The 56,143-nt window shown below is 71.6% G+C and carries 52 protein-coding genes (2 of these 52 cut by a window edge); 26 read left to right on the top strand and 26 right to left on the bottom strand.

Features of this window, described 5'->3' with window-relative positions; all coding sequences use genetic code 11:
* From ACFY9E_RS23375 to ACFY9E_RS23365, 3 genes are all read right to left on the bottom strand, one after another.
* Window positions 1-282: the start of an SMP-30/gluconolactonase/LRE family protein gene (locus ACFY9E_RS23375; RefSeq protein ID WP_390987207.1), read on the bottom strand. The gene continues 645 nt to the left of window position 1, outside the view; 282 of the gene's 927 nt are visible here — the first part of the coding sequence; its start codon is at window positions 280-282; the stop codon falls past the left edge of the window.
* A 399-nt stretch (window positions 283-681) separates the two neighbouring features.
* Window positions 682-858, bottom strand: a complete 177-nt coding sequence (locus ACFY9E_RS23370; protein WP_390987206.1) for a hypothetical protein — start codon at window positions 856-858, stop codon at window positions 682-684.
* Window positions 859-1,074: 216 nt separating this feature from the next.
* On the bottom strand, window positions 1,075-4,128 hold the full coding sequence (locus ACFY9E_RS23365; protein ID WP_390987205.1) for a BTAD domain-containing putative transcriptional regulator: 3,054 nt from the start codon (window positions 4,126-4,128) through the stop codon (window positions 1,075-1,077).
* A 226-nt stretch (window positions 4,129-4,354) separates the two neighbouring features.
* On the opposite strand from ACFY9E_RS23365, the gene ACFY9E_RS23360 reads away from it, so the two are divergent.
* From ACFY9E_RS23360 to ACFY9E_RS23335, 6 genes are all read left to right on the top strand, one after another.
* On the top strand, window positions 4,355-5,599 hold the full coding sequence (locus ACFY9E_RS23360; protein ID WP_390987204.1) for an amidohydrolase family protein: 1,245 nt from the start codon (window positions 4,355-4,357) through the stop codon (window positions 5,597-5,599).
* 14 nt (window positions 5,600-5,613) lie between these two features.
* A complete protein-coding gene (locus ACFY9E_RS23355) occupies window positions 5,614-6,516 on the top strand; it encodes a TIGR03619 family F420-dependent LLM class oxidoreductase (protein ID WP_390987203.1) in 903 nt (300 codons plus the stop codon).
* A 9-nt stretch (window positions 6,517-6,525) separates the two neighbouring features.
* Window positions 6,526-7,296, top strand: coding sequence for a glucose 1-dehydrogenase (locus ACFY9E_RS23350; protein ID WP_390987202.1), 771 nt, complete (start codon window positions 6,526-6,528; stop codon window positions 7,294-7,296).
* Window positions 7,297-7,393: 97 nt separating this feature from the next.
* On the top strand, window positions 7,394-8,512 hold the full coding sequence (locus tag ACFY9E_RS23345; RefSeq protein WP_390987200.1) for an LLM class flavin-dependent oxidoreductase: 1,119 nt from the start codon (window positions 7,394-7,396) through the stop codon (window positions 8,510-8,512).
* Between the two features lie 113 nt (window positions 8,513-8,625).
* Window positions 8,626-10,356 (top strand): amidohydrolase family protein, encoded by a 1,731-nt coding sequence (locus ACFY9E_RS23340; RefSeq protein WP_390987199.1) that lies wholly within the window; start codon window positions 8,626-8,628, stop codon window positions 10,354-10,356.
* Entirely contained in the window at window positions 10,353-11,804 is a 1,452-nt protein-coding gene (locus ACFY9E_RS23335; RefSeq protein WP_390987198.1) for an aldehyde dehydrogenase family protein, read from the top strand. The genes ACFY9E_RS23340 and ACFY9E_RS23335 overlap by 4 nt, the downstream gene beginning before the upstream one ends.
* Window positions 11,805-11,810: 6 nt before the next feature.
* Here the strand turns inward: ACFY9E_RS23335 and ACFY9E_RS23330 are convergent, their stop codons facing one another.
* Window positions 11,811-12,203, bottom strand: a complete 393-nt coding sequence (locus ACFY9E_RS23330; protein WP_390987197.1) for a nitroreductase/quinone reductase family protein — start codon at window positions 12,201-12,203, stop codon at window positions 11,811-11,813.
* 99 nt (window positions 12,204-12,302) lie between these two features.
* On the opposite strand from ACFY9E_RS23330, the gene ACFY9E_RS23325 reads away from it, so the two are divergent.
* On the top strand, window positions 12,303-13,124 hold the full coding sequence (locus ACFY9E_RS23325) for an endonuclease/exonuclease/phosphatase family protein (RefSeq protein WP_390987196.1): 822 nt from the start codon (window positions 12,303-12,305) through the stop codon (window positions 13,122-13,124).
* A gap of 180 nt (window positions 13,125-13,304) precedes the next feature.
* Here ACFY9E_RS23325 and ACFY9E_RS23320 read toward each other — a convergent pair whose 3' ends face one another.
* On the bottom strand, window positions 13,305-14,813 hold the full coding sequence (locus ACFY9E_RS23320; RefSeq protein WP_390987194.1) for a CehA/McbA family metallohydrolase: 1,509 nt from the start codon (window positions 14,811-14,813) through the stop codon (window positions 13,305-13,307).
* 198 nt (window positions 14,814-15,011) lie between these two features.
* Between ACFY9E_RS23320 and ACFY9E_RS23315 the strand changes: the two genes are divergently transcribed.
* From ACFY9E_RS23315 to ACFY9E_RS23305, 3 genes are all read left to right on the top strand, one after another.
* Window positions 15,012-15,857: a TIGR03619 family F420-dependent LLM class oxidoreductase gene (locus ACFY9E_RS23315; RefSeq protein ID WP_390987193.1), complete on the top strand. Its 846-nt coding sequence runs from the start codon at window positions 15,012-15,014 to the stop codon at window positions 15,855-15,857.
* Between the two features lie 78 nt (window positions 15,858-15,935).
* Complete coding sequence (locus ACFY9E_RS23310) at window positions 15,936-16,142, top strand: hypothetical protein (RefSeq protein ID WP_390987192.1); 207 nt, start codon at window positions 15,936-15,938, stop codon at window positions 16,140-16,142.
* Between the two features lie 44 nt (window positions 16,143-16,186).
* Complete coding sequence (locus ACFY9E_RS23305; RefSeq protein ID WP_390987190.1) at window positions 16,187-18,772, top strand: bifunctional FO biosynthesis protein CofGH; 2,586 nt, start codon at window positions 16,187-16,189, stop codon at window positions 18,770-18,772.
* 4 nt (window positions 18,773-18,776) lie between these two features.
* On the opposite strand, the gene ACFY9E_RS23300 is transcribed toward ACFY9E_RS23305, so the two are convergent.
* A complete protein-coding gene (locus ACFY9E_RS23300) occupies window positions 18,777-20,189 on the bottom strand; it encodes a hypothetical protein (RefSeq protein ID WP_390987188.1) in 1,413 nt (470 codons plus the stop codon).
* Between the two features lie 18 nt (window positions 20,190-20,207).
* Window positions 20,208-20,660, bottom strand: a complete 453-nt coding sequence (locus ACFY9E_RS23295) for a GtrA family protein (protein WP_390987186.1) — start codon at window positions 20,658-20,660, stop codon at window positions 20,208-20,210.
* Window positions 20,661-20,776: 116 nt separating this feature from the next.
* On the opposite strand from ACFY9E_RS23295, the gene ACFY9E_RS23290 reads away from it, so the two are divergent.
* Together ACFY9E_RS23290 and ACFY9E_RS23285 are read left to right on the top strand one after the other, a co-directional pair.
* Window positions 20,777-21,775, top strand: a complete 999-nt coding sequence (locus ACFY9E_RS23290) for a glycosyltransferase (protein WP_390987184.1) — start codon at window positions 20,777-20,779, stop codon at window positions 21,773-21,775.
* A 103-nt stretch (window positions 21,776-21,878) separates the two neighbouring features.
* Entirely contained in the window at window positions 21,879-22,433 is a 555-nt protein-coding gene (locus tag ACFY9E_RS23285; RefSeq protein WP_390987182.1) for a hypothetical protein, read from the top strand.
* Between the two features lie 9 nt (window positions 22,434-22,442).
* On the opposite strand, the gene ACFY9E_RS23280 is transcribed toward ACFY9E_RS23285, so the two are convergent.
* Window positions 22,443-22,952 (bottom strand): DUF2165 family protein, encoded by a 510-nt coding sequence (locus ACFY9E_RS23280; protein ID WP_390987180.1) that lies wholly within the window; start codon window positions 22,950-22,952, stop codon window positions 22,443-22,445.
* Window positions 22,953-23,512: 560 nt separating this feature from the next.
* Here ACFY9E_RS23280 and ACFY9E_RS23275 point away from each other — a divergent pair.
* The 3 genes from ACFY9E_RS23275 (at window position 23,513) to ACFY9E_RS23265 (ending at window position 27,885) form a co-directional block, all read left to right on the top strand.
* Window positions 23,513-25,255 (top strand): LCP family protein, encoded by a 1,743-nt coding sequence (locus ACFY9E_RS23275; RefSeq protein ID WP_390987179.1) that lies wholly within the window; start codon window positions 23,513-23,515, stop codon window positions 25,253-25,255.
* Between the two features lie 228 nt (window positions 25,256-25,483).
* Entirely contained in the window at window positions 25,484-25,903 is a 420-nt protein-coding gene (locus tag ACFY9E_RS23270; protein ID WP_390987178.1) for a spore-associated protein A, read from the top strand.
* 266 nt (window positions 25,904-26,169) lie between these two features.
* Window positions 26,170-27,885, top strand: coding sequence for an LCP family protein (locus ACFY9E_RS23265; protein ID WP_390987176.1), 1,716 nt, complete (start codon window positions 26,170-26,172; stop codon window positions 27,883-27,885).
* Between the two features lie 40 nt (window positions 27,886-27,925).
* Here the strand turns inward: ACFY9E_RS23265 and ACFY9E_RS23260 are convergent, their stop codons facing one another.
* Both ACFY9E_RS23260 and ACFY9E_RS23255 read right to left on the bottom strand, forming a co-directional pair.
* Window positions 27,926-28,114: a DUF397 domain-containing protein gene (locus tag ACFY9E_RS23260; protein ID WP_390987174.1), complete on the bottom strand. Its 189-nt coding sequence runs from the start codon at window positions 28,112-28,114 to the stop codon at window positions 27,926-27,928.
* Complete coding sequence (locus ACFY9E_RS23255; protein WP_390987172.1) at window positions 28,111-28,923, bottom strand: Scr1 family TA system antitoxin-like transcriptional regulator; 813 nt, start codon at window positions 28,921-28,923, stop codon at window positions 28,111-28,113. Before ACFY9E_RS23255 ends, ACFY9E_RS23260 begins: the two co-directional genes overlap by 4 nt.
* A 113-nt stretch (window positions 28,924-29,036) precedes the next feature.
* Between ACFY9E_RS23255 and ACFY9E_RS23250 the strand changes: the two genes are divergently transcribed.
* Genes ACFY9E_RS23250 through ACFY9E_RS23240 form a run of 3 tightly spaced genes read left to right on the top strand, consistent with a single transcriptional unit; the run spans window position 29,037 to window position 31,015 of the window.
* Window positions 29,037-29,486, top strand: a complete 450-nt coding sequence (locus tag ACFY9E_RS23250; RefSeq protein ID WP_390987170.1) for an ATP-binding protein — start codon at window positions 29,037-29,039, stop codon at window positions 29,484-29,486.
* Window positions 29,487-29,522: 36 nt separating this feature from the next.
* Complete coding sequence (locus tag ACFY9E_RS23245) at window positions 29,523-30,107, top strand: hypothetical protein (protein ID WP_390987616.1); 585 nt, start codon at window positions 29,523-29,525, stop codon at window positions 30,105-30,107.
* 11 nt (window positions 30,108-30,118) lie between these two features.
* Window positions 30,119-31,015, top strand: a complete 897-nt coding sequence (locus tag ACFY9E_RS23240; protein ID WP_390987169.1) for an amidohydrolase family protein — start codon at window positions 30,119-30,121, stop codon at window positions 31,013-31,015.
* Here the strand turns inward: ACFY9E_RS23240 and ACFY9E_RS23235 are convergent.
* Both ACFY9E_RS23235 and ACFY9E_RS23230 read right to left on the bottom strand, forming a co-directional pair.
* Window positions 31,005-31,436: a glutaredoxin domain-containing protein gene (locus ACFY9E_RS23235; RefSeq protein ID WP_390987167.1), complete on the bottom strand. Its 432-nt coding sequence runs from the start codon at window positions 31,434-31,436 to the stop codon at window positions 31,005-31,007. The two genes, ACFY9E_RS23240 and ACFY9E_RS23235, sit on opposite strands and share 11 nt — an antisense overlap.
* Before the next feature lie 36 nt (window positions 31,437-31,472).
* On the bottom strand, window positions 31,473-32,312 hold the full coding sequence (locus tag ACFY9E_RS23230) for a hypothetical protein (RefSeq protein WP_390987165.1): 840 nt from the start codon (window positions 32,310-32,312) through the stop codon (window positions 31,473-31,475).
* Between the two features lie 85 nt (window positions 32,313-32,397).
* Here ACFY9E_RS23230 and ACFY9E_RS23225 point away from each other — a divergent pair, with 85 nt between their 5' ends.
* Entirely contained in the window at window positions 32,398-33,183 is a 786-nt protein-coding gene (locus ACFY9E_RS23225; RefSeq protein WP_390987164.1) for an SDR family oxidoreductase, read from the top strand.
* 162 nt (window positions 33,184-33,345) lie between these two features.
* Window positions 33,346-34,914 carry a sodium:solute symporter family protein gene (locus ACFY9E_RS23220; RefSeq protein ID WP_390987163.1) on the top strand — a complete coding sequence of 523 codons (1,569 nt, stop codon included), beginning with the start codon at window positions 33,346-33,348 and terminating at the stop codon, window positions 34,912-34,914.
* 577 nt (window positions 34,915-35,491) lie between these two features.
* Here ACFY9E_RS23220 and ACFY9E_RS23215 read toward each other — a convergent pair.
* The 3 genes from ACFY9E_RS23215 to ACFY9E_RS23205 form a co-directional block, all read right to left on the bottom strand.
* The gene (locus ACFY9E_RS23215; RefSeq protein ID WP_390987162.1) at window positions 35,492-36,607 is read right to left on the bottom strand and encodes an ADP-ribosylglycohydrolase family protein; all 1,116 of its coding nucleotides are present in this window, start codon (window positions 36,605-36,607) and stop codon (window positions 35,492-35,494) included.
* 103 nt (window positions 36,608-36,710) lie between these two features.
* Window positions 36,711-38,561 (bottom strand): MFS transporter, encoded by a 1,851-nt coding sequence (locus tag ACFY9E_RS23210; RefSeq protein ID WP_390987160.1) that lies wholly within the window; start codon window positions 38,559-38,561, stop codon window positions 36,711-36,713.
* A 162-nt stretch (window positions 38,562-38,723) separates the two neighbouring features.
* Window positions 38,724-41,426, bottom strand: coding sequence for a D-alanyl-D-alanine carboxypeptidase (locus tag ACFY9E_RS23205; protein ID WP_390987159.1), 2,703 nt, complete (start codon window positions 41,424-41,426; stop codon window positions 38,724-38,726).
* A 235-nt stretch (window positions 41,427-41,661) separates the two neighbouring features.
* Here ACFY9E_RS23205 and ACFY9E_RS23200 point away from each other — a divergent pair, with 235 nt between their 5' ends.
* The 3 genes from ACFY9E_RS23200 (at window position 41,662) to ACFY9E_RS23190 (ending at window position 43,918) form a co-directional block, all read left to right on the top strand.
* Entirely contained in the window at window positions 41,662-42,417 is a 756-nt protein-coding gene (locus ACFY9E_RS23200; protein ID WP_390987157.1) for a GPP34 family phosphoprotein, read from the top strand.
* Between the two features lie 254 nt (window positions 42,418-42,671).
* Window positions 42,672-43,529 (top strand): helix-turn-helix transcriptional regulator, encoded by an 858-nt coding sequence (locus tag ACFY9E_RS23195; RefSeq protein WP_283972006.1) that lies wholly within the window; start codon window positions 42,672-42,674, stop codon window positions 43,527-43,529.
* A gap of 197 nt (window positions 43,530-43,726) precedes the next feature.
* Window positions 43,727-43,918 (top strand): DUF397 domain-containing protein, encoded by a 192-nt coding sequence (locus tag ACFY9E_RS23190; RefSeq protein ID WP_102912542.1) that lies wholly within the window; start codon window positions 43,727-43,729, stop codon window positions 43,916-43,918.
* A gap of 103 nt (window positions 43,919-44,021) precedes the next feature.
* Here the strand turns inward: ACFY9E_RS23190 and ACFY9E_RS23185 are convergent, their stop codons facing one another.
* The 3 genes from ACFY9E_RS23185 to ACFY9E_RS23175 form a co-directional block, all read right to left on the bottom strand.
* Complete coding sequence (locus ACFY9E_RS23185) at window positions 44,022-44,906, bottom strand: MerR family transcriptional regulator (RefSeq protein ID WP_390987154.1); 885 nt, start codon at window positions 44,904-44,906, stop codon at window positions 44,022-44,024.
* Between the two features lie 76 nt (window positions 44,907-44,982).
* Window positions 44,983-45,486 carry a glutathione peroxidase gene (locus tag ACFY9E_RS23180; RefSeq protein ID WP_390987153.1) on the bottom strand — a complete coding sequence of 168 codons (504 nt, stop codon included), beginning with the start codon at window positions 45,484-45,486 and terminating at the stop codon, window positions 44,983-44,985.
* A gap of 10 nt (window positions 45,487-45,496) precedes the next feature.
* Window positions 45,497-46,489, bottom strand: coding sequence for an ArsR family transcriptional regulator (locus ACFY9E_RS23175; RefSeq protein WP_390987151.1), 993 nt, complete (start codon window positions 46,487-46,489; stop codon window positions 45,497-45,499).
* A gap of 77 nt (window positions 46,490-46,566) precedes the next feature.
* On the opposite strand from ACFY9E_RS23175, the gene ACFY9E_RS23170 reads away from it, so the two are divergent.
* Window positions 46,567-47,745, top strand: coding sequence for an MFS transporter (locus ACFY9E_RS23170; protein ID WP_390987148.1), 1,179 nt, complete (start codon window positions 46,567-46,569; stop codon window positions 47,743-47,745).
* Window positions 47,746-47,874: 129 nt separating this feature from the next.
* Here ACFY9E_RS23170 and ACFY9E_RS23165 read toward each other — a convergent pair whose 3' ends face one another.
* The 4 genes from ACFY9E_RS23165 to ACFY9E_RS23150 form a co-directional block, all read right to left on the bottom strand.
* Entirely contained in the window at window positions 47,875-48,354 is a 480-nt protein-coding gene (locus ACFY9E_RS23165) for a MarR family transcriptional regulator (RefSeq protein ID WP_390987145.1), read from the bottom strand.
* Between the two features lie 44 nt (window positions 48,355-48,398).
* Entirely contained in the window at window positions 48,399-49,082 is a 684-nt protein-coding gene (locus ACFY9E_RS23160) for a hypothetical protein (protein ID WP_390987142.1), read from the bottom strand.
* 67 nt (window positions 49,083-49,149) lie between these two features.
* A complete protein-coding gene (locus tag ACFY9E_RS23155) occupies window positions 49,150-49,950 on the bottom strand; it encodes an SAM-dependent methyltransferase (protein WP_390987139.1) in 801 nt (266 codons plus the stop codon).
* A 125-nt stretch (window positions 49,951-50,075) separates the two neighbouring features.
* A complete protein-coding gene (locus ACFY9E_RS23150; protein ID WP_390987137.1) occupies window positions 50,076-50,561 on the bottom strand; it encodes a hypothetical protein in 486 nt (161 codons plus the stop codon).
* Between the two features lie 198 nt (window positions 50,562-50,759).
* On the opposite strand from ACFY9E_RS23150, the gene ACFY9E_RS23145 reads away from it, so the two are divergent.
* Entirely contained in the window at window positions 50,760-51,977 is a 1,218-nt protein-coding gene (locus ACFY9E_RS23145; RefSeq protein WP_390987135.1) for an HNH endonuclease, read from the top strand.
* Window positions 51,978-52,023: 46 nt separating this feature from the next.
* On the opposite strand, the gene ACFY9E_RS23140 is transcribed toward ACFY9E_RS23145, so the two are convergent.
* Window positions 52,024-52,713 (bottom strand): polysaccharide deacetylase family protein, encoded by a 690-nt coding sequence (locus tag ACFY9E_RS23140; RefSeq protein WP_390987615.1) that lies wholly within the window; start codon window positions 52,711-52,713, stop codon window positions 52,024-52,026.
* Between the two features lie 2 nt (window positions 52,714-52,715).
* Window positions 52,716-53,393: a glycoside hydrolase family 11 protein gene (locus ACFY9E_RS23135; protein ID WP_390987133.1), complete on the bottom strand. Its 678-nt coding sequence runs from the start codon at window positions 53,391-53,393 to the stop codon at window positions 52,716-52,718.
* 783 nt (window positions 53,394-54,176) lie between these two features.
* Between ACFY9E_RS23135 and ACFY9E_RS23130 the strand changes: the two genes are divergently transcribed.
* Entirely contained in the window at window positions 54,177-55,193 is a 1,017-nt protein-coding gene (locus ACFY9E_RS23130; RefSeq protein WP_390987131.1) for a DNA-directed RNA polymerase subunit alpha, read from the top strand.
* 172 nt (window positions 55,194-55,365) lie between these two features.
* Here the strand turns inward: ACFY9E_RS23130 and ACFY9E_RS23125 are convergent, their stop codons facing one another.
* Window positions 55,366-55,620 (bottom strand): hypothetical protein, encoded by a 255-nt coding sequence (locus tag ACFY9E_RS23125; protein WP_390987129.1) that lies wholly within the window; start codon window positions 55,618-55,620, stop codon window positions 55,366-55,368.
* Between the two features lie 10 nt (window positions 55,621-55,630).
* Window positions 55,631-56,143: the 3' portion of a DUF5994 family protein gene (locus ACFY9E_RS23120; RefSeq protein ID WP_390987126.1), read on the bottom strand. It continues 186 nt past the right edge of the window; only the last 513 of its 699 coding nucleotides appear in the window; its start codon lies off the right edge, out of view; it ends in the stop codon at window positions 55,631-55,633.

Here is a 56,143-nt window from a genome sequence, read left to right as displayed (position 1 = left end):
ACAGGTGATGAGACGGCCCTCGCCGTCCAGGGTGCTGCCGTTCGGGTACCCGGCGGGCGAGCGGAACACCCCGACGGCCCCGGTGGTCTCGTCCCACCGCAGCAGCCGGTCGTTGGGGATGTCGCTCCACACGAGATACCGCCCGGCGGGCACGTACACCGGTCCCTCGGCCCACCGGCACCCCTCGTACAGCGTCTCCAGCCGCGAGTCCCCCGCCTGACATCTCCCCGTCCGGAACCGCTCGTCGAGGGTCTCGTACAGGTGGGGCTGCTCGCCGGGCATGGGGCCGCCTTCGTGGTGGAACCGACGGGTGATCTGCGCGGACCCACTATCGCGCGCCGGGACCGGCGGCGCACTCCGCGGGGCGGGTGATGCCCGCCCGGCTCAAGGACGCGCACCGTCGCGGCACCCGCGTCGTGACCGGCTCGATGACGCTCATCGAGGCGTAGCGACGGGCCCGCACGGCCACAGGTACGCGATCGACGCGGCCCAGGCCGTGCTCGTGAGCCGGCGGCCCGAAGGCGCGGTGCTCTTCACGTCCGACGAGGACGACACGGGAGAGCCGTGCGGGCCGGGCGGGCGGGTCGTGCGGTGCGACGGGACGGCCCCCGCCCGCGGACGCACCTCGGCCGCGACGGCTCCCCCTCCGCGCCGCCGCGGCCGAACCCCGTGAGTGGTGGCTTACTTCGTCGGCTTGAAGGGCTCCGACGTCGCGTGCAGGTCCTTGACCTCGAGCGGCTCCTCGGTCGCGTGCAGGTCCTGCTTCTTGACGGCGCCCTCCTCCGTGGCGTGCAGGTCCTTGGTCTCCAGCGGCTCGGTGGTGGCGTGCAGGTCCTGCGGCTTGAGCTCGTCGCCCATGATCGTCAACTCCCCTTGGCATGGAACAAGCAGTCGGATCGGCGGGCCCGCCCGGTCACTCCCCCGAGGATGGCCGGGCAGGCCCACCCGGGCCGCTCGCCCCGAATCATCAGGGCGAGGCCCGTGCGGTGACCCGTCTGCCCCCCGACGCGACGGATCGACTGCGTCCATCATGGCGTGCGGCGATAAACGAATGATGAACGCCCCGACGCGCCCTCAGGCCGCCTGCACCGGGGACAGCAGCGCACGCACCTCGGCGGCCTCCGGCGAGCCCAACTCCTCGTAGATCGCGGCCGCTTCCTGCCAGCAGACCTGGGCCCGGCCGGTCTGGCCGAGGCCGCTGAGCGCGCGCCCGAGAACCGTGAGGACGTTGCCCCGCCGCCACTGTCCGCCGATCCCGCGCAGCACCGTGAGGGCCATCTCGGCGTTGGCGGCGGCCCGTGCCGCGCGCCGGGCGGCGAGATCCACCTCGGCCAGCCGGAACAGGCTCATGCCCTCCCACAGGCGCTGCCTGCTGTCGCGGAACACCTCCACCGCCTCCTGGAGCCGGTCGGCGGCCTTGCCCAGCTCCCCGCTCTGGGTGAGGGCGAGCCCGAGGGCGTAGCGGGCGTTCGCGCCGCGCATGGAGTTGCCCATGACGTCGTAGATGTCGATGCCCTCCTGGGCCAGCGCGACCGCGCTCTGGGTCCGCCCGGTCGCGAGGTGGATCCGGGAGAGGTTGCAGAGCGCGGCGGCCTCGCCGGGGCGGTCGCCCAGGGCCCGGAAGTGCTCGATGGCCCGGGAGAGGTGCTCCTCACCGTCCGTGTGCCGGTTCTGGTAGAGCGCGATGATGCCGCGCGCGTTGCGCGCCCAGCAGACGGGCAGCAGGTCGTCGGACTCCTGCGCGAGCAGGATGGCCCGCTCCGCCTCCTCCTCGGCCCGTTCGAAACGGCCGCTCACGTGGTGGACGTTGACGAGCGTCATCAGCGCGCGTGCTTCCGCCCGCCCGAGGCCGTGCGACCGGGCCGCGTCGACGAGCGCCCCGGCCGTCGCCTCGTACTCCTTGGAGTTGGCCCCCGACTCGGAGAGGTCGTGCGCCGCCCACAGCAGGTCGATCGCCCGGGGGAGGGTCTCCGGCTGCCCCGCGGACTGCCGTACGCACGCGAGGAGACAGATGGCCTCCGCGTACAGCCAGTCCTGTGCCGCGTGCCGGTTGCCGAACCGCAGCCCCGGGTACGACGTGGGTTCCAGGTGATCCACCAGCCGGTCGCCCGGCCGCTCGATCGCGTACACGCGCGCCGCGGACGCCAGGTAGAAGTCCAGCAGCCGGGACAGCGCCGAGCTCCGTTCGCTCGGGGGCAGTTCGTCCCTTTCCGCACAGGCACGCGCGTAGAGCCGCACCAGGTCGTGGAAGCGGTAGCGGCCGGGGGCCGCCGATTCGAGGAGGGAGGTGTCCACGAGGGACTCCAGCAGGTCCTCGGTGTCCTCGACCGGCAGGTCCAGGACCGCCGCCGCGGCGGTGAGGGAGATGTCGGGGCCGTCCGCCAGGCCGAGCAGGCGGAACGCGCGGGCCTGGGCGGGTTCCAGCTGGCCGTAGCCGAGCTCGAAGGTCGCTTTGACGGCCAGGTCGCCGGCCTGGAGTTCGTCCAGGCGGCGGCGCTCGTCGGCGAGCTTCGCCGCGAGGACCGACACCGTCCAGGTACGGCGGGCCGCCAGGCGGGACGCCGCGATGCGGATCGCCAGCGGCAGGAAACCGCAGGCCGCCACCACGTCCAGGGCGGCCTTCCGCTCGGACGCCACCCGCTCCTCGCCCACGATCTTCGTGAACAGCGCGAGCGCCTCGTCCGGGGACATCACGTCGAGGTCGATCAGGTGGGCCCCGGCCAGGTCCACCATCCGCATCCGGGAGGTCACCAGCGCCGCGCAGCCGTCCGTGCCGGGCAGCAGGGGGCGTACCTGGGCGGCGTCGCGGGCGTTGTCGAGCAGGACCAGCACCCGGCGCCCGGCCAGGACGGAGCGGTACAGGGCCGCGCGTTCCTCCAGGGAGTCGGGGATCGCCGAGTCGGCCGTGCCGAGGGCGCGCAGGAACGAGCCCAGGACCGTCTCCGGTTCCGCCGCCCGGGCGCCCGCGCCCTGGAGGTCGACGTACAGCTGCCCGTCCGGGAACGCCGCGCGGGCCTGGTGCGCCACGTGCACGGCGAGGGTCGTCTTGCCGACGCCGCCGATGCCGGCCAGGGCCGAGACCGCCATGACCCGGCCCTCGGCGGAGGTGAGGATGTCGCCGAGTTCGCGGACGAAACCGGAGCGGCCGGTGAAGTCCGGCACCGTCGCGGGCAGTTGGGCCGGGCGGACCGGGACAGTGGCCGGCTCGGGGGCGGGGGAGGAGGGCTCCGCCAGTGAGGGGTCCGCCTGGAGGATCCGCTGTTGCAGTTCGCTCAGGCCGGGGCGCGGGTCCACACCGAGTTCGTCGGCGAGCAGCCGCCGGGTGTCGGCGTACACAGCCAGTGCCTCGGCCTGGCGGCCGCTGCGGTAGAGGGCCAGCATCAGGAGCTCGCGCAGCCGCTCCCGGAGCGGATGGGCCGCGGTGAGGGCCGTGAGCTCGGAGACGGCCTCGGCGTGGCAGCCCTGCTCCAGGTCCATGTCCAGGCGTGATTCGAGGAGTTGAAGCCGCCACTCCTCCAGCCGGACGCGCTGGGCCTCCGCGTAGGGGCCCGGCACGCCGGCCAGGGTCTCCCCGTCCCACAGGGCGAGGGCGCGGCGCAGGGTGGCGCGGGCGTGGCAGAGTTCGCCGGAGGAGCGGGCCTTCTCCGCCGCCGTCGCCAGGTCCTGGGCGACGGTGAGGTCCAGGGCGCCCTCGGCGAGACCCCGGATCGCGTAGCCACCGGACTCGCTGACCAGGACGGCGTCGGCGGTGGTGCCGGCGCCGGACCGGCGTCCCTCGCCGCCCGGGTCCAGCACCTTGCGCAGGCGGGAGGCGTACGTCCGCACCGCCGCCAGCGCCTGCGAGGGCGGTTCCTCACCCCACAGGGCGTCGATCAGCTCCGCCGCCGTGGCGGTCCGGCCCTCGCGCAGCAGCAGGGCGGCCAGCAGGGCGCGTTGCTGGGGGGACCCGGTGGTGACCGGCTCGTCACCGCGCCGGGCGCGCACGGGGCCGAGCACGCTGAAGCGCAGCGTCATGGAGTCCCCCGGCTCCGTGAGCCCTTCCGGCGTCGCCGGCTCCGGCGACTTCGACGCGTGGTCGGGACGCCGCTGCTCCGGTACGCGCGGCACACCGTCCGGTACACCGTCCATGCAGTCCCCCTAGACATCCTGAGCAACCACGCCAGTTTGCCTTGTTGACGGCGGATACGTCAGCCGTGGGAGACACCGATCACAGGGCGGCACACGGGAGACCACCAGGTCTGCACACTCTCTCCGCATGCGCCGGGCCGGATCGAGTGGATCACGCCATCACGGCCGGAACCGGCCCCCGTCCGCATAGCTGACGCCCCGTCAGATCAGCGCTACCGTGAGCGCCATGGACACCCACGACAGCACCTTTCCGCTGATCATCTCCGTGGACGACCACACCGTGGAGCCCGCGAGCGTCTGGCAGGACCGGCTTCCGGAGAAGTACCGGAGCGCCGGGCCTCGGATCGTCCGGGCTCCCGTGAAGGAGATGACCTTCCTCGGGGGCCGCTTCAAGCCGGTCATGGGGCAGCCCGGGGACGACGGTCCCGTCGGGGACTGGTGGGTCTACGAGGATCTGCGCCGGCCCCTGACCCGGCTCGACACCGCGGTCGGGTACGACAGGGACGAGATCCGGCTCGAAGTCATCACCTACGAGCAGATGCGGCCCGGTTCCTACGACGTCACCGAGCGGCTCGCCGACATGGACGTCAACCACGTCCAGTCCGCCCTCTGCTTCCCGACGTTCCCGCGCTTCTGCGGCCAGACCTTCACCGAGGCGAAGGACCACGAGCTGGGCCTGCTCTGCGTGCGCGCCTACAACGACTGGATGGTGGAGGAGTGGTGCGGCCCGGACGCGCACGGGCGGCTCATCCCCCTGCCCCTCATCCCCCTGTGGGACGCCGAACTGGCGGCGGCCGAGGTCCGGCGCAACGCCGAGCGCGGGGTCCGGGCGGTCGCCTTCTCCGAGATACCGCCGTTCCTCGGGCTGCCCTCCATCCACACCGACGGCTGGGACCCGTTCCTCGCCGCGTGCGACGAGACCGGCACGGTCGTCGCCATGCACATCGGCTCCAGCAGCCGCATGCCGTCCACCTCCGCGGACGCCCCGCCCGCCGTCGGCTCCACCATCACGTACGCCAACTGCTGCTTCTCCATGGTCGACTGGCTGATGAGCGGCAAGTTCGAGCAGTTCCCGCATCTCAAGGTCATGTACGCGGAGGGCCAGATCGGCTGGATCCCCTACATCCTGGAACGGGCCGACGTGGTGTGGGAGGAGAACCGCGGCTGGGGCGGCGTCGCCGACAAGGTGCACCGGCCGCCCTCCGAACTGTTCGCCGAGCACGTCTACGGCTGCTTCTTCGACGACGCCTTCGGGCTGCGCAACCTCGACTCCATCGGCGTCGGCAACGTCCTCTACGAGACCGACTACCCCCACTCCGACTCCACCTGGCCCAAGTCCCGCGAGGTCGGCGAGGCGCAGATGGGGCACCTGGAGCCGGAGGTCGTGGAGCGGATCGTGCGGGGGAACGCCATCGAACTGCTCGGGCTGACGGCCGAGGGGCTGTGGCCGGGCAGCGGCGGCGCGCGGTGAGCCTGCGGTACGGGATGCAGCTGCCCGTCCAGTCGCAGAGCACCCTCTACGCGGAGGGGTGGGAGGCGGCGGCCGGGCCCGCCGACCTGCTGGAGATCGCCCGCGCCGCCGACCGGGCCGGATTCGACTACCTGGCCGGTTGCGATCACGTCGCCATCCCCCGCCGGCTCGCCGCCGCCATGAGCACCGTCTGGTACGACCCCGTCGCCACGCTCGCCTTCCTCGCCGCCGCCACCGAACGCGTCCGGCTGCTCAGCCATGTCGCGATCGTCGGGCTGCGGCACCCGCTGCTCACCGCCAAGCAGTACGCCACCCTCGACCACCTCTCGAGCGGTCGCCTGATCCTCGGGGTCGGCGCCGGGCACGTGCAGGAGGAGTTCGAGGCCCTCGGCGTCGACTTCCGCCGACGCGGGGCCGTGCTCGACGAGTGTGTGGACGCCCTGCGCGCCGCCCTCGGGCCGGAGGAGTTCCCCGAGCACCACGGCAAGCTGTACGACTTCGAGGGGCTCGGGCAGCGGCCCCGGCCGGTGCAGGACCCTGTTCCCCTGTGGGTCGGAGGCTCCTCGCCCGCCGCCCTGCGACGGGCCGCCCTCAAGGGCGACGGGTGGCTGCCGCAGGGGGATCCGAGGGACCTGCTGCCCGCGCGGATCGGCCGTATCAAAGAGCTGCGCGAACAAGCCGGCGTTCGGGGCCCGTTCACCGTGGGCGCCATCGCCGAGCCGCTGTACGTCGGCACGCCCCGGTGGGACGTGGGGCGCCGGACCCTCACCGGCGGGCCGCGCGAGCTCGCCGAGTCGCTGCGGGCCTACCGCGCGATGGGCGTGCACCAGATCCAGGTGCGGTTCCGCAGCCGGAGCCGCGCCGAACTCGTCGACCAGATCGCGGCGTTCGGCGCCGAGGTCGCCCCCGAGCTGTGAGGAGACCCCATGGGAAAGCTGGACGGACGGGTCGTCATCGTCACCGGGGCCGCACGCGGCCAGGGCGAGCAGGAGGCGCGGCTGTTCGCGGCCGAGGGGGCCCGGGTGGTCCTGACGGACGTCCTCGACGACCAGGGCGAGACCCTCGCGAAGGAGATCGGCGGGCGGTACGTCCGTCTGGACGTGGGGCGGGAGGAGGACTGGCGGTCCGCCGTCGCCGCCGCCAAGGACGCGTACGGCCACGTCGACGGGCTCGTCAACAACGCCGGCATCCTGCGCTTCAACTCCCTCCTCGACACCCCCCTCGACGAGTTCATGCAGGTCGTCCAGGTCAATCAGGTGGGCTGCTTCCTCGGCATCAGGACGGTCGCCCCGGAGATGGCCGACGGGGGCACGATCGTCAACACCGCCTCCTGCACCGGCCTGACCGGGATGGCCGCGGTGGGCTCCTACGCCGCGACCAAGCACGCCGTGGTCGGTCTGACCCGGGTCGCCGCCCTGGAGCTGGCCGGGCGGGGGATACGTGTCAACGCCGTCTGCCCGGGGGCCGTCGACACGGCGATGTCCAACCCGGCACGGCTCGACCCGGACGCCGACCCGGAGGAGACGGCGAGGGGGCTCGACCGGCTGTACCGCAAGCTCGTGCCGCTGGGCAGGGCCGGGCGGCCGGAGGAGGTGGCCAGGCTCGCGCTGTTCCTCACCTCGGAGGACTCGTCGTACATCACGGGGCAGCCGTTCGTGATCGACGGCGGCTGGATGGCAGGCGTCAGCGTTATCTGACGTTCCATCAGCTATTGACGCTCATGGGGGCCGGTGGAACAGTCTGACCCATCGATCTGACGCACCGTCAGAACTGACCGTGGGGCGGTGAACCTCCTTGGAATTCGGCATCTTCGTTCAGGGATACGTCGGCAAACGGGCCGAGACCGACCCGCTCGCCGAGCACAAGGCGCTGATGGAGGAGACCGAGTACGTCATCCAGGCGGACAAGTCGGGCTTCAAGTACGCCTGGGCCTCGGAGCACCACTTCCTGGACGAGTACTCGCACCTCTCCGCCAACGACGTCTTCCTCGGGTACCTGGCGCACGCGACCGAGCGGATCCACCTGGGCTCGGGCATCTTCAACCCGCTCGCCCCGGTCAACCACCCGGTGAAGGTCGCCGAGAAGGTCGCGATGCTCGACCACCTCAGCGGCAACCGCTTCGAGTTCGGCAGCGGGCGGGGCGCCGGATCGCACGAGATCCTCGGCTTCATGCCGGGCGTGACCGACATGAACCACACCAAGGAACTCTGGGAAGAGACCATCGCCGAGTTCCCCAGGATGTGGCTCCAGGACGAGTACCAGGGCTTCCAGGGCAAGCACTGGTCGCTGCCGCCGCGGAAGATCCTGCCGAAGCCGTACGGCGCCTCGCACCCGGCGATGTGGTACGCCGCCGGGTCGCCCCCGTCGTACGCCATGGCGGCGAGGAAGGGCCTCGGTGTGCTCGGCTTCAGCGTGCAGAAGGTCTCCGACATGGAATGGGTGCTGGAGCAGTACAAGACGGCGATCGTGGACGCGGAGCCCGTCGGGGCCTTCGTGAACGACAACGTGATGGTGACGACCACGGCTATCTGCGCGCCGACCCATGCCGAGGCGGTCCGGATCGCCGCGAGCGGGGGGCTGCACTATCTGCCCTCGCTGGTCTTCCGGTACCACGACACGTTCCCCCGGCCCGAGGGCTTCCCCGTGTGGCCGGAGACGCTGCCGGAGTACACCGAGGAGTTGGTGGAGGTCCTGATCGAGGAGGAGCTGCTGATCTGCGGGGACCCGGACGAGGTGCTGCGGCAGTGCAAGCGGTGGGAACAGGCCGGGGCCGATCAGCTGAGCTTCGGGCTGCCGGTGGGGGTGCCGAAGGAGGAGACGCTGCAGACGATCCGGCTGGTCGGGGAGCACGTGATCCCCAAGATCGATACGGATCCCGTGCATCGGACGTCGCGGTTCCGAGGGGTGGCTTGAGCGTGCGGTGGCGGGCGTGGGCGCGTCGTGGCCGGCCGCGCCCACGCGGCGGAGCCGCAAATCGGCACAGCCCCGCGCCCCTCAGGCGTCGTACTCGAGGGAGTTGAGTCGTCATGCTCGATCACGTCATCACAGGGGCGACCGTCGTCGACGGCACCGGTGCGCCCGGCTACACCGCCGACGTAGGCGTCAAAGACGGCCGCATCGCCGTCATCGGCAAGGTCACCGAGGAAGCCCGCACCACCGAGGACGCCTCCGGGCTCGTCCTCACCCCCGGCTTCGTCGATCCCCACACCCACTACGACGCCCAGCTCTTCTGGGATCCGTACGCCACGCCGTCCCTCAACCACGGGGTCACCACCGTCGCCGGCGGGAACTGCGGGTTCACGCTGGCGCCGCTGCATCCCGATCGGCCCGAGGACGCCGACTACACGCGGCGGATGATGTCCAGGGTCGAGGGCATGGCGCTGGTGGCGCTGGAGGAGGGGGCACCCTGGAGCTGGCACTCCTTCGGACAGTACCTGGACGCCCTGGAGGGGCGGATCGCCGTCAACGCCGGCTTCATGGTGGGGCACTGCGCGCTGCGGCGGTATGTGATGGGACCGCGGGCCGTCGGCGGGCAGCCGACCCAGGAGGAGCTCGCGGCGATGGTGCGGTTGCTCCGGGAGGCCATGGACGCCGGGGCCTGGGGGCTGTCCACCACCCAGTCGACCAGCCACTCCGACGGCGACGGGCAGCCGGTCGCCTCGCGGCATGCCCGGCCGGCCGAGTTGCTGGCGCTGTCGCGGGCCGTCGGGGAGTGCGAGGGCACGCAGATCGAGGCGATCGTCGCGGGCTGTCTGGACCAGTTCAGTGACGCGGAGATCGACCTGTTCGTGGAGATGAGCGCGGTGGCCGGGCGGCCGCTGAACTGGAACGTGCTGACGATCGACGCGGCCGTCCCCGAGCGGGTGCCCCGGCAGTTGCTCGCGAGCGAACAGGCCAGGAAGGCCGGCGGCAGGGTCGTGGCGCTGACCATGCCGATCCTCACGCCGATGAACATGTCGCTGGGGACGTTCTGCGCGCTGAACCTCATCCCCGGGTGGGGGCCGGTGCTCGGGCTGCCCGTGCCGCAGCGGATCGAGAAACTGCGCGACCCCGGCGTCCGAGCCGGGATGCTGGAACGCGCCAACTCGAAGGAAGCCGGCGTCTTCCGGCGGCTCGCGAACTTCGGCCGGTACGTCATCGGCGACACCTACAGCGAGGCGAACGCCGGGCTGACCGGGCGCGTGGTGAAGGACATCGCCGAGGAGCGCGGGCAGGAGCCCTTCGCGTGCCTGGTCGAGATCTGCGCCAACGACCAGCTGCGGACGGTGCTGTGGCCGATGCCGACTGACAACGACCCGGCGTCCTGGGCGCTGCGGGCGGAGACCTGGCAGCACGAGGACGTGCTGCTCGGCGGGTCCGACGCGGGCGCCCATCTGGACCGGATGTGCGGGGCGCCGTACACGACCCGGTTCCTCGGGGACTGCCTGCGGGGCCGGAAGCTGGTCGGTCTGGAGCAGGCCGTGAAGATGCTGACCGACGACCCGGCCCGGCTCTTCGGACTGCGGGAACGGGGGCGGATCCGGGAGGGCTGGCACGCGGACCTGGTCCTGCTCGACCCGGAGCGGATCGACGCGGGCCCGGCCACCCTGGTGCACGACCTGCCGGGCGACAGCCCGCGGCTGGACTCCCGGGCGCTGGGCGTACGGGCCGTCTGGGTCAACGGGGCCGAGGCGATCCGGGACGACGTGGTGACCGGGGCCGTGCCGGGCCGGGTGCTGCGCTCGGGGCGGGACACGGAGACGGTGAGCACGCGGTGACGGCACGGCAGTCGCTGTTCGTCGGCGGCTCCTGGGCCGAGCCGGACGGCGGGCACTACGCGGTGATCGACCCGGCGACCGGGCAGACCGTCGGGTGGGCGCCACAGGCCTCGCGGGATCAGGTGCTCGCGGCCTGTGCCGCGGCCCGCGAGGCCTTCGGGCCGTGGTCGCGCACTCCGCCGGAGGAGCGGGCGGCGGTGCTCGGGCGGGCGGCGGGGATCATCGCCGGCCATCTGAAGGAGTACGCGGAGCTGGCCCGGGCCGAGACCGGCGCGACCACCGGCACGGCCCGGGCCATGCAGGTCGGGGTCGCCGCCGCCCGCTTCCGGCGCTACGCGCGCGTGGAAAGCGCCGAGTGGGCGATCCCGCCGCAGATCAACGAGGCGGGGCCGATGGGGAAGGCCGGCGTGATGGGTGCCCTGGCGATCCGGCAGCCCGTCGGGGTCGTCACCTGCATCACCTCGTACAACAACCCCTGGGCCAACCCCGCCGGCAAGGTCGCGCCCGCCCTGGCCATGGGCAACACGGTCGTGGTGAAACCGGCCCCGCAGGACCCCCTGTCGGTCTACCGGATGGCTCAGGCCCTGGAGGCGGCCGGAGTGCCACCGGGCGTGGTGAACGTGGTCGGCGGCCCGGGCGGCGAGACCGGTGAGGCGGCCGTGGCGTCACCGGACGTCGACATGGTCAGCTTCACCGGCTCCACGGCGGTCGGGCAGCGCATCGCCGAGGTGTGCGGGCGCGGCATGAAACGGCAGTTGATGGAACTGGGCGGGAAGGGCGCGGCGGTCGTCTTCGACGACGCCGACCTCGGCTCGGCCGTGGCCGGGATCGGCACCACCTTCTCCTTCTACAGCGGGCAGATCTGCACGGCACCGACCAGGGTGCTGGCACAGCGCGGGATCCACGACCGGCTGGTCGAGCAACTGGCCGCCTACGCGAGCCGGTTGAAGGTCGGTGATCCGCGCGAGCCGGACACCGTGGTCGGGCCGGTGATCTCGGCGGCGCACCGGGACCGGGTGGAGTCGTACGTCGAACTGGGCCGGAAGGAGGGCGCGGTGGTGGTGACGGGCGGTGAACGCCCGGACCTGCCCTCGGGCTTCTACGTCGCCCCGACCTTGCTCGCCGACTGCACCAACGACATGCGCGTGGTCCGCGAGGAGATCTTCGGGCCGGTGGTGGCCGTCGTCCCCTTCGACGACGAGGAGGAGGGCGTCGCGCTCGCCAACGACACCGACTACGGGCTCATCGACTACGTCTGGTCGGGTGACGTGGCCCGTGCCTTCCGGGTGGCGCGGCGGCTCAGGGCCGGCGGGGTGGGGGTGAACACCGTCGGGCGGAACATGGAGGCGCCCTTCGGCGGCTTCAAGCGCAGCGGCGTCGGCCGGGACGTCGGCAGTTACGCGCTGCACGCCTACAGCGAGGTGCAGGCGATCGTCTGGCCGGGCTGACGCGCCTCAGCCGTCCAGGTCCACCCGTACGGTCAGCAGGTTCGTCCCGAGGACCCGCACCCCCAGGCTGTTGACCCGGGGCAGCGCCCGCAGCCGCGCCACCGGGTCGTCCTGCGGCATCAGATGCGCGGTGCCCTCGTGCCACCGCCCGCGGATGCGCACCCGCACCCGCGGATCGGCCTTGATGTTGCGCACGTACTGCGACCGTTCGCCGAACTCCGACACCAGCCAGAAGGAGCCGCCGACGCGGCGCCCGCCCACCGGCGTCCGACGGGGCAGCCCGGAGACGCGGCCCGTCGTCTCCAGGACCGTCTGGAGGGGCAGGCGGCGCAGGAGCGGGTTGAGGCGGCGCTGGAAGGCCGTGGTCGCCCGGAATCTCAGGTCGGCGCGTCGGGACATCGTCGGCGGGTCTCCTTCACACGAAGCTCTCACAGAACGCGTGATGGTTCCTGCTTCAATGATCCCAGACGCGGCATCGAGGAGAGCGGGTGGCTGCGGATGCGGATCGTGACCTGGAACCTGTGGTGGCGCTTCGGGCCGTGGCAGACGCGGCAGAAGGCGATTCTCACGGCCCTGCGGGAGCTGCGGCCCGACGTCGTGGGACTGCAGGAGGTCTGGGCGGCCGACGGCGAGAACCTCGCCGAGTGGCTGGCCGGTGAGCTCGGTCTGCACTGGGCCTGGGGCGCCTCGCCCGCCCCCGAGCGCTGGCAGCGGCGGATCGGGGACCCCACCGTCGGCATCGGCAACGCCGTGCTCAGCAGATGGCCGGTCGTCGACCAGGACGTGCTGCCGCTGCCCGCCCCGGCCGACATGGACGACGGCCGCCTGGCCCTCTACGCCCGCCTGGCCACGCCCTGCCACGAAGTCCCCTTCTTCACGGCCCACTTCAGCTCCGCCCCGGACGCTTCGGCGGTCCGCTGCGGCCAGGCCGCGGCGCTCGCCGGCTTCGTCGCCCGGCACCGCGGCGACACCCCCTTCCCGCCCGTCGTCACCGGCGACCTCAACGCCTGGCCCGACTCCGACGAGGTCCGCCTGCTCGGCGGCTACAAGACCGCCCCGGCCGTGCCCGGCCAGGTCCTGCTCGACGCCTGGGCGTACGCCGACCCGGCCGCCCCCGCCGCCACGTGGGACGCGGCCAACCCGTACGTGGCGGCGACCCATGAGCCCAGCGTGCGCATCGACTACATCCACGTGGGCCCGCCCGGCCCCGGCGGACTCGGCCGTGTCCGGGACGTGCGGCGGGCCTGCGACGGCCCGGTCGACGGGGTGTGGCCCTCCGACCACGCGGCGGTCGTGGCCGACCTGGCGGACACCCCTTAGGGCCTGTCGTTTGGATCACGCCGCAGACGCGGGTCTGGCACGCGCATCTGCCGCGTTGTCGTCGGTTGCCGACGCTCCGCGTCGACGCCCTCCTCCGCCTTGCATCTGCACGCACCAGACCCCGCTCACCGGCGCTGAACAGCGCGGTCGCTTTCCTGCGACCTGACCAAACGACAGGCCCTAGCGGCGTCCCAGGAAGACCGGATTCGTGAACGCCGCCAGCGGTCCGGGGAGCGGTCCCGCCGCCGCCTCGTGCCGCAGCTCGGCCCGTACGTACGCCGCGTACGACGGGGTCGTCCGCCACTCGACCACGCCCGAACCGGAGACCGGCAGAGGGGCACTGGTGTGGACGACGCCCTGGTCGGTGACGAAGCGGACCGTGCAGCGGGGGGCGCCCGTCACGTCGAGGCGGACGGTGACCGGGGTGTCGCGGCCCACGGCGAGCCGCTCGCCGATGCCGGCGTGCTCGCCGCGTCCGCCGGACGCCCCGAACGACAGCGTGACCCTGGCGGACTCGGCGATGTACGACCGTCCCGCCCGGATGCCCTCCTGGACGGCCTCCCGGGTCAGGTCGTCGGCCAGGACGACCGTCTGGGGGCTGCCCACCGCGTCCGGAGAGCGGTGAGCGTCGCTGCTGCCCATCGCCGGGAGCCAGCCGCGCCCGTCCCGTACGGACGCCACGAGCATGCTGTCCCAGTCGGCCAGCGCCACCTCGTCGTCGGGCGTGTAGGGGCCGTTCCACACCTCCACCGCGTCCGCCTCGTCGAAGCCGAACTTCCAGTTGCAGCCGATGCAGGTGGCGTGCGGGTGGGCCGGGACGACCAGGCCGCCGGCGCGGCGGATCTGCCGGGCGAACCGGCCGAAGCGGTTGTCCCGGGCCCGGTAGCGCCAGTCGACGAAGGTGCCCGGGTCCGTGCCGAGCGCGACGACGTGCCCGTTGCGGGTGGTGACCTCCTCGCCCAGCATGACCAGCAGGTCGTCCCCGGCCACGTCGGCCCAGTGGGCGTGCGCCGCATGCGTGTTGTGCTCGGAGGAGTTGATGAAGTCCAGACCGGCGGCCCGGGCCAGTGCGCCGATCTCGGCGGGGGTGCGGCGGCCGTCGGAGTGCCAGGAGTGCAGATGGCAGTCGCCCCGGTACCAGGCCCGCCCCCGGCCCTTCGCCCGCTCCGGCGGATACACCGGCTCCGCGGCCTCGCCCGGCTCCCCGTACGTCAGCGTGAGGGTGATCTCGTACGACAGGCCCTGCGGGGCGACCGTGTACGGGCCGAGTGCGATGTGCCAGGTGCCCTCGCGCACCGGGCCCGGGAGGTAGCCGGGCGTCGCGTCGTCGGCGCGGAGGAAGAACTCGGTGCGCGCCCCGCCCGACCAGCCGCGAAAGCCCCGGCCGCCGAGCTCGGTGCCGCGATCGTCGAAGACGCCGATGTCGAGGGCGTTGCCCAGGGTGCCGGCCGGGACGGACGGCCGGTCGTAGGTGTAGGCGACCTTGAGCTCCCGGACACCGGCCGGGACCTCCACGGGCACGTACACGAAGTCCGGGGAGCCGGGCGGCAGCGTGCCGCGCACGGTTCTGCTCTCCCGGCCCCCGTCGGCCGCTGACGCGAAGCTCACGCTTCCCAACGTAAGCGCGGCCGCCGCTCCCGTCACGAACAGAGCGCGCCGGCCGAACCCGCCGTGGCTGTCCTCGCACATGCTGCTGCTCCCCGGGTGTCGTCGATGACATGGCATGGGTGGTGCGGGGGTGGTGCGTCGAACCTCGTGTCCAGCCTGGTATTGAGCCGTGAACTCCGGTGCAAGGGAAGGGGATCGGCGGATTTCCCCCGCACGGCCCCCAGTGAATGCCGACCGGTCGGTATCGACATCGTTCCGTCCCTCGGGTACAGATGGGGCATGCGCATCGCCGTGACGATCTTCCTCACCGACGAGACGATCACCCCGACCCGGCTCGCCCGGGAGCTGGAGGACCGCGGTTTCGCCGGGTTGTATCTGCCCGAGCACACCCACATCCCCGTCGAGCGGACCACCCCGTACCCGGCGGGCGGTGACCTGCCGCCCGAGTACGGCCGCACCCTCGATCCCTTCGTGGCCCTCGGCCAGGCCGCCGCCGTCACCGAGCGGCTCGGGCTCGGCACGGGCATCACGCTCGTCGCCCAGCACGATCCGATCGACCTGGCCAAGCAGATCGCGACCCTCGACCATCTCTCCGGCGGCCGGTTCACGCTCGGGCTCGGCTTCGGATGGAACGTCGAGGAGGCCGCCGACCACGGCGTGCGGTGGAACACCCGGCGCGAGCTGGTGCGCGACCGGATGGCGTTGATGCGGGCGCTGTGGTCGGCGGAGCCGGTCGCCTACGAGGGGGAGTTCGGCGGCGTCCGGGCCAGTCACGCGCATCCGAAGCCGGTGCAGAAGCCGCGCGGTCCGGTCGTCGGCCCGCGCACGCTCGTCGGCGGGGCCGCCGGACCCAAGCTGTTCGCGCACATCGGCGAGTACGCCGACGGGTGGCTGCCGATCGGCGGTCGCGGCCTCGGCGAGTCGCTGCCCGCCCTGCGCACCGCCTGGGCCGACGCCGGGCGCGACCCCGAGGCCCTCCAGGTCGTCCCCTACGCCGTCCACCCCAGCCCGGGCAAGCTCGCCCACTACGCCGACCTCGGCATCCGGGAGGTCGTGGCGCAGCTCCCCCCGGCGGGGGAGGCGGAGGTGCTGAAGACGCTGGACGGCCTGGCCGGATACCTCTGACCAACTTCCCTGCCCGGCAGGGCGGTTGGCTCCCTCTACTAAACTGCGGGTCAGTTCGCCACGGGGGGAGAGAGCGTCATGAGGCTTGCCTGGTTTTCCTGGCTCCTGCGTCATTTCACCGAGTACGGCTACAGCCAGGGGCCGTTGCGTGCCGCGATCGGCACGGTGGCCGTGCTGGTGACCGCCGCGCTGGCCTGGTTCGCCCTGCACCGCAACAGACCGGCCGCCGTCGCCGCCGCCGGCCTCACCTCGGCCCTGGGCATCGGGTGGCTGGCCTTCCACTGACGGGGCTTCCCCGGCTCTGATCAGCGCACTCGTATGCTCGAAGGATGACGACTTCCGCGACCTCCGGAACCGGCCCCACCGAGAACTCCATGCGTCGCGCCCTGAAACGGGCCAGGGACGGCGTCTCGCTCGACGTCGCCGAGGCGGCGGTGCTGCTCCAGGCGCGGGGTGAGCGGCTGGAGGACCTGTCGGCCTCGGCCGCCCGGGTGCGGGACGCGGGCCTGGCGGCGGCCGGGCGGCCGGGCGTCATCACGTACTCGAAGAGCGTCTTCATCCCCCTGACGCGGCTGTGCCGGGACAAGTGCCACTACTGCACGTTCGTCACCGTCCCCGGCAAGCTGCGCCGGGAGGGCCACGGGATGTTCATGTCCCCGGACGAGGTGCTGGACGTCGCCCGCAAGGGCGCCGCCCTCGGCTGCAAGGAAGCCCTCATCACCCTCGGCGACAAGCCCGAGGACCGCTGGCCGGAGGCGCGCGAGTGGCTCGACGCGCACGGCTACGACGACACCATCGCCTACGTCCGGGCCATCTCCATCCGCATCCTGGAGGAGACGGGCCTGCTGCCCCACCTGAACCCGGGCGTCATGAGCTGGACGGACTTCCAGCGTCTGAAGCCGGTCGCGCCCAGCATGGGCATGATGCTGGAGACCACCGCGACCCGCCTCTGGTCGGAGCCGGGCGGCCCGCACCACGGTTCTCCCGACAAGGAACCCGCCGTCCGCCTGCGGGTCCTGGAGGACGCGGGGCGTTCCTCCGTGCCGTTCACCTCCGGGGTCCTCATAGGCATCGGCGAGACCTACGAGGAGCGCGCCGAGTCGCTGTTCGCGCTGCGGAAGGTCTCCCGGGCCTACCACGGCGTCCAGGAACTGATCATCCAGAACTTCCGCGCCAAGCCGGACACCGCGATGCGCGGCATGCCCGACGCGGAACTGGACGAACTGGTCGCCACGGTGGCCGTCGCCCGGCTCCTCATGGGCCCCTCGGGCTGCATCCAGGCGCCGCCCAACCTCGTCGACGACGAGTACGAGCGGCTGATCGGCGCCGGTATCGACGACTGGGGAGGTGTCTCCCCGCTCACCATCGACCACGTCAACCCCGAGCGCCCCTGGCCGCAGATCGAGCAGCTCGCCGAGAAGTCCCGCGCCGCCGGTTTCGAACTGCGCGAACGGCTCTGCGTGTACCCGGAGTTCGTGCGGCGCGGCGAGCCCTGGCTGGACCCCCGGCTGCGCCCGCACGTGGCCGCGCTGGCCGACCCGGAGACCGGGCTCGCCCGCCCCGAGGCCCTGCCGGAGGGCCTGCCGTGGCAGGAGCCGGAGGAGGTCTTCGTCGCGTCCGGCCGCACCGACCTGCACTCCTCGATCGACTCCGAGGGCCGTACGTCGGACCGGCGGGACGACTTCGACGAGGTGTACGGCGACTGGGGCGCCCTGCGCGAGGCCGCCGCCCCGGGCATGGCGCCCGAGCGCATCGACACCGACGTACGGCAGGCCCTGCGCACGGCCGCCGACGATCCGACGAAGCTGACCGACGACGAGGCGCTGGCGCTGCTGCACGCGGACGGCCCGGCGCTGGACGCCCTCGCCCGGGTCGCCGACGACGTCCGCAAGTCGGCCGTGGGCGACGACGTCACCTACATCGTCACCCGCAACATCAACTTCACCAACGTCTGCTACACGGGCTGCCGCTTCTGCGCCTTCGCCCAGCGCCGCACGGACGCCGACGCCTACACCCTCTCCCTGGACCAGGTCGCCGACCGGGCCCAGCAGGCCTGGGAGGTGGGCGCGGTGGAGGTGTGCATGCAGGGCGGCATTCACCCGGACCTGCCCGGCACGGCGTACTTCGACATCGCGCGGGCCGTGAAGGAACGCGTCCCGGGCATGCACGTGCACGCCTTCTCACCGATGGAGGTCGTCAACGGCGCGACCCGCACCGGCATGTCCGTCCGCGAGTGGCTGACCGCCGCGAAGGAGGCGGGCCTGGACACCATCCCGGGCACGGCCGCCGAGATCCTCGACGACGAGGTCCGCTGGATCCTCACCAAGGGCAAGCTGCCCGCAGCCGACTGGATCGACGTCGTGACGACCGCCCACGAGCTGGGCATCCGCTCGTCCTCGACGATGATGTACGGGCACGTCGACCAGCCCCGGCACTGGCTCGGGCATCTGCGCACCCTCGCCGGCATCCAGCAGCGCACGGGCGGCTTCACCGAGTTCGTGACGCTGCCGTTCGTGCACACCAACGCGCCGGTCTACCTGGCGGGGATCGCCCGCCCGGGCCCGACCCTGCGGGACAACCGCGCGGTCACGGCCATGGCCCGGCTCCTGCTGCACCCGTACATCCCCAACATCCAGACCAGCTGGGTGAAGCTGGGCACGGAGGGCGCGGCCGAGATGCTCCGCTCGGGCGCGAACGACCTCGGCGGGACGCTCATGGAGGAGACCATCTCCCGCATGGCGGGCTCGTCGTACGGCTCGTACAAGTCGGTCAAGGACCTGATCGCGGTGGCGGACGCGGCGGGCCGCCCGGCCAGGGCCCGGAACACCCTGTACGGGGAGGTGCCCGAGGAGCGGCAGCGGGCGGCGCAGGCGTCGGACGGGCACCTGCCCGAGCTGCTGCCGGTGCTGGACTGACGCGTCACTGGCCCCCGGCGTCCGCCGGCTGATGCGCCGTGAGGGTGCGGTCGGCCGCGGCGCCGGGGCTCGCCGGTCGTGGGGGAGGCGTGCCCCGCCCCAGCCACAGCAGCAGCAGGCCGAGGGCGCCGGCGATCGCCGGCCAGTAGAGGTAGCGGAAGTCCGTGGCGGGCATGATCGGCAGATAGCCGAGGATGTAGGCCGCCGAGCTGACACCGAGCGCCCGGACCGGCATCGAGAAGACGCCCGTGCCGGGCCGGACGGCGAGCACGAGCGCGACCGCGAGCCAGAACCAGCCGCGGAACAGCCAGGGCAGGTCCTCGGCCATGCCGTTGACGTACGTGCCGAGCATGTCCTCCAGCCGGGGGTGTGCCACCTCGATGCCCAGGTCGTTGCGGGAGACCCCCGCCTTGTACGCGTAGTCGGTCTCGAACAGCAGGGTCGTGAACAGCAGCAGGCGGTACTGGAGATAGTGCGGCACATGCCCGCTCATCTCCCGCAGCCACAGGGATGTGATCTCGCCCGAGTCGCCGCGCAACCCGTCCGCCGGGCGCTGGTAGCAGGCCCAGTAGGCGTCGGACAGGGCGCCGACGCGCTCGCATTCGCGCGCCGAGGCCACGAGCCGGTCCCGCAGCCCGGGTGGCACATCCGCCGACCGGAGCTCGTCCACGCGCAGCACGTGCACGAGGTCGTCGAGCATGATCTGCGCGCCCTGGTTCGTCCGGAGCGGATGCGCGAACAGGGAGATGGCGGCGGCGGGCACGACGAGCCCGGTGACGAGGGCCGCCGTGCACTTCAGCCACGTACGGCGTCCGGGCGTGCCCCACAGGGCGAGGACCAGCATCACGAAGACGGGGATCGCGGCGACGACGGCGTTCTTGCGCACCAGCATCGCGTAGGCGAGGAACAGCACGCCCAGCCAGAGCAGGCCCCAGCGCACGGCGGGGCGGCGAGGGACGCCGTCGCGCGGCAGCAGGCCGGTGAACGCGATCGCGCAGGCGGCGAGCAGCGCGAACGCCGCGTGCACGTCCTTCCACACCACCCCGGCGAACGTCAGCACGAACGGCGTCAGACCGAGCCCGAGCACGGCCGGCGGACCGCCCCGGCTCCCGGTCAGCCTCCCCACGCACAGGGCCAGCACGCACAGTGCCGCCCAGAGGACGAGGCACTGGAGGACCAGCAGGGACGTGATCGAGCCGGTCACCGCGATGAGCGCCCGCCACACCAGGCTGAGCACGGGCGGATGCCAGTCGGTCAGGGGCTTCTTCCCCTCGGCCTGGCGGAGCTGGTCGAGGCTGTCGGGACTCAGGTAGCCGGGGGCGAAGACGAGGATGGTGACCAGGCAGCACACGGCGGCGACGGTGGCCAGGAGCCAGACCCGGTGCCGCGCCCGAAGCGTCCGTCCCATTTGTCCCATGTGCCGGATGCTAACGGCTCAGGGTGCGATGAAGACGTAGCGCCGGTAGGCGTAGAAGCGGAACAGGGTCGCGAGCACCCAGCCGAGGATGCGGGCCGTGTTGTCGCTGAGCGCGGAGTCGAGTCCGAGCAGGTGCCGGGAGGCGAAGACGGTCCCGGCGGTGATGGCGAGCCCCACGCCGTTCGCGACGAGGAAGAGGGCGAGTTCGCGGGTCACCTTCTCGCGGTGCCGGTCGCGGTAGGTCCAGTAGCGGTTCCCGGCCCAGCTGAACAGCGCGGCGGCGCAGGTCGCGACGACGGACGCCTGGACCGGGGAGGCGCTCATCGGCCCGCCCCGCGCGCCGCCGGGCAGTCCGAAGACGAGCAGGTTGTAACCGCCGTTGTCGACGACGAACGCCAGCGCGCCGACGACGCCGAACTTGGCGGCTTCGCGCCAGATGCCCTGCACGGCGTGGCGCACGGAGCTGGTCACAGAGATGGAAACCGGCACAAAAGGGAGAGTAGCCATCCGGCGTGCCCTCGCTCGGCGGGCTCGCTCATATCGCATCATTTCCTACTATCCGACAGCGCTTCGGCCGAGGAGTGGGAGTGGCAGTGGAACCGACGATCGCGTGTGTCGTGCCGTGTCACAACGAGGAGGCGGCCGTCGGCAAGGTGGTCCGCGACCTGCGCGCGGCCCTCCCCGAGGCCGTCGTCTACGTGTACGACAACGCCTCCACCGACCGCACCGTGGAGGTCGCCCGGCAGGCCGGCGCGATCGTGCGGGAGGAGACCCGCAAGGGCAAGGGCAACGTCATCCGCCGCGCCTTCGCCGACGTCGACGCCGACGCGCTGCTCATCATCGACGGCGACGACACCTACGACGCCTCCCGCGCCCGGGACTTGGTGGACCTGCTCTTCGAGGGGCCGTACGACCAGGTCGTCGGAGCGCGCCGGGTGACCGACGACGGTGCCTACCGGGCCGGTCACGCGGTCGGCAACAAGGTGCTCACCGGGGCCGTGCGGTCCCTGTTCGGCAACGACGTGACGGACATGCTGAGCGGCTACCGGGTCTTCTCGCGGCGCTTCGTGAAGTCCTTCCCGGCGCTCGCCCGGGAGTTCGAGACCGAGACCGAGATGACCATCCACGCGCTGCACCTGCGGCTGCCCACGGCGGAGGTGGTCGTCGACTACCGGGTCCGGCCCGCGGGCGGCGAGAGCAAGCTGCGCACCTACCGGGACGGCTGGCGCATCCTGCGGGTCATCCTCGACCTGGCCCGGCGCGAGCGCCCCTCGCTGGTCCACACCGTCGTCGCCGGGGTCCTGGCCCTCGTCTCGGTCATCCTCGGCATCCCCGTCATCGCCGACTTCGTCGAGACGGGCACCGTGCCCCGGGTGCCCACGGCGATCCTCGCCGCCGCGATCATGACCATCGCGGCCCTCGTGCTGCTCGTGGGCTACATCCTCGAGTCGCTGACGCACATGCGCCAGGAGCAGACCCGTCTGGTGCACCTCTCCTACCCGGCCCCGGTGCGCACCCCCCGCTACACCGCCCGCGGCGCCGGCACGGGCCCGGTCCCGGTCCGCAAGACCGCCGGCGGCCCCTGAGGCGGCCGAGGCTCCTGAGGCACCGGGGGAACGGCGGACGCGCAGTACGATGATCGGAACCCCGTTGCGGTGCGGGGTCCCGTGACTGAGGAGATGCGTGCCGGTGCCTGCCCGACTTCCTTCGTGGGCCTGGGTGACCGGGCTGACCGTGGGAGCGATAGCCGCGGTGACGGTCCTGGGCGTACAGGCCGACCGGGGCCCGCACCCCACCGCCACGTCGGCCAAGCCGAGCAGCACGCCCTCGGCGCAGCCCACCCCCACCGCCTCGGCCCCGGCGAAGGTGCCCGACGGCTCCGGCACCGGCCGGCGCATCGTCTACTCCCTCGGCGGGAAGCGGGTGTGGCTGGTCGACGCGAGCGAGGCCACCCGCCGCACCTTCACCGTCTGGCCGGGCTCGGTCAGCCCCGACCCGGGCAGCTACACGGTGTCGTCGCGCAACGCGGCCACGACCGGCTCGGACGGCGTCCAGATCGAGCACATCCTGTACTTCGCCGCGAAGTCCGGCGTCTCCGTCGCCTTCTCCAACGCCGTCGACGGGGCCTCGCCGCCGCCCGCCGCCTCCGGCACCAGGACGGGCGGAGTCAGAATGCGGAAGGCGGACGGCACGGCACTGTGGGCGTTCGGCACGGTCGGCACGACCGTGACCGTGGTCAAGTAGCGGCAGCGCTCAGGAGGCGGAGGTCTCCGTCCGCGGGGCCGACAGCTGGTTGACGATCAGCACGACCCCGCTGAACAGGAAGATCCGGGTCGCGGCGTCCAGCCCGTTCCAGCTCTTGGACTGCCACATCGAGAACCACTCGCCGCCGATCGCGATGAACCCGGCCCCGAACAGCAGCATCACCATCAGCAGCCCGTAGGTGGACATCCGCCGGGCGCGCAGGTCATCGCGTCTGGCCCACAGCCAGCTCCCGTATATGAGGACCAGCGCGGCGACGGTCTCCCAGACGATGATCCCGACGTAGGCGGCGTCCTGCAGCCCTTGGCTCGTGACGGCCCGCCACATCAGGTCCTCGTCCTTGAACGTGGTGTCCATGGCCAGCACATGCCGGACGAACTGCTGGTTGGTCCCGAAGTCGGTGATGTTCCCTAAGGCGACGAGCGCCATGTAGAGGGCGATGGTCGCGGTGAGCAAGGTGGCGGCGAGCGACAGGGCGCCGCGTGATGTGGAGGTGGCCATGCCGATCATTCTCCCCACGCGTGGCCGTGCGGTGTACCCCGCGGCCGTTGGACGAGAATGCCGACGCAGGCCGACCCGCGCGAGTCGAGGGGGAACCTACCGGTGGCGCGGGCGAACCCGTCCATGCGGGAGCCGACAAGGCAGCGCGGCCGGGCCGGGCAATGACCTCGTGCGGGACGTCGAGCATGGCACGATACGGGGCCAACAGGGCCCTTGTGCCGGGACATTGGCGAGTGGGATCACCAGCCGCGACGACCAGGAGCCCTGCCGCGTCACGGCCCCCGCCCGCCGACCGCCGTCAGCCGCCAACCCCGGGATGAGAAGCGTTCGGTAAAGCGATCACCAAGGCGATGTGTAGCTGTCCAAGGAAATGTGACGGATTGACCAGGTGTATGGACGTGGAATTTGTCACCGTCGTCGCTTGACGATGAACTGGGCAGATAGTGTGAGCGATCCTGTGCATCCGGCGATCAGGTCTCCTGGGGTCGGAGTGTGTGACCGAGACCCGAGCGCCTTGAGGGGAAAGGCGCCGCGTGGCCCCGACGGAGGATTCAGCAACCGTGGACGCGCAAGGCCGTGGGCGGGCGGACGACATCGACCCCGCAGACCAGTGGGTAGTCAATCCGACCACCGGCGAATACGAACTGCGACTGACTCCTTCCGCACCGCAGTCATCGGTGCCAGGACCTCGTAGATCCGCTCCCCGCTCCGGCGGTGCGGGCGGGGCGACACGCAACCGGTCGGCAGCGCCGGGCCGTACGGCGCCCGCCGAGGCGCCCGGCCGTGACGTGCCGCCGCCACGCAGACGCCGCGGTGCGCCCGAGGAGCCACTGCCGGGGCGGCGCAACCGGCGGCCGGTCAAGAAGAAGGCCAGGGCCAAGAAGGTCGTGCTGTGGACCGGCGGCGTCATGGCCTTCGTGCTCGTCGGCACCGCCGGGGCCGCCTTTCTGTACCTCAAGCACCTCGAAGGCAACGTCACGACCGAGGACGTCGGCAACGTGGCGGATGACGGCTTCAGCAAGGACGAGGCCTTCAACATCCTGATCATCGGCACCGACAAGCGGACCGGCGCGGGCAACGAGGGCTACGGCGACAAGGGCAGCGTCGGGCACGCCGACACCAACATCCTGCTGCACGTCTCCAAGGACCGTACGAACGCGACGGCGATGAGCATCCCGCGGGACCTCGTCATCGATGTGCCCGACTGCGAGGCGAGTGACGGCTCGATCATCCCGGGCACGCAGGACGTCCGCTTCAACACCAGCCTCGGCCAGGACGGCCGCGACCCGGGCTGCACCATGAAGACGGTCGAAGAGGTCACCGGCGTCGACGTGAACCACTTCGTGATGGCCGACTTCAACGCGGTGAAGACGCTGACGACGGCCGTGGGCGGCGTGGAGGTCTGCCTGAAGAAGGCCGTCAACGACAAGGACTCGAAGCTGAAGCTGCCGGCCGGCACGTCCACGATCGAGGGTGAGCAGGCCCTCGCCTTCGTTCGCACCCGGCACAGTTTCGGCAACCAGGGCGACCTGGACCGCATCAAGATCCAGCAGCAGTTCATGGGTTCGCTGATGCGCAAGATGACCTCCGGCGACGCCCTCACCAGCCCGACGAAGCTGATAAAGCTGGCCAATGCCGCCACCAAGGCGCTCACCGTCGACAAGGGCATCGGCAAGGCCAGCACGCTCAAGGACCTGGCGCTGGAGCTGAAGAAGGTGCCGGTCAAGAACATCACCTTCCTGACGACGCCGGTGGGGGACAACCCCGCGGACGGTGCCGTCAAGAAGACGGTCATCGTCGACGCCTCGCGGGGCCCTCAGGTCTTTGCGATGATCAAGAACGACGTCTCCTTCACCGAGGTCAAGGCCCAGGAGAAGAAGGAGAAGGCCGCGGTCGCCGCCCGGCTGAAGGGCCCCAAGTCCGCCGCCGACGAGGTGCGGGTGCAGATCTTCAACGGCGGGGCCCCGGCCGGCAGCGCCCAGGAGGAGCTGACCTATCTCCAGACCGAGGCGGGCGTGAGCAAGTCCGAGAACGCGGGCAACGCGGAGAAGTCGCTGGCGAAGACGACGCTCGAGTACGCCCCGGACCAGGCGGACCAGGCCCGCAGGCTGGCCGCGATCATGGGGCTGTCCGGATCGGCGATGAAGCCGGGCAGGAGCGTGACCAACTCCCAGGGCCTGCCGACCATGACGCTGACGCTGGGCGAGGACTTCAAGGGGGCCGGGGTGAAGATCGACTCCTCCTCGACGGCGCCTCCGGACGTCCCGAAGACCACGGCGAACGAGGCGCAGTGCGCCAGTTGAGCAGGCGAGGTTCCACCTGACAGGCCTGTCGTACGTCCAACAGGATGTGACGGCAAGCCTGTTCAGCAATCGTCGCCGAAGGCCGGTGACCTTCCCCCGAACGCCGGCCCCGTGAACGGGGCAGACGGCGTGCGATGACACAGGTCACACCGGGAGCGGTTGCCGACCCGCCCTCCTGCTCGAAATGATCAGGCAGACTTTTCGGTCAGATCTGATGGAGACTCAATCATGTTCGATCTCAAGAGACTTGGCTCCGTTGCCGCCGTCATCGGTCTCACCGCGGCCGGAACGATCGCTGCCACAGGTACCGCCGCTGCCGCCTCCTACAACGGTGCTTGCGGGTCCGGTTACAGCGTGATCGATTCCATGGATGTCGGCGACGGGAACGCCTTCCTCACCTACAACAGCTCCAACGGCTACAACTGTGTCGTCACCGTCAGTGACACTCAGGGGACGCCCATGGTGCTGGGCGCCAACCTGCGGCGGCACCGCACCGACACCGTGTGGAAGTCCAACGAGGAGGACTCCGGCACCTTCAAGTACTACGCGGGCCCGGTCTACACTTCCGCCCGGGACACATGCATCGACTGGGGCGGCCGCGCAGCCTCCAACTACACCCGTATCAACTACGGTGTCCACTGCGGCTGATGGCATCGCCGCACACCTCGACCGAGACCAGTCACTGAGAACGGGGAATCCCTGATGCGCACGCGCATCGGGGATTCCCTGATGCGCATGTCTGCGCATCACCCGCCGCACGACTGCGGCTGACCTCACAGAGCGACCAGGCGACCAGCATCGGTCCCCTGGCCGCGGCGACCTCGAGTCGGTGGGGCGATCAGGCCCATTCCAGATCCCTGACTGCGGGCAGATCGATGAAGCGTGCTCACGTCCGTGAGCCAGGTCAGCATTCGATGCCGTGTTCGGCAGTGGTTCTCGCATACGCTTTCCGATCAGGGCGGACCAGGCATGCGGGCCGCCCGTCGGGCTTGGGGAAGCCCGGCAGCCAGCAGGGTGGGGGAAGAGAGTTGACGCAGAGCGTGCGCGCGGAGGTGCCCGCGGCCGAGGACACGAGGTCCCTCACGCCGAAGGGCCCGATACCGCCCGCCGGTCACGGCGGGGGACGGCCCGGCGGAAGCGACCGGCGGCGTGGACGGCGTGTCCTGCGCTGGTCGGCCACCGTGCTGGCGGTGGCGATAGTCGGCACCGCGGGCGTCGGCTACCTCTACTTCGAGCGCCTCAACGCCACCATCGACAGGGACGCCCTCAACATAGGCGACGAGAAGGACAGGGCGTCCGAGTCGGAGCCGAACGCCGCCGGGCAGACCCCGCTGAACATCATGCTGATCGGCTCGGACGCCCGGGACAACGCCGAGAACCAGAAGCTCGGCGGTGCCAAGGACACGTACAACACCGCGCCGCGCGCTGACGTCCAGATGCTGCTGCACGTGTCGGCGGACCGCACCAACATGTCGGTCGTCAGCATGCCACGCGACACCCTGGTCGACATCCCGAAGTGCACCGACCCCGACAACGGCAGAGTCTTCCCGGCCGTCACCTCGACCATGACCAACGACTCCCTGGGCCGTGGCGGCCCCGGCTGCACGGTGGCGACCTGGGAGAAGCTGACCGACATACACATCGACCACTTCATCATGGTCGACTTCGCGGGTGTGGTGTCGATGGCGGACGCGATCGGCGGGGTACCGGTCTGCGTGGACGCCAACATCCGCTCCCACACCTCCAGCGGCCACGGCTCCGGCCTGGTGCTGGAGAAGGGGACCACGTACATCAAGGGCGAGCAAGCCCTGCAGTGGCTGCGCACACGGTACGGCTTCGAGGACAACACGGACATCTCGCGGGCCAAGGCCCAGCACCAGTACATGAACTCGATGGTCCGCCGGCTGCGTGAGAACGCGACACTGAGCAGCCCGAACAAGCTGCGCAAGCTTGCCGAGACGGCCACCGAGGCGCTGACGGTGGACGAAGGGCTGGGCAGCGTGACGAAGCTGTACGACCTGAGCAACGAGCTGCGGAAGGTGCCCACCGAGCGCATCACCATGACGACGATGCCGTGGCAGTACGCCTCGGACGGCAACCGAGTGGTGCCCGAGCCGGTAGAAGCGGAGAAGGTGTTCCGGCTGGTCCGTGAGGACATCGCGCTCGACGGCAAGGACAGGAAGAAGAGGAAGGACGAGACCTCCGACGCCCCGGCCGCCGCGGACGACGAGATCGCCGTCCAGGTGCACAACGGCACCCGCACCGGCACGCAGGCGGCGGTGACGGGGCGAGCCGGCGAAGTGGCCCAGCTCCTCGTCGGCAAGGGTTTCACCGCGGCCACGTCGGACTCCTCGGTGCTCCTCAGCCAGGACAAGACGGTCGTCCGCTATCCGAGCGCCGACCTGGAGGGCGACGCCCAGCGGGTCGCCAAGGCCCTCGGCATTGCGATGAGTGCGGTGAAGAAGTCGACGGACGTCTCCGGGGTCACCCTGGTCGTCGGCGCGGACTGGCGCTCGGGTACGACCTACAAGGCCGCGCGGGAGGACGACTCGCTGTCCGAGTCGGAGGACACCTTCAACGGCGCGGACACCAAGGCCTGTATGCACGTCAATCCCGACTTCACGTGGTAGCAGAGGGGCCTTCGGTCCAGGGCCGTTCTCCGCGCGGACGTCAGCGTCCTGCCGTGAACTCCAGGAACTCCGACCAGGCATTGCCGGTGAACGACAGCCGGGCGCCGGCCTTGTTCTTGGAGTCACGGATGTGGATGGTGGGGGCGTGGGCGGATATGGCGACCTCGACGCAATCAGGACCGTCGTTGCTGCTGTAGCTGCTCTTGCGCCAGGCGAGTTCAGTGGTCACGTCTCGTCTCCCAGAACTTTCTCAATGAAGGCCAGGGACTCTCGGGGTGAGAGGGCCTGTGCCCGGATCATTCCATAGCGCATGTCGAGGATCTGGGCGTCGCGGGGCTCGCTGATCAGGCGGTTGTGCAGTTGGGCTTCGAAGTGCCCCAGCACCTTGCCGTCCTGGAATTTCAGGAGCCGAAAGGGACCTCCCATGCCCGCGTGGTCCTCCCGGTCCGTAGGCATGATCTGGATAGACACGTGCCTCAACTGGGCCACCTGCAACAGGTGTTCGAGCTGCTGGCGCAGCACCATTCTGCCCCCGACCGGCCGCCGTAGCGTGGTCTCTTCCTGGACAAAGGTGATGAGCGGTCGCGGCAGACGGTCGAAGACGGCCTTCCGCGCCATGCGGGCTGCGACGTGCCGCTCGATCTCGTCCTCCGTGTAGGCAGGGCTGCGCATGGCGTACAACGCCTGGGCGTACTCCGGTGTCTGGAGCATCCCGTTGATCTGATGGGTGTCATAAGCCCCGAGTTCGAGGGCTTCGTCCTCCAGCTTGGCGAGGTCCCGCACCTTCTTCGGATACCGGGCCCTCTCCACGTCCTCCCTCATCGCCGAGATCTTGCCGTCCGCCCCCAAGACCTCATCGGCCTTGTCGAGAAAGTCCGGCTTGGGGATGCGACGCGCCCGCTCGACGGACGACACCATCTCCTCGCCGTAGCCGATGGCCGAGCCCAACTCCCCCTGTTTGAGACCCGCGGCCTCGCGCCACATCTTGATCTGTCGCCCGACCGTCCTGAGCACGGCCGCCGCTTCCTCGTCCTCCACGCCTTCCCCCTCCTGCGTACGAGCCGTACGACCTCGTGACGTGTCCGGACAGTCACGTTCCGTACCGAGGTCGTCGCTGTTCAGAGTAGGGACGGGCGGCCACGCTGGGTGACATGAGCCAGAAATCCCTCGCCGGAATCAACGCCCCCGTACGTCACTTCACGCTCCAGCTGTCCGCCACTCGAAGAGGTGCCCGACTGGCTCGCCTGCTAGCCGAACGTCAGCTCGACGAGTGGGGCGAGTCCTACGAGGCCGCCGCGCAGGTGGTGGCGGAGCTGGCGTCGAACGCGGTGCTGCACGGACGTGTCCGGGGCAGGGACTTCCGGCTGGCGCTGAAGCTGCACGCCGACCGCACGCTCCGCATCGAGGTCACCGACGCCCGGGGCGACCGGGCTCCGCGGCCCTCCGGGGCAGTCGCGGACGACGCGGAGGGCGGGCGCGGGCTGCGGATCGTCTCGGCGTACGCGGACCGCTGGGGTGTGGTGGAGGCACCGGCTCACGGCAAGACGGTGTGGGTCGAACTGACCCTGGGCCGAGGGGACTTGCCGAGCCGCGCGGTCTAGGGTGATCCGATGGATGTGGGGGCGGTCTTGATTGCCGTGGCCGGTGTGGCGGGGACGCTCGGGGGAGCTCTGCTCACTCAGCGCGGGGCCGAGAAGGCCAAGCGGCGCGAGCTGGAGATGGCGCAGACGCTCCAGGAGGCGCGGGAGAGCCGTGAGTTGCGGCGGAGCTGCTATACGGAGCTGCATCGCGATGCGCGACAGTTCTGCACGGCGCTCAGCAGGCATCTCTACGTGATGCGCGACCGTACGCCCGGCGACGAGGACGTCCAGGCGCTGGAATCCGCGAAGGACACCTACCGCGACCGCTGGTCCGAGGCCCTGATGATCGCGCCGGACGGTGTGGTCGCCCCGGCACGCGAGGTGAATGGTGCCCTGAACCGGGTCTACGGCCAGGTCAAGCGCCTGGAGCAGGGGAATCCCCGGTCGGGCGAGACCCTCCGCTCGGCGGCCGAGGCGCAACACGGTGTCTGGCCGCTGATCGCCGACATGCGCGAGGCGATGCGCCGGGATCTGGGCGTGACGGAGGCCTCGGCAGCCGATCACGTGGCGGAGACGCCCTCCCACTACGGTGACTCCACCGCCGTGCTCCGCGACTTCGAGGAGCCGGATCGCACCCCGTGACGGAGATCGGCATGAACGACAAGCGCACGGCGTCCGAGGAGGCCGCTGAGGTCCGCCGGTTCTGGGACCGGCTCGGTCTTACCGGTCTGATCGACGTCCACACCCACTTCATGCCCGAGCGTGTCCTGCACAAGGTGTGGGACTACTTCGACTCCAACGGCCCGCTGGTCGGCGGGCTTGCGTGGCCGATCACGTACCGGAAGGAGGAGGCGGAGCGGGCGGCGCTGCTGCGGGACTTCGGCGTCCGGGCCTTCACCTCGATGCTCTACCCCCACAAACCCGGCATGGCCCGGTGGCTGAACGGATGGGCGGCCGACTTCGCCCGCCGCACCCCTGACTGCCTGCACACCGCCACCCTCTACCCCGAGCCGGAGGTGGAGACGTACGTCCGTGAGGCCGTCGAAGCGGGGGCGCGGGTGTTCAAGGCCCATGTGCAGGTCGGCGCGTACGATCCGGCCGACGAGCGCCTCGACCCGGCGTGGGGTCTGCTGGCCGAGGCCGGGATACCCGTGGTGATCCACTGCGGCTCCGGGCCCGCCCCCGGCAAGCACACCGGCCCCGAGCCCGTCGCGCGGGTGCTGGCGCGGCACCCGGGGCTGCGGCTGATCATCGCCCACATGGGCATGCCCGAGTACGAGGAGTTCCTCGACCTCGCCGAGCGGTTCGACGAGGTGCGGCTGGACACGACGATGGCGTTCACCGACTTCACCGAGGACTTCATGCCGTTCCCGCGCCGGGCCCTGCCCCGGTTCGCGGCACTCGGCGACCGCATCCTGTTCGGCTCCGACTTCCCCAACATCCCCTACCCGTACCTGCATCAGCTCCAGGCCCTGGAACGCCTGGGTCTCGGCGACGCGTGGCTGCGGGCCGTGTGCCACGACAACGCGGCCGCCCTGTTCACCCGGTGAGCTGCTCGCGCACCCACGCCGGATCGGGGTTGGTGTGCGGGCGGCCCGCCACGACGACGGTCGGCACCGTCTCGTCGCCCTGGTTGGCCGCGCGCACCGCCGCCGCCCCGGCCGGGTCCCGCCAGATGTCCACCCAGTGCAGCCGGCGGGCATCGCGGCCCAGGCGGATGCGCAGCCGCAGGCAGTAGGTGCAGCCCGGCCGCCAGTAGACGACCGGGCGGCCGTCGGCCGCGCTGCGTCGCTCCGCCTCCAGCGCGCCGACCGGACGGGGGAAGACCAGCGGCGACTGCGTGCCCGCGAGGAGGAGGAACACCAGGAGCAGGGCCACGGCCGCACCGGTGCTCCCGCTGAGGGCCAGCCCCGCCGCCCCGGCCGAGCCGCAGAGCAGCAGCACCACCGGCATGGTCCAGGCGCGCTTCATGTCAGCGAAGGGTAGCCGCCGTCCGACGCGCCCGGCTCAGCGGAGCCGGTCCACGAACGTGTCCGTGCCCGGCACCGTCGGGATGAACGGGGCCACCAGCTCCACCCTGCCCAGGCCCGACTCCGTCACCGCCGCGTCGAGGCCCGTGAACCAGGGGTCCCAGCACTCCCTCGGGTCCGTCCGGAGGAACCACAGCAGTGTCAGCCGGGTGTCGACGCCCTCGACCTGTTTGACATAGGTCATGCGGTCGCCGGGCAGGGGCGTCGGGCTGAAGACCGTCACCAGCGCGGCCGGGGAGTTCGCCAGGCGCTTGGGGAGGTGGCGGGTGCGCAGCCACTCCAGGAGGGAGGCGCGTTGCCCGGGGGTGTCCGCCTCGACGACCTGGAGGACCAGGCCCGCGTAGGGGTGGTCGAGGGCGTGGACGTCGCGGGGGCCGGCCGCTCCGTCGCGGTACACCGTCGCCTCGTGGTTCTGGAACGCCGTGAGGACGTGCGTGCGGTCGTGGTAGACGCGGGCGTCCCGGTTGAGACGCTTGTTGATGGCGACCGTCCAGCGCATGTGGTCGTCGTAGCGGCCGGCGGTGATCCAGTACGTGGAGAGGTAGCAGCCGGCGGTGACCGGCTGGGCGATCGCCGACTTCTCGGGGTAGCGCAGGAGCTGGAGGTCCCGTGTCGCCACCCAGCGGCGGCCCGCGTACATCCAGGGCATGGCCATCGCACCGGCGTAGTAGTGGTCGTCCTCGTACCAGCGGTTGTACGCGTACTCGTGGCCCGGGTGCGGCTCGACCATGGTGATGAGGGCGTGCCCGGGGTGGGTGCCGTAGGGGCCGACGGCGGCCAGTTCGGCGTACAGCTCGCTGCGGGTGTCCTCGCTCATGCCCTTCCCCTTCGTCGGCGGCTCGCTCATACTCTGACGCTCCGTCAGATGGAACGCCAGGGTTCCGGTCCGGGGAGGTCCTGCCATGTCACTGCTCGCGGGGAAGACGGTCGTCGTGTCGGGGGTCGGGGCCGGGCTCGGGCGGCGGGTCGCGGCGGCCGTCGTACGGGACGGCGGGCGGGCCGTTCTCGGGGCCCGCACGGAGGCGAGCCTGGCGAAGACGGCCGCCGAGATCGACCCCGGCGGGTCGTGCGCCGCGTACCGGGCCACGGACATCTCCGACGAGGCGCAGTGCGAGGCCCTGGCGGAGGTGGCGCGCGAGCGGTTCGGCGGGATCGACGCCGTCGTCCACGTGGCCGCGCTCGACGGCTACTTCGGAGGGCTGGAGGACGCCGACTTCGAGTCCTGGCGGACTGTGCTGGATGTGAACCTGCTGGGCACGCTGCGCATGACGCGGGCCTGTCTGCCGTTGCTGAAACAGGGCGGTGGATCCGTGGTGTTCGTCGGGACGCAGTCGGCGGTGGCCGCCCCCTCGCAGGTGCGGCAGGCGGCGTACGCGGCGTCGAAGGGGGCGCTGACGAGCGCGATGTACTCGCTCGCGCGCGAGCTCGGGCCGTACCGGATCCGGGTCAACACCGTACTGCCCGGCTGGATGTGGGGGCCGCCGGTGCGGGCGTACGTGCAGTTCGCGGCCCGTTCGGAGGGGGTGTCGGAGGCGGAGGTGCTGGGCAGGCTGACGGACCGGATGGCGCTGCCGGAGCTGGCGACCGACGGGGACGTGGCGGACGCGGCGGTGTTCCTCGCGTCGGACCGGGCGCGGGCGATCACGGGGCAGTCGCTGCTGGTGAACGCCGGTGAGCTGATGCGCTGACGGCGATTTCCAGCCACCCCTTGTGGTTCATGTACATAAACTGAGGTCACCTCACCGAACTATTTTACGTTCTCTTGACCTTCCCCTTGCTTGCCGTGCGCACGTCACCGAACCCAGAGTTCACATGCCTGACCCTGGCGGCAGCACCGTGGAAGGGGATTCATGAACGGTCTCGACTGGGCCGTGCTCATCGGCTACTTCGCCGTGATGGTCGCGATCGGCGTCTGGTCGCACAAACGCGTCGACAACGTCAGCGACTTCTTCACCGCCGGCGGCAAGATGCCGTGGTGGCTCTCCGGCATCTCGCACCACATGTCGGGCTACAGCGCGGTGATGTTCACCGGGTACGCGGGCATCGCCTACACCTACGGCGTCACGTCCTTCGTCACCTGGTCCTTCCCCATCGCCCTCGGCATCGCCATCGGGTCGAAACTGTTCGCCCCGCGCATCAACCGGCTGCGCTCCCGGCTCCATGTGGCCTCCCCGCTGGAGTACCTGAAGAACCGCTACGACCTCAAGACGCAGCAGGCGCTGGCCTGGTCCGGGATGCTGCTGAAGATCGTGGACGTGGGCGCGAAGTGGGCGGCGATCGCCACACTGCTGTCCGTCTTCACCGGGATCTCCCTCAACCAGGGCATCCTCATCACCGGCGCCATCACGGCGATCTACTGCACCATCGGCGGCCTGTGGGCGGACGCGCTGACCGAACTCGGCCAGTTCATCATCCAGTTGCTGGCCGGGGTGGCGATGTTCCTGGCGGTGTTCGTACGGCTCGACGACCACGGCGGCTTCTTCGGGGTCTGGGACTCGCCCGAGCTCCAGGGCCACGGGAAACCGCTGGTCGGCCCCTACGGCACGGTGTTCCTGCTCGCGTTCCTCTTCATCAAGCTCTTCGAGTACAACGGCGGCATGCTCAACCAGGCCCAGCGCTACATGGCCACGCCCAACGCCAAGGAAGCCGAGCGCTCGGCCCGTCTGTCGGCGATCCTCTGGCTGGTCTGGCCGCTGGTGCTGTTCTTCCCCATGTGGATGTCGCCGCTGCTGGTCGAGTCACAGAAGCCGGACGGCTCGGACTCCTACGCCCTGATGACCGAACAGCTCCTGCCGCACGGCCTGCTGGGCCTGGTCATCGTCGGGTTCTTCTCGCACACCATGGCGATGTGCTCCTCCGACGCCAACGCCATCGCGGCCGTGTTCACCCGGGACTGCGCGCCGGTGATCTGGGCGAGGGCCCGGACCTGGAACCAGAGCCAGGGCCTGCGGGTCGCCCGGATCGCCACGGTCGTCTTCCTCGGCCTGTCCATGGCGGCGGCGACCCAGGTCAACTCGCCCGCGTTCAAGGACATCATCACGGTCGTCATCAAGTGGGTGGCCGGTCTGATGGGCCCGATGGCGATCCCGATGATGCTGGGCCTGCTGCGCGCGTTCCGCCGCTCCGGCCCCACGGCGGCCCTGGTCAGCTGGTCGATGGGCCTGCTCGCCTTCTGGCTGGTGAACTACCCGATCAACTGGAACGTCGAGGGCGGCGTGCCGCTCCAGTACCAGGTGTCGATCCCGCTGGCGGTGTCACTGGTCCTCTACATCCTCGTGGGCTACATCAGGCCGGAGGACACACCGGAACGGCTGGCGATCATCGAGCGCATCAACACCGACGACGACGGTGCGGCGGCGGCCACGATCCCGGCACCGGCCGGCCCCACGGACGAGGTGGTCCGAACCGCCAAGGACTGAGCCCACGGCCCGGCTGGTCACGCTGAGCATCTGCCGGGCGGCCGCCCCCTTCAGCGGGAGCGTCCGCCCGGCGGCGGCACTTCGGGGTGGTCGGGCAGCCGGCGAGCCGGCCGCCCCGTCGTCGCCCAGTGCCGCGGACGAACCGCGCCGGAGATCCCATCGGGCGGCCACTCCCGTGGAGGGGGCATGCCGCCCGGCCCCATGTCGACGTACGAGCCGCGAACGGCCCGGGACGGCGGACCTTGCCGAGGGGGTTGCCGGGTGTTGCAGCCGGGTGTTGCACGGGCGCGCCGCGCGGTGATTCGGCTTTGCGGCGCGGCCGCCCCGGCGGCGTGTCGGAGTGCGGCGCGGGAGCGGTCCGGGGCGGCGGACCTTGCCGAGGGGGCTGCCGGGTGTTCACCGAGGATGTGCCGCGGCCGATGCCGCTCCGGGCGCGCTCAGGGGCGGGTGGGTGCCGGTTCCGGGGCGAGGCGGCGGGCGTTGCCGTCCGGGTGCCGGGTGCCGGGTGCCGGGTGCCGGGTGCCGGGTGGTCGTCCGGCGGGCAGGGTGGGGGGCCGACGGCTGGGCTGGGGGCCGGTCAGGCTCTCGGGTAGCGGGCGAGCCAGCCGGGGGAGGAGCCTCCCGGGCCGTGCAGGGCCGGGCCCTGGGTCATTTCCATGGCGAAGTCGTCGGCGAGTTCCAGGATGGTGGGGCGGCCCTCCAGCTCGGCCAGCCAGCCCGGCGGCAGCGCGGTCTCGCCGTGCAGGGCGCCGAGCAGACCGCCGGTCAGCGCACCGGTCGCGGCGGACGGGCCGTCGTGGTTCACGGCCAGACACAGCCCGTGCCGGACATCGGCCGCGACCAGCGCGCAGTACACCGCTGCGGCGACGAGCCCCTCCGCCGTACCCGCCCCGCTCAGCTCGGTCACGCGCTCCGGGCCGGGCATGCCCTGCCGTACCGCGCCCAGCGCGTGCTGGAGCGCGTCCGACACCGGCTGGTGCCCCGGCCGCGCGGCCAGTAGCGCAAAGGCCCGCTGCACGGCACCGTCGAGGCTCTCGCCCAGAGCCAGCGCGTGCACGATCACGGCGTACGCGCCCGCCGCGAGGGAGGCCGTGGGATGGCCGTGGGTCTGCGCCGCGCACTCGACGGCCAGCTGGACGACCAGCTGCGGCTCCCAGCCCACGAGCAGCCCGAACGGAGCGGACCGGGCGGCCGCCTCGGGCCCGGCCTCACCGGGGTTCTTCGGCGCCTCCGGCGTCCCCATGGTCTGGTCGCCGAGCCCCAGCAGCAGGGCGCGGCTGGGGTCCCGCCGCGCGTACAGCCACTCCTCCCGCGCCAGCCACCCGTCCTCTTTGCGCCGCTCGTCGGGCCCCCAGTCGCGCTGCGTGGCGGCCCAGCGCAGATACGCCCGGTGCAGATCGGTCGGGGGATGCCAGGCACCGGTGTCCCGCCTGACCTGGGCCCGGATCAGACCGTCGACGGAGAACAGGGTGAGCTGGGTGAGGTGCGTGACGGCGCCGCGTCTGCCGTAGGCGGGGGCCAGGTCCACCAGGCCCTCCGCCCCGTGCGCCTCCCGGATTCCCTCCAGGGTCAGCCCGTCGACCGGCGTCCCCAGCGCGTCCCCCACCGCCACGCCGAGAATGGTGCCCCGTACCCGGCTGCGGAAGTCCTGCTGCTCCGTACGGCCCCAGACGGCGCCGGCAGTCGCACCCACCTAGACCTCCCCAGGGCACCGTCCATACGTACGACAGCTCAGCACTGTAATCGAACGGGAACGGCGGGTTCAGAGGGGCGCGATCAGACGGAGCGCGGACCGGTCAGCGCAGCTCCTCCGGGCAGGGCGTGCCCCGCGGGAACTGGTACGGCGCCGCCAGGCGGTAGGTCCCGGCCTTGGGGGCCAGCAGCTCCGTCCACTTGTCGCCCTGCGCGTCCTCCTCCGTCTCCGCCAGGCAGCCGTTGACGTTCACGTACGTCTTCGGCTCGCCCTCGGGACGGTTCTTGGACTCCTCCGTCTCCTGCGGCGGCTTCAGGCTCTTGCCCTCCGCGTCGACGATGCTGAGCCACGGCGAGTACGGGACGCGGACCAGGATCCGGCCCGCCTTCTTCACCTGGAGGATCATCTCGCCCTGCTCGGCCCGGTCGACCACCGCGTTCGGCTCGGCCAGCGGGGTCGGGGCCGTCACCCTGAACAGCTGCCAGGTGTCGTTGCCCCAGATCTGGGTCAGATACGGCAGCCCGCGCCGCACCAGCGCCCGCTCCCGCTGGCCCCCGTCGCCGTCCGGCTCGCCCTTCGGCAGCACGACGTAGTGCACGGCCCAGCGCTTCAGCCACTCGTGGTAGTTCGCCGAGTTGAGCGTGTCGTCGTAGAAGAGCGGGTTGCGCTCCATGTCGGCCTGGCGGTTCCAGCCGCGGGCCAGATTGACGTACGGGGCGAGGGCGGAGGCCTCGCGGTGCGAACGGGCGGGGACGACCTCGACCCGGCCCTTCTCCGCGCCGACCTCCTGCAACTCGTTGACCAGCGGCGCGAGCTCACGCGACCAGGACGCCGCCGGGGCCGTGTGCACGATGTCGTCGACCGTCTTGAAGCCGATCCACACACCGAAACCGCAGAGCGCCACGACGGCCGCGTACCACTTGCGGCTGCGCGGCACCGTGAACGGCAGCGCGGCGACCAGCGCCACCCCGGCGAACAGCATCGCCAGACGCGTGATGTTCGAACCGATCTGGGAGCTGATCAGCCACACCAGCACGACCCCCAGGCCGTACACCGCGGCCGTCAGGCGGACCGTCTTCCACTCCTGCGGCACCAGCACGTAGGCGAGCACCGAGAACGCGAGCGGCAGCAGCACCGAGCCGATCATCATCGGCTGCGTGCCCGAGAACGGGAACAGCCACGCCGACACCGCCACCACCGCGCTGGGCGCCAGACCCAGCGCCCACGCGCCGGGCCGCCGCTTCTGCAGGAACAGCGCCACCGCCACCAGACCCACGAACAGGCCCGCGACCGGCGACGCCATGGTGGCCAGCGCGGCCAGCGGCGCCGCGCTCAGCGCCTTCGCCCAGCGCTTGTACCGCCACCGGTACGGCCAGCAGAACACGACGGCGACCGCGCCGAGCGCGAACATCATGCCCAGCCCGAACGTGACGCGCCCGGACACCGCGTTGCAGAACAGCCCGAACACGCCCGCCAGCGACGCCCACAGCGGGTTGCGGACCGAGCGGCTGCGCAGGAGGAGCAGGGTCAGCAGCCCGGCCGAGACCGTCCCCGCGATCATCATCGTCGTCCGCACACCCAGCACGGACATCAGATACGGCGACACCACGCTGTAGGAGACCGGGTGCATCCCGCCGTACCAGGCGAGGTTGTACGCCGAGTCCGGGTGCCGGCCGACGAACTCCGCCCACGCGTCCTGCGCGGCCAGATCGCCACCGCTGTTCGCGAACGTGAAGAACCAGAGGATGTGCAGCGCCGCGGCCAGGCCGGTGATCGACAGGACCGGATGCCGCAGCATGCGCTCACGCAGCGCCAGCACGGGGGCCGGCCACTCGAACCGCTCCCCGCTGTCTTCAGACGCGCCGGCGTCCGGCGCTTCCGGCACGCCTATTCGCGGGCCCGATACCGAGCCCGGATCGGTGTCGTCCGCGCGTGTCGGCTCCGCAGTGGCCACTCGAAGGCACTCCCCGTGTCCCGTCTTCTGTTCTCGGCTTCGCCGCCGCGCCGCCGCGAACGGCGACCTGTCCCGATTCGGGACGCTAGCACGCACCCCGCCGGGCAGCGCCCGGACGGGCCGTCACCGGCGGGGTGCGGTGGTGCGGGCTCGCGCCCCGGATCAGCCGAGCCGCGTGAGCTTGGCCGCGAAGCCCGGCTCCACCAAGTCCTTCTGGAGGGCGACCGGGACCTTCACGGCGCTGGTCGTGCCGTCGCCGACGGTGAGCGTGCCCACCTTCGCACCGGCCTTGGCCGTGTGCGGCAGGTCGTCCCCGGCGAACGTGAGCTTGACGGACAGGCCCGCCCAGCCGACGGCCGTGACGTCCTCGGTGACGGCGACCGGGGTGCGGCCGCCGAGACCGTCGTCGGCGTACCCGACGACGTCGCCCTTCTTCAGGATCGTCGCCGACTCCAGCGCGCCCTGCGCGGCCCGGATCAGCTTGTCACCCTCGTGGAGCGCGGCGCCCAGGATCGTGTTGTCCGGGCCGCCGGCGGGCTGGCGCACGACCGCGCCGATGATCCGGTGGGTCTCACCGTTCACGTCCTTCCGGGCCGCGAAGACGAGGTTGCCGAGCGCCGAGGTGGTGGTGCCGGTCTTGATGCCGGTGACGTCGTTGTAGCCGACCAGGCGGTTCCAGTTGTCGTGCTTCTTACCCTTGTAGTCGACGTACGACATCATCGTCGCGACCTCGCGGAAGACGGGCTGCTGCATGGCGGCCCTGGCGAGCTTCACCTGGTCCACGGCCGTGGAGACGGTCGTGTTGTTCAGGCCCGACGGATCGGTGTACGTCGTGTTCTTCATGCCGAGGTCCTCGGCGGCGTCGTTCATCTTCTGCACGAACGCCTTCTCGGACCCCGCGTCCCAGCGGGCGAGGAGCCGCGCCACGTTGTTCGCGGACGCGATCAGGATGCTCTCCAGCGCCTCCCGCTCGGTGATCTTGTCGCCCTTGGTGACGTCGACGGTGGATTCCTGCCCGGCGTCGGACTGGTCCTGGGCGGCCTGGTCGATCGGGATCTTCGGACCGTCCTCGCCGCTCTTGAGCGGGTGCTCGCGCAGGACGACGTAGGCGGTCATGACCTTGGCCACGCTCGCGATCGGGACGGGCTTCTGCTCGCCGGAGGACCCGAAGGTGCCGATGCCCTGGACGTCCAGCGCGGCCTGGCCCTGGGTGGGCCAGGGGATGTCGACCTTGCCGCCCTTGAAGGTGTAGCTGTCCTCGGCGGTGAGTTCGAGGGTGGGTGCGGGCAGCGGGCGCACGCTCTGCACGACCGCGAAGACGACCACCAGCAGCAGCACCAGCGGCGTCCAGATCTTCACCCGCCGGGCGGCCGTCCGCAGCGGCGTCTCCGGGGGCGGCGGCGTGTTCGTCAGCTCGGCGAGCAGGTCCAGCGGCGGCTTGGGCGGCAGCGGCTGCTGCGTGGTCCGCTCGGGGCCGACGGTGGGGACGGGCGCGGTGGCCTCGGCCGGGGCCGGCTTCTTGGCCGCCGGCTCGTCCAAGGGCTTCAGCGCGACGAACTTGCTGGTCCGCTCGGCATCCTTCTCGGGCGCGTCCTTGGTCCCGCCCCCGAGCTTCAGCATGGTGGTGGGCTGATCGACGGGCGGCCGCACGGCCTTGAAGACGGCGGTGGGCTGGTCGACGGGGCGTTCGGCCGGGGCGTCGTCGGTGTCGTCCTGCGACGCGGGCGTGGTGCCGCTGCCGGCGGCTCCGCCGGCCTTGGCCGTGCCGGACTCGTCCTTGGAGGCGCTGTCGGTGGGGGCCTTGGCGTCGGCGTCCTTGGCGTCGGGCGCCTTGGAAGCGGGCGTGCGGTCAGCGTCCTTGGCCGAGTCCTTGTCGCCGGCGTCCTTCGGCGAGGGCTTGGCGTCGGCCGGCTTCGGCGTGGCCTTGGTGTCGGCGGGCTCAGGCGCGTCCTGGGGGACGGCGTCCTCGGGCTCGGCCTTGGTGCCGGCGGGCTTGGCTTCAGAAGCCTTGGTGTCAGAAGCCTTGGTGTCGGCGGCCTTCGGCGTGGCCTTGGCCGCGCTGGGGATGCGCGGGTCCGTGGGCTCGGAGGCCTTGGCGCCGGTCTTCTCACCGGCCGTGGTGGTGTCCGCGCTGCCGCGCGTGGCGGAACGGTCCGCCTCGGGCTCGTCGGCCTCGTCCACGGCGTCCTGGGACGCCTCGCCACGCTCGGCCTCACGGCGGCCCGTGGCATCCGTGCCCGTGCCGCCCTCGGCAGATCCGTCCGCACGCTCGGCGTCCCCGGCGTCGGTGTCGTTCTCCGCGGACCCGTCCGCGGAACCGTCCGCACGCTCGTCCTCGGCGTCCGGGCCGGTCTCCGGCGCCCCGGTGGCCTTCCCGGCCCCCTGGTCCTCCGTGCCCGCCTCGGCGGGCCCGTCCGTGAGTTCGGCAGCCGTTCGGCCGTCCTCGGCGTCCTCGCCGTCGCCCTCGGCGGCGGCGGGCTTCTCGCCCCCGTCCGCCGAAGCGACCCACGCGGCCACCGCATCCCGCAGCCGTCCGTCACCGCCCCCGGCGCCGGAGGACTCCCCGGCCCCGGACCCCCCGGACCCCTCGGCGGAGCCGGACGCGCCCCGCTCGGCGTCGTCCTCGGTGTCCGAGCCACGCGCGGCGCGCTCGGTGTTCTCCGGTTCCTCGGCCGTCCGCGTGGACAGCACGCGGGTCGCCGTGTCGGCGGCACCCCGCGCCGAGGACCTCTCCGCGTCCCGGGCCACCGCGAGCCGCGGGTCGGCGGCTTCGCTCCTGGCCTCCGGAACCGGACTCGCGCTCCCCGACGTCTTTCGTGCCGACGACTCGCGCTGCTTCGACCTGTCGGGGGACTCGCCCGCCACCGATGCCTCCTCCTCGCGCCGCACTCCCCGCGTACGCGTACCGAACCGTGAACCGCCGCCCGTGACACCGCTCCGGCGCTGTCCGAACCATGTACCAGTGTCCTGTGTGCGGGCCAAACCCATCCGGTAGACGAGAACGACATACCTACTGGTTCCACTACGAACCGGTCACGCACCCTCGACAGACCAATGTGAGAGGGGTCACCCTGTCTTTCATCCACGCGGGGAGGCATGGATGGGCAGGAGCCGCAGAACAATTCCGGAGGAGCTTCTGCTGCTGGCGTTGGACCCGACCACGGGTACCACCGCACAGCCGCAGTCGCTCGACCTCGGTCTGGCCGGAGCACAGCTAGTGGAGCTGGCGCTGGCCGGACGGATAGCCCCAGACGGGGATCGTATCGCCGTGGTGGCACCACGGCCGACTGGAGATCCAACACTGGACTGCGCATTGGAGTTGCTGCGACGGCGTGGCGCTCCCGTGCGTGCCGTCCACTGGATCGGCGGGCCGCGTCTCGGGCTCCGCCAGACCTACCTCTCGCATCTGGAGCGGTGCGGCATGGTGCATGCCGTGGCCGGCCAGATGTGCGGAGTGCTGCCGACGACTCGCTACCAGGCGACGGACACCGAGATCAGCCGGGAGATCAGGGCCCGGCTGGACTCCGCGATCCGCACCGGCGTACCGCCGGACCCGCGGACCGCGGCGCTCGCCGCCCTCGCTCACGCGGTCGGCCTCGGCAAGCACCTGTACCCGGGCAACGAGGGGCGTTCCTCTCGATCCCGGCTGCGGGACCTGATCAGGCACGACCCCATGGGCGGCCTCGTCGCGCACGCGGTGATGGACGTCCAGAACGGCGCCGCGGCCCAGCCGCGCCGCAGCCCGGCACCGTCCGGCCGTCAGGCCGCCGGCGGAGCCAGGCCCGCACCGGAACCCGCCCGAGGCGTTCCGATGCAACCGCGTCACGGAACCATGGCGCGCGTCGCGGCCCACTGAGCCGCGCCGCGCCGGCACGACCTACGACCGGCACACGCACCACGGGACCCACGAGCCCGGTCACGGGAGCCGCTGTCCGAGCGGGGCGGAGAGAGCGCACACTCTCTCCGCCCCGCTCGGCGTGCCGTGCTGTGCCGAACTGGCGTGTACCCGTCGCATATCCACCGTTTCCCAGCGGTAGTAAGCACCTTGGTGGCAGTCTGCTCAGCAGCAGATACGCAAAGTAGAGGCACGCAGCCGGAGGTGCACGTCCCGTGGCGTCCAATGTCAATCCCACCGTCAGGCGGCGCCGGCTGGGCCAGGAGCTCCGCAGGCTCCGGGAGCTCAAGGGCATGACGGCCGAAGAGGTGGCCGAGCGGCTGCTGGTGTCGCAGTCGAAGATCAGCCGCCTGGAGAACGGGCGGCGCAGCATCAGCCAGCGCGACGTCCGCGACCTGTGCGGGGTCTACGAGGTCGAGGACCAGCGCATCGTCGACTCGCTGATGCAGATGGCCAAGGACTCCCGGCAGCAGGGCTGGTGGCACGCCTTCGGGGACATCCCCTACAGCGTCTACATCGGCCTGGAGACCGACGCCGAGTCGCTCAGAGTGTACGAACCCCAGATCATCACCGGCCTGTTGCAGACCCGTGCGTACGCCGAGGCCATCATCCGCGGCGGTTCGCCCGAGGCGTCGGAGGCCGACAACGACAAGCGCGTCGAGGTCCGGCTGCGCCGGCAGGGCCGGATCACCGCCGACACGGACCCGCTGCGGCTGTGGGTGGTCCTGGACGAGGCGTCCCTGCACCGGATCGTCGGCAGCCGGCCGGTGATGCGCGAGCAGCTGGAGCACCTCATCGAGATGTCGCAGCTGCCCCACATCACCGTGCAGGTCCTGCCGTTCGAGGTCGGCGCGCACGCGGGCATCAACGGCCAGTACTCGATCCTTGAGTTCGCCGACGCGGCCGATTCGAGCGTGGTCTACATCGAGGGCGTCACCAGCGACCTGTATCTGGAGAAGCCGCTCGACGTGCAGAAGTACACGGTGATGTACGAGCACCTGCGCGCCCAGTCGCTGAACGTCGACCAGTCCCGGCAGCTCATCGAGCGGGTGGCGAAGGAGTACGCGCGCTGACCTGACCTCGGGAGCGGACCTCCGGCGGGCAAAAGCGCGGGATGCTACACCCCTGACACGCCTGACTGGAAGTCTCCCCTGGAATATGCCATCCAGTCGAGTGAATGGCTGCTCCGGACGAGGAGGTTGGCGAGTAGCGTCGATCACGCCAACCACCAGCACCGGTTGGCGTAAACGCAACTGGCAACGGAGCGAACATGGCAATTCGTCTGGGCGCCACGGAAACGTGGACGACGTCCTCCTACACCAACAACAACGGCGCGTGCGTGATGGTCAGGTCGACCGTCGACGAGGCCCTGGAGCTCGGGGACACCAAGATCCCCGAGGGCCCCAAACTGGCGTTTCCCGCCGACGCGTGGAGCGCCTTCGTGGCCTCGGTCAAGGCCTGACCCCCGCGATCGACAGCACCACAAGCACCACCGACAGAGCCCTCTCGACCAGAATCGCCGTCCTTGCCGAGAGGGCTCCGCTTGTGCCCGGAGGACTCCGGGATCAGCTCACCGGGAACGCCACGTCACACACCGGGTCCCCCGGGCCCGTCGCCGCCCAGTCCGCGAAGTAGAGCTCCCGGCAGGGGCCGGTCGCCGTCAGTCCCTCCGCCGCCATCCACTCCTCCACCGCCTCGAAGGCGGCCAGGATCTGCGGGTGCGCCACCTGCGCCTTGGTGATCCTGGTGTACGCCAGCCGCCGGGCCGGCTCCACCCGCACCGCCGTCTCCCACGCCTTCCCCCGCCGCTCCGCCCAGGCCCGGGCCGCCGCCTCGTCGGCCACCGGCACGCACGCCTCCGCGGGGCCGTCGCTCTCCATCGACACCTCCGCGTGATAGGCGACGTACGGCACCCCGGCCACGCCCCCGCACTCCCGGGCCGCCTCCTCCAGCCGGCCCAGCGCCGCCCCGATCCACGCCGGCAGCTCGTCCGCCAGCGTGTGCCGCTTCTCGGAGATCACCACCTGGGCGGGCACCTCCACCGTCTCGACCGTGAACTTCCCGTACATCTCGGAGCTCCTCCCCGACAGCCGTCCACGGAGGTACTCGGCGAGCGTCCGCTGCCCCGCCACCCGCGCCTCGACGTCCGCCCAGTACCTGCCGAGCAGATCGGCGGCCGAGGGCCCGTCACCGGCCGCGACCACCTCGGCGATCCGGGCGAGCGGCATGTCCAGCTGCCGCAGCATGGCCACGAGCCGGGCCCGTTCGACCTGCCCGGCGCGGTAGTAGCGGTAGCCGGTGGCCTCGTCGACGTGCGCCGGCGCCAGCAGGCCCAGCCGGTCGTACAGCCGCAGCGCCTTCGCCGACAGGCGGGCGCGCGCGGCGAACGCCCCGATGGTGAGCAGCTCCAGGTCCCGTTCCGGTCCGTCCACCACGGCATCCTCCGTCATCGGGCGGCTCTTCCGCCCGATGACGAGAACACTCGGGCCTGACCCAGGGGCAAGGTCAACGCCCCGCCGGCCGCCTTCAGGCCAGCTGGGCCTCGATCGCGGCCACGATCTCCGCCGAGTCCGGCTCGGTCTGCGGCGAGAAGCGGGCGACCACCCGGCCGTCGCGGCCGATGAGGAACTTCTCGAAGTTCCAGCGGATGTCCCCGCTGTGCCCCTCGGCGTCGGCGAAGCCGGTCAGGCGGTCGTACAGCGGGTGCCGCCCCTCGCCGTTGACCTCGACCTTCTCGGTCATCGGGAAGGTCACGCCGTACGTCGCCGAGCAGAACTCGGCGATCTCGTCGGCGCTGCCGGGCTCCTGCCCCAGGAACTGGTTGCAGGGCACGCCGAGGACACTGAAGCCGCGCGCGGCGTACTGCTCGTGGAGCTTCTCGAGGCCCGTGTACTGCGGAGTCAGACCGCACTTCGAGGCGACGTTCACCACGAGCACCGCCTTGCCCGCGTACTGGGACAGGTCGGCGGAACCGCCCTGCAGCGCACCGATCTCGACATCGAGGGGAGAGGAACCGTTGGTAGTCGTCATGAGCAAGACCCTAGCTCCGCCGGCCGCCGGGCCGGGGGCGGGCCTCGGTGGCCTCCACCAGCACCTGACCCGCCGCCGTCCGCGAGTACAGCACCGACCTGCCCGCCCGCCGCCGCTCCACCAGACCGGCGTCCAGCAGCACCCGCAGATGCCGCCCGACCGAGCCGAGCCCCTGCCCGGTCACGGCGACCAGCTGGCTGGTGCTCAGGGGCGAGCCGAGCCGGACCAGCACACCGGCCCGGGCCGTGCCGAGCAGCGCGCCGAGGCTCGCGGGCACGGGCCTGCCCCCGGGGTCGGCCAGCGCCCCGGCACACGGGTAGACCAGCGCGTACCGGTCCGTCCCCTCCCACGCCACCCAGCCGATGCGCTGCGTCGTGATGGGCACGAACACCAGCTCGGCGCCGGACAACTCCCTCGGCGGGTACTCGTGCGCGTTGACCTGGAGCCGGTTCTCCCCGAGCCACTGCGTGCCCGGCCGCAGCGTGTCCAGCGCGGACGCCCAGCCGCCCCTGCTGACCTGCGCGGTCCGCGCGACCACATCCGCTTCGAGGACGCGCCGGCGCTGGGGCCAGTACGGCCGTACCGCCGTCGTCCAGACGTACGTGAGCAGGTCCGCGGCCCGCTCCGGCAGGTCGTCCCGGTGCAGCGGGGCCGGGACCGGGCCGCGCAGCGAGACGGTGAGGTCCGTGCGGGCCGCCGCCGGGTCGGCCGCCCGCACCCGTGCGACCCCCTGCTCGAAGGTCTCCCCGTCGCGCGGGGCGGGGGAGAGGAAGTCGGCCGTCCATTCCCGCCCGATCCCGGCGCTGATCAGCCGCGCGGTCACCGGGTCCCGCGCCAGCCGCCGCCGGTAGTCCGGCAGATGGGCGTCGAGCCACCGTCGCTCGCCCGGATGCGCCGCCTCGGCCGCCTGCAACAGCCGCAGACTCGCGAAGGCCTCGGCGAACGGCGAGATCATGAAACGGCTCCCGGCCAGGGTGTCGGCGTTGATCTGCCACCAGCCCACGGGCCACCTCCCTGGCGAGGTTTCGCGTCAGCGCGAAACAATAACCGCGAGCGCGGGGGCGCCGAAGACTCCGCCCCATGCGCAGTTACCGCGATCTGTTCCGCACACCCGAGTTCACCCCGTTCTTCCTCGCCGCGTCCGCGCAGACGGTCGCCCAGACCATGGGCGGACTGGCCCTGGGAACCCTGGTGTACCGGGCGACCGGGTCACCGCTGCTGTCCGCGGTGAGCATGTTCGGCTCGTCGCTGGTGCAGGTGCTGGGCGCGACCTTCCTGCTCTCCGCTGCCGACCGGCTGCCCCCGCGCGCGGCCCTCACCGCCCTGCCCCTGCTGTTCGCGGCGGCCACGGCCGCCCTGGCCCTGCCCGGTCTGCCCGTCTGGGCGATCTTCGCGCTCGTCCTCGCCAAGGGGCTGGTGGAGTCGGTGGGCGGGGGAGTGCGCTGGGGCCTGCTCAACGAGATCCTCCCCAAGGGCGGCTATCTGCTCGGCCGCTCGGTCTTCAACATGATGAGCGGCCTCATGCAGATCACCGGCTACGCGACCGGCGGCGCGCTCGTGGCCCTGCTGTCCCCCCGGGTGTCGCTGCTGGCGGCCGCCGCCCTGTACGCCATGGCGGCCGTGGTCGTCCGCCTCGGCCTGACCCGCCGCCCGCCCCGTACGACGGGCCGCCCCTCGGTGTCGGCGACCTGGCGCGCCAACGCGCTGCTCTGGTCCTCCCCGCCCCGCCGCCAGGTCTATCTGGCCCTGTGGATCCCCAACGGCCTCGTCGTCGGCTGCGAGTCCCTCTACGTCTCCTACGCGCCCGCCTTCGCCGGCACCCTCTTCGCCTGCGCCGCGCTGGGCATGCTGGCCGGGGACGTGCTGGTCGGCCGCGTCCTCCCACCGGGCCTGCGCCCCCGCCTGGGCTTCCCTCTCCTGCTGCTCCTCGCCCTCCCCTACGTGCCGTTCCTCCTGCACCCGGCGCTCCCCCTCGCAGCGGCCGCGGTCACGCTGGCGTCCGTGGGCTTCGGCGCGAGCCTCGTGCAGCAGGAACGACTGGTGGCCCTCACACCCGACGCGCTCACGGGCCATGCCCTGGGGCTGCACTCGGCGGGGATGCTCACGATGCAGGGGGTGGCGGCGGCGCTGGCGGGGTCACTCGCTCAACTGACCTCCCCGGCCGGGGCGATGACGGCGATGGCCGTGGCGTCGACGGGAGTGACGTTGCTGCTGATGGGCGCGGCGAAGCGGGAGGAGCTCAGGACGGCGCGCTGCTGAGGGGAGTCCGCCGAGCGGCTCCTGACGGGACGTCCACCGGGGCCTGTTGTCCGGATCGTCCCGGCGTCGCGGGGCTCGGGTCGGCTGGCAGGGGCCGAGCCTCACAGCCCCTGATCCAGACGACGGGCCCTAGTCGGCGCCGGGGACCGGGAGCGGCCCTGCTTCGACGAACACCTCGGGAACCTCGTTGTCCACCACGACCCGGGACAGCAGCACGGCCAGCCGGTCCCGCTCGGCGCCGCTCAGCCCGGACGGCAGGGCCTCCATGCGGCGGCAGGTCTCGGCGTAGAACTTCCGGGCGAGCGCGGCCCCTTCGTCCGTCAGGCCCACCCGCACGGCCCGTCCGTCGCGCGGGTCGGCCTCCCGCCGTACCAGTCCCCGCCGGACCGTCCGGTCCACCAGCCCGGTCAGGCTCGACTTCGCCAGCCCGAGGGTCCCGCCCAGCTCGCTCATCCCGTGGGGCTGCGGCATCAGCACGCACAGCAACTGCCCCTGCTGCGGCGTCAGTCCGTGGGCCCGGCTGGTCTCCGCGTACACACCGTCGACCAGGAACGCCGCGCGCACCAGCGCGGCGACCACCCCCACCTGCCCGGCTGCCCCGTTCCCCATCGGGTCAGGGTACCGACCGGTCAGTCCCGTGAGAGGAGGGCGGGTCACTCCTCCTCCGGGGCCTCGCCCTCGATGAGGCGTTCCGCGATGTCGTCGGCCCACTCCTGGGCCCAGCGGCGCAGTCCGGGTACGGCGGCGGCGTCGAGACCGTGGACGGTGAAGGCCCTGTCGTCCAGCCAGTCCGTGCCGGTCAGCCGGGCCTGGAGGTCGGAGAGGTCGAAGGCGTCGGGTGCGTGCCGCCGGCCGAGTTCCTCCAGCTCGGGGTGGCTCCAGCGGGCCGAGGCGGCGTGCACGTCGACCAGGTCGCGCGCGAGTCCCCGGTCGGCCAGGTCCCGCACCCGGGTGCCGACCAGGTCGTCGAGGGAGAGCGCCGGACCGAGCTCCGTCCGCACGGGCGGGCGCCACAGCATCTCCTTGTGGACACCGACCTCGCACTCCGCGCCGCTCGCCGCGTCGGTGACCAGGAACTGGGCGGACAGCGGCCCGGTCTCCAGGGTCTGCACGAGCCAGCCGCGCCCCACCAGCCCGGAGCGGACGGCGCCGGCGATGACCTCCATCGCGGCCGGGTGCTCGGTGGCCACGTCCACGTCCCGCCCGGCCCGCTCCACGAGGCCGTGCGCCAGCACCGCGTGGCCGCCGGCGAGGACGAGGGAGTAGTCCTCACCCACCGCCAGCAGATCACCGACAAGCCGACCGGCGGGCTCGGAGACGGGGGGAGGGGCGGACATGCCCTGATTATCGCGTGGGGACGCTGAGGGGCTGAGGTGATCGGCCCGGACGGGTGACCGGGGGTGCCTACGGCTTGCGCCCCACACCGCAGTACGCGTCCACGGCGGCACCGGAACCGGCGTCGCCGGAAGCCTCCGGTCGCCACTCGGGCACCCGCACGACCCCCGGCTCGGCCAGGTCGAGACCCTCGAAGAATCCGGCGATCTCGGCGACCGTACGCACGTGGTACGGCACGGCCCCGCTCGCGTTGTACGCATTCGACGCGGCGATCATGCCCTCACTGGTCGCGGTGCTGTCGCTGATCACCAGGTGGCTGCCGGCCGGAAGCCCGGCCATGAGCCGCCGCACCAGTTCGCGCGCCTGCTCGTAGTCGGCGACGTGACCGAGGGTGTTGAGGATCATCAGGCCGACCGGCCGCGACAGGTCGAGCGTGCCGGCGGCGGCCCTGAGGACGGCCTCGGGGTCGTACAGGTCGGCGTCCAGATAGGCGGTCCTGCCCTCGGCGGTGCTGGTGAGCAGCGCGTTGGCGTGGGCCAGCACGATGGGGTCGTTGTCCACGTAGACGATCCGGGCGTCGGGTGCGACGCGCTGCGCCACTTCGTGGGTGTTGTCGGCGGTGGGCAGGCCGGTGCCGACGTCCAGGAACTGCCGTACGCCCCGCTCACCGGCCAGGTATCCGACGGCCCGCCCCAGGAACCGGCGGCTCGTGACCGCCACGTCGACGAGCCCCGGGAAGATCGACTTGATCTGGTCGCCGAGCTCGCGGTCGACCTCGTAGTTGTCCTTGCCGCCGACGAAGTAGTTCCAGAAGCGGGCCGAGTGCGGCGTGGAGGTGTCGATACGGTCGCGCAGCCTGTCAGCGGACACGGCGGGGCCTCCTGGGGGGTGGGGAAGAGGGACCGCCCACCAACCTAGGAGAACGTCCAGGTGGAGTACGGATGTTGCGCCACCCGCCACCCGCCCGGCGTGGAGTTTCGGCCACGGCCCCGGTGCTACACCCCGCGAGAGGCGAAACCGCCCACGTCTCCGCCGGCCTCGTGCCCGTGGCGCTGGGTGACCAGCCAGAACGCCCACGCCAGGGACCACAGCAGCAGCCCGGCGGCGACCGGCGTACCGAAGATGATCAGCAGCCCGCCCCCGATGTTGGCTCCGATGCTCCCCGCGGTCAGGATCCGCCACCCCACCCCGGCCATGAGCCCGAGCACGACCAGCGGCCCGAGCACCCCCCACCACCGCAGGTCCATCACCCCGCGCAGCGAACCCCGCACGAGCACCGCCGCACCGGCCACCGCCAGCGCCAGCGCGAGCCCCCCGGCGACCGCGGCCACGCCGTCCCCGATGTCCCACGGCTGGAACGCGTAGTCGAGCTCACTGGCCGGCAGCCCGTTGTAGTTCTGCTGCCCCATCAGCCCCCAGGCGGCCACAGGCACCCCACTGACGAGCGCGGCCCCGGCCGCCACCATTCCCCGATGTCTCATACACCCAGGATCGAGGAACGGGGCGGGTCCGTCATGAGCACGCGTACTCAAGTACGACGGACACCAGGGCGCTTGAGCCCGCCTCGCGGTGCGGGTGAAGTCCGCGTACGCGAGGTGGGCGCCGGACGCCGCCCGTTCCCGCAGTGCGTCAACCGGCGTCCCCCTGAGCTGTCGGTCCCGTCGCGTAGGGTTCCCGCCATGGCACTCTCCGACATATCGCGCGTCGAGATCGAGAAGGCGATCGAGGAGTGTGACCGGCTCGGTCGGGACGCCTTCCTGAAGACGTACCGGTTCCGGCGTGCGCGTCGCTATCTGCTGGTGCACGAGGGCGGACAGTACGACTCCAAGGCGATCGTCGGCGCGGCACACGGCTTCCTGCCCGGTGAACGCCCTCTGACTCCTGACACGCCGGGCTTCTCCGGCGGCGCGGAGCACGCGGCCCGCCTCCTCGCGCGCCTCGGCTTCGACGTCGTGACGGAGGCCGGGCCGGACGAGTTGACCCACGATGAGCTGGTCCACCGCATCACCCACCTGAAGGTGAACCGCCGGAGCCTGTACAAACCGATCGCGCTGCTGTGGGCCGTAGGGCGAGCACACCGCGGCGAGCCCCGGCTCCTTCTCTGGCCCGAGACCGAGGAAGCGCTCGAGCTCCTGTTGCGAAGGCACGGACTGAGGGGAGAGCGCCCGCGCCCGGACTACCCGATCGCGTCTCTCCGCCACGACGGGATCTGGGAGTTGCGCAACTACACCGATCCCGTGACCACCGCCCACGGTGACGCGGGGGTGAAGCGCTGGTTCACCGAGAACCAGCCGCTCGGTGGCCTCGCCGAGCCCGTGTACGACCTGCTCCGGCACTCCACCGTGACCCGTCTCGCCGTGGTCGACGAACTCGTGGGCACCTTCTTCGAGGACCTCGACGCGACCCCGCTCCTCATCGACGTGGGCCTGGGCGAGAAGGACCCCGCCGAACCGCACACCGGGTCCGGCGCCGCTCCGGAGCAGTGGCTCCTCACCGCCGCCGAGTACGAGCGCGGCTGCAGGTTCGTCGAGGAGCGGGAAGCGAAGACCCATGGCCGCCGCCGCACCGGCGCCACCCACCGCCCGATCCGCTCCCGAACCGCCCGCTACCTGGTCCTGAGCCGCAGCCAGGGCCGCTGCGAGAATCCGGGCTGCGCGGGTCAGCCGGCCGATGTGACCGACGACGCCCACCCGATCCTCGAGGTCGACCACGTCGTGGACCTCACCCGGGGCGGCCGGGACCACCCGAGCCAGATGGTGGCACTCTGCCCCAACTGTCACGCGGTGAAGACGCGCGGCCGCACCCGGGAGGCGCTGCGCGAGATCCTGCTCAGGGTGGCGTCGGAGCGGCACGCGGACAGCGGCGGTGGAGCCGCCGCCCCCCAGCCGTCCATCTAGAACCGCCCCTGGGGCGCGACGGCCTCGGGGCCGTCGCGCCCGGTGTTCAGGAGGGGGCCACCGCGCGGCCCGTTTGGGGGGAGATCGTTCCCGCGCACAGGCCCCGGGATGCCAGGGTCCGGGCGATGCGCGGGATGGCCGCGAGGGTGTTGGCGGGCCAGTCGTGCATGAGGATGATCTGGCCGTTGGTGAGGCGGGCGACGGACTGGACGATCGCGTCGGTGCTCGCGCCGTTCCAGTCCTGGGAGTCGACGTGCCAGATGATCTCGGTGAGGCCGTAGCGGGCCGCGACCGACTTCACCGTCGCGTTGGTCTCGCCGTACGGCGGGCGGAACAGCTTCGGGGTGCCGCCTCCCGCGTTCGCCACGGCCTGCTGGGTGCGGGAGATCTCGGAGTCGATCTGGGCCTGGCTCAGCCGGGTCAGGTGCGGGTGGGTGTAGCTGTGGTTGCCCACCCACATGCCCGCGGCGACCTGGGCCCGGACCAGGGACTGGTTGGCGGCCGCGTTCTGGCCCTGGTTGAACATGGTGGCCCGCAGCCCGTTCTGCCGGAGGGCGTCGAGCAGCCTGGTGGTGGTGCCGGACGGGCCGTCGTCGAAGGTGAGCCCGACGTATCCGGTGCAGGCGGTGGTCCGTGCCGGGGCGGCGGTGGCCGTGAACGTGGCGGTGGCCGCCGTGGTGAGGACCGTCAGGGCCGTGACCAGGGCCCGGAGGGGGAGGCGCGCCCTCGTCGTCACGGTCACGAGCGCACGGTGATGTTGGAGCTGCCGCTGCTGCGGTAGCCCTCCGTCGCCATGATCATGTAGTACTTGAAGCTGCCCATGGGCATCCCGGCCCGGGCCCACGCGTCGAAGTGGTTGCCGGTCGTGATGGTGCCGCCCGTCCGCTTCGACTGCCGCACGCTCCAGTACTGGTCGAAGGTGCGCGTGCCCTCGACGGACGGGGCGTTGTACCGCGTCGTCTTGTAGATGTCGTACGTGCCGCCGTCGCTGGTGACGGTGCCCTTGTACGTGCCCGTGGGCCGGTAGGTGCCCCAGTTGTCGACGATGTAGTACTCGACGAGCGGGTTCGCCGTCCAGCCGTAGAGGGTCAGGTAGGCGTTGCCGGACGGGTTGAACGAGCCCGAGTAGGTCACGGTGCGGCGGGCGCCGGTGCTCCAGCCCTTGCCGGCGACGAAGTTCCCGGTGTTGCGCCATGAGGTGCTGTAACTGCCGCCGGACGCCAGATTCATGGAGACCGTTCCCGGCGCGTCCGTCCAGAACGAGTAGTAGTAGCCGTTGTTGGTGCCCGTCTGGTTCGTGGTGACGACGGTGTCGGCGTGAGCGGTGCCCGGCATGGTGAGGGCCGCGGCCGCGACCAGCAGCATCGTGCAGACGCTGCTGAGGAGCAGCCGCAAACGGCCGGATGACTTGTCCATGAGGTGCTTCCTCCATGTCCTCGTGGGGTGGGTCGATGGGGGAGCTCTGTCATCCGGGAGTGTTGGCCGGGCCCTGTCAACTGTCAATAGTTTCGGCGATGGATGCGAAATGTTCGGTTCCCTCTGCGGGATGGCATCCGTGACTTTCTCCTGCTCATGCGAAGGTTGTTCGTTGCGACGGGTCAAGTTCCGCGGATCTGCCCGCCCTTCAGGTGCGGAGGGCGGGGCTCCGCTCAACGAATGTTTCGGAATCCTTCCGGAGGGATCAAGCCGGCACCACGCTGCGACCCGTCTCGTGCGCGTAGAGCGCCGCACGGTCGTGCAGGGCCGCGTGAACCGCCATCCGGGCGTCCCTGCGGCGCTGGGCGGGGCCGTCGGGAAGGTGCAGGATGCCGGCGTTGCCGCGGGAGCCCCGCTGGACCTCGGCGGTGCGCGGGACGCGCAGGGCCTCGTAGCGGGCCAGACGGGCGGGGATCGCCTCTGAACGGGAGCATGGGGTGGGCCGCGTCGCCGAGCAGCGTGATGCGGTCGGTGGACCAGGTGCGCAGCGGCGGGCGGTCGCTCGTCGGGGTCGCCCGAGGAGTGCGGAAACGTCCAATGGGCCGACTGGCACGTGTGATGCACGACGAACACGACGGAGGGCCGCCCTGGGAGGAGACCCCCTCCTGAGCAGGCCCGGGCGAGGCCGGGCGGTTCGGCCTCACAGCAGGCCGGACCACCCCGTACCCTTTGTGGTGTCTACGGCGTCACATAGCGGGCGCCACACACTGGAGGCAATACCCCGTGCTGATTGCTCAGCGTCCTTCGTTGACCGAAGAGGTCGTCGACGAGTTCCGCTCCCGGTTCGTGATCGAGCCGCTGGAGCCGGGCTTCGGTTACACCCTCGGCAACTCCCTGCGTCGTACGCTCCTGTCCTCGATCCCGGGTGCGGCGGTCACATCCGTCCGTATCGACGGTGTCCTGCACGAGTTCACCACCGTGCCGGGCGTCAAGGAGGACGTCACCGACCTGATCCTCAACATCAAGCAGCTGGTCGTCTCCTCGGAGCACGACGAGCCGGTCGTGATGTACCTGCGCAAGCAGGGTCCGGGTCTGGTCACCGCCGCCGACATCGCGCCCCCGGCCGGTGTCGAGGTGCACAACCCCGACCTGGTCCTGGCCACGCTCAACGGCAAGGGCAAGCTGGAGATGGAGCTGACGGTCGAGCGTGGCCGCGGTTACGTCTCCGCCGTGCAGAACAAGCAGGTCGGCCAGGAGATCGGCCGGATCCCGGTCGACTCGATCTACTCGCCGGTTCTGAAGGTCACGTACAAGGTCGAGGCCACGCGTGTCGAGCAGCGCACCGACTTCGACAAGCTGATCGTCGACGTCGAGACCAAGCAGGCGATGCGTCCGCGTGACGCCATGGCGTCCGCCGGCAAGACCCTGGTCGAGCTGTTCGGTCTGGCCCGTGAGCTGAACATCGACGCCGAGGGCATCGACATGGGCCCGTCGCCCACGGACGCCGCCCTGGCCGCCGATCTGGCCCTGCCGATCGAGGAGCTGGAGCTCACGGTCCGCTCCTACAACTGCCTCAAGCGCGAAGGCGTCCACTCGGTGGGCGAACTCCTGGCGCGCTCGGAGGCGGACCTGCTCGACATCCGCAACTTCGGTGCGAAGTCGATCGACGAGGTCAAGGCGAAGCTGGCCGGCATGGGCCTCGGCCTGAAGGACAGCCCGCCCGGATTCGACCCGACCGCCGCCGCCTTCGACGCGGACGACAACGCGGACGCCGGTTTCGTGGAGACCGAGCAGTACTGACCCCGCGCAGGCCGCGAAGGAGCCGGGACGCCGGAGGGGCGGGCGATGAGCGCACCCCGTCCGCGCCCGGCTCCTTCGCGTTCCCCGCGGGCGGCTTCTTCACGTGCTCCGCGGGCGGAGAGACGGACGCCCGAGCCCTCCGAACCTGATCAGGAGGACGAAGAGGTCCCTCTCAGCCGCGTTCCCCACCGGCCGTGCGTACGGACCCTCGGGCGCGGTGGTCCCGCCGTTCGCCGGTGGCCGGCGACCCCGACGGGTCCGGCCCCGACGGCGGCTGCGGCGTGACGCGGCCGCGGCGGCCGGGCAGGGGGGAGCCGTACCGGTACACGGCGATTCTGTCGGCGTGCTGGAGGTTGAGCCGGTGGATCACATACGCCGCCACTGCGACGAGGACCAAGAAGGCGACGGCAGCCAGATAGGCGTTCATGGCGGCCACCTCACAGCCCTGTCCGACCGGCCGGGCCGGGCGGACCGGTCTGCTCGGGAACGCACGCGGACACCTCGGAGGCGCCGCCCTCGTACTCCCATGCCTCGTCCGGGGCCAGTGGCCGGTCGGTCGCGGAGACGCCGTGCCGCGCCTCGTCCGCGTCCATGAGCGCGGTCGCGGTCAGTGGCAGGCCGTCGCGGCCGGACGCGGCAGCCATCAGCCGGGCCGCCGACTCCGCGCCGGTCTCGGGCGGGATGACCAGGAGATCCCAGCGGCCGGTGCCGTACGAGAGCAGCAGCAGCTTGTGCGGGTCGATCTCCGGCGTGAACCAGCCGACCTTGACGGTGTGGCCGCCCACGGGAACCTTGTGGGGGATGACCGGCCAGTGCTTCGGGTTGACGGCGATGCGGGTGATGCGGCCCCACAAGGGGTCCAGCACGTCGGTCAGGGCCCGCAGTTCGTTCGACAGGTCCCGGGAGCGGGGCCACCAGGCACCGTCCAGGAGTCCGCGGGAGCTGCCGTC

The sequence above is a fragment of the Streptomyces sp. NPDC012466 genome, assembly GCF_042955215.1.
Classification (GTDB): domain Bacteria; phylum Actinomycetota; class Actinomycetes; order Streptomycetales; family Streptomycetaceae; genus Streptomyces.
This window is presented reverse-complemented; position numbering and strand designations above follow the sequence as displayed.

Bases quoted from the DNA above. Each gene is read 5' to 3' on its own strand.
- ACFY9E_RS23370 (WP_390987206.1), bottom strand. From the start codon at position 858: ATGGGCGACGAGCTCAAGCCGCAGGACCTGCACGCCACCACCGAGCCG.
- ACFY9E_RS23365 (WP_390987205.1), bottom strand. From the start codon at position 4,128: ATGGACGGTGTACCGGACGGTGTGCCGCGCGTACCGGAGCAGCGGCGT.
- ACFY9E_RS23360 (WP_390987204.1), top strand. From the start codon at position 4,355: ATGGACACCCACGACAGCACCTTTCCGCTGATCATCTCCGTGGACGAC.
- ACFY9E_RS23355 (WP_390987203.1), top strand. From the start codon at position 5,614: ATGCAGCTGCCCGTCCAGTCGCAGAGCACCCTCTACGCGGAGGGGTGG.
- ACFY9E_RS23350 (WP_390987202.1), top strand. From the start codon at position 6,526: ATGGGAAAGCTGGACGGACGGGTCGTCATCGTCACCGGGGCCGCACGC.
- ACFY9E_RS23340 (WP_390987199.1), top strand. From the start codon at position 8,626: ATGCTCGATCACGTCATCACAGGGGCGACCGTCGTCGACGGCACCGGT.
- ACFY9E_RS23330 (WP_390987197.1), bottom strand. From the start codon at position 12,203: ATGTCCCGACGCGCCGACCTGAGATTCCGGGCGACCACGGCCTTCCAG.
- ACFY9E_RS23325 (WP_390987196.1), top strand. From the start codon at position 12,303: ATGCGGATCGTGACCTGGAACCTGTGGTGGCGCTTCGGGCCGTGGCAG.
- ACFY9E_RS23320 (WP_390987194.1), bottom strand. From the start codon at position 14,813: ATGTGCGAGGACAGCCACGGCGGGTTCGGCCGGCGCGCTCTGTTCGTG.
- ACFY9E_RS23315 (WP_390987193.1), top strand. From the start codon at position 15,012: ATGCGCATCGCCGTGACGATCTTCCTCACCGACGAGACGATCACCCCG.
- ACFY9E_RS23310 (WP_390987192.1), top strand. From the start codon at position 15,936: ATGAGGCTTGCCTGGTTTTCCTGGCTCCTGCGTCATTTCACCGAGTAC.
- ACFY9E_RS23305 (WP_390987190.1), top strand. From the start codon at position 16,187: ATGACGACTTCCGCGACCTCCGGAACCGGCCCCACCGAGAACTCCATG.
- ACFY9E_RS23300 (WP_390987188.1), bottom strand. From the start codon at position 20,189: ATGGGACAAATGGGACGGACGCTTCGGGCGCGGCACCGGGTCTGGCTC.
- ACFY9E_RS23280 (WP_390987180.1), bottom strand. From the start codon at position 22,952: ATGGCCACCTCCACATCACGCGGCGCCCTGTCGCTCGCCGCCACCTTG.
- ACFY9E_RS23270 (WP_390987178.1), top strand. From the start codon at position 25,484: ATGTTCGATCTCAAGAGACTTGGCTCCGTTGCCGCCGTCATCGGTCTC.
- ACFY9E_RS23265 (WP_390987176.1), top strand. From the start codon at position 26,170: ATGCCGTGTTCGGCAGTGGTTCTCGCATACGCTTTCCGATCAGGGCGG.
- ACFY9E_RS23250 (WP_390987170.1), top strand. From the start codon at position 29,037: ATGAGCCAGAAATCCCTCGCCGGAATCAACGCCCCCGTACGTCACTTC.
- ACFY9E_RS23240 (WP_390987169.1), top strand. From the start codon at position 30,119: ATGAACGACAAGCGCACGGCGTCCGAGGAGGCCGCTGAGGTCCGCCGG.
- ACFY9E_RS23235 (WP_390987167.1), bottom strand. From the start codon at position 31,436: ATGAAGCGCGCCTGGACCATGCCGGTGGTGCTGCTGCTCTGCGGCTCG.
- ACFY9E_RS23230 (WP_390987165.1), bottom strand. From the start codon at position 32,312: ATGAGCGAGGACACCCGCAGCGAGCTGTACGCCGAACTGGCCGCCGTC.
- ACFY9E_RS23225 (WP_390987164.1), top strand. From the start codon at position 32,398: ATGTCACTGCTCGCGGGGAAGACGGTCGTCGTGTCGGGGGTCGGGGCC.
- ACFY9E_RS23220 (WP_390987163.1), top strand. From the start codon at position 33,346: ATGAACGGTCTCGACTGGGCCGTGCTCATCGGCTACTTCGCCGTGATG.
- ACFY9E_RS23200 (WP_390987157.1), top strand. From the start codon at position 41,662: ATGGGCAGGAGCCGCAGAACAATTCCGGAGGAGCTTCTGCTGCTGGCG.
- ACFY9E_RS23190 (WP_102912542.1), top strand. From the start codon at position 43,727: ATGGCAATTCGTCTGGGCGCCACGGAAACGTGGACGACGTCCTCCTAC.
- ACFY9E_RS23185 (WP_390987154.1), bottom strand. From the start codon at position 44,906: ATGACGGAGGATGCCGTGGTGGACGGACCGGAACGGGACCTGGAGCTG.
- ACFY9E_RS23180 (WP_390987153.1), bottom strand. From the start codon at position 45,486: ATGACGACTACCAACGGTTCCTCTCCCCTCGATGTCGAGATCGGTGCG.
- ACFY9E_RS23170 (WP_390987148.1), top strand. From the start codon at position 46,567: ATGCGCAGTTACCGCGATCTGTTCCGCACACCCGAGTTCACCCCGTTC.
- ACFY9E_RS23165 (WP_390987145.1), bottom strand. From the start codon at position 48,354: ATGGGGAACGGGGCAGCCGGGCAGGTGGGGGTGGTCGCCGCGCTGGTG.
- ACFY9E_RS23160 (WP_390987142.1), bottom strand. From the start codon at position 49,082: ATGTCCGCCCCTCCCCCCGTCTCCGAGCCCGCCGGTCGGCTTGTCGGT.
- ACFY9E_RS23150 (WP_390987137.1), bottom strand. From the start codon at position 50,561: ATGAGACATCGGGGAATGGTGGCGGCCGGGGCCGCGCTCGTCAGTGGG.
- ACFY9E_RS23145 (WP_390987135.1), top strand. From the start codon at position 50,760: ATGGCACTCTCCGACATATCGCGCGTCGAGATCGAGAAGGCGATCGAG.
- ACFY9E_RS23135 (WP_390987133.1), bottom strand. From the start codon at position 53,393: ATGGACAAGTCATCCGGCCGTTTGCGGCTGCTCCTCAGCAGCGTCTGC.
- ACFY9E_RS23125 (WP_390987129.1), bottom strand. From the start codon at position 55,620: ATGAACGCCTATCTGGCTGCCGTCGCCTTCTTGGTCCTCGTCGCAGTG.